General features: G+C 57.9%; 68 protein-coding genes and 2 pseudogenes (2 of these 70 only partly in view). 21 read left to right on the forward strand and 49 right to left on the reverse strand.

Translation table 11 applies throughout. The annotated features are described in order from the left end of the window. The 3 genes and pseudogenes from DQ397_RS24960 to DQ397_RS05520 all read right to left on the reverse strand — a co-directional run. Window positions 1-107 carry the 5' end (the start) of a methyl-accepting chemotaxis protein gene (locus tag DQ397_RS24960; protein ID WP_372240735.1) on the reverse strand. It extends 766 nt beyond the left edge of the window, so 107 of the gene's 873 nt are visible here — the first part of the coding sequence; the start codon lies at window positions 105-107; its stop codon lies beyond the left edge, outside the window. Window positions 108-143: 36 nt separating this feature from the next. After that, window positions 144-1199 (reverse strand): annotated as a pseudogene (locus DQ397_RS24965) (methyl-accepting chemotaxis protein); the annotation flags it as partial. A 114-nt stretch (window positions 1200-1313) separates the two neighbouring features. Continuing rightward, window positions 1314-2711, reverse strand: coding sequence for a PLP-dependent aminotransferase family protein (locus DQ397_RS05520; RefSeq protein ID WP_043209749.1), 1398 nt, complete (start codon window positions 2709-2711; stop codon window positions 1314-1316). 153 nt (window positions 2712-2864) lie between these two features. Here DQ397_RS05520 and DQ397_RS05525 point away from each other — a divergent pair, with 153 nt between their 5' ends. Then, window positions 2865-4043 (forward strand): MFS transporter, encoded by a 1179-nt coding sequence (locus tag DQ397_RS05525; protein WP_043209748.1) that lies wholly within the window; start codon window positions 2865-2867, stop codon window positions 4041-4043. 127 nt (window positions 4044-4170) lie between these two features. Here the strand turns inward: DQ397_RS05525 and DQ397_RS05530 are convergent, their stop codons facing one another. Continuing rightward, entirely contained in the window at window positions 4171-4932 is a 762-nt protein-coding gene (locus DQ397_RS05530) for an SDR family oxidoreductase (RefSeq protein WP_043209747.1), read from the reverse strand. A gap of 197 nt (window positions 4933-5129) precedes the next feature. Between DQ397_RS05530 and DQ397_RS05535 the strand changes: the two genes are divergently transcribed. Further along, the gene (locus DQ397_RS05535) at window positions 5130-6131 is read left to right on the forward strand and encodes an NADP-dependent oxidoreductase (protein WP_043209745.1); all 1002 of its coding nucleotides are present in this window, start codon (window positions 5130-5132) and stop codon (window positions 6129-6131) included. 128 nt (window positions 6132-6259) lie between these two features. Here DQ397_RS05535 and pyrF read toward each other — a convergent pair whose 3' ends face one another. Further along, window positions 6260-6961, reverse strand: coding sequence for an orotidine-5'-phosphate decarboxylase (gene pyrF / locus DQ397_RS05540; RefSeq protein WP_043209742.1), 702 nt, complete (start codon window positions 6959-6961; stop codon window positions 6260-6262). A gap of 182 nt (window positions 6962-7143) precedes the next feature. On the opposite strand from pyrF, the gene DQ397_RS05545 reads away from it, so the two are divergent. After that, on the forward strand, window positions 7144-7311 hold the full coding sequence (locus tag DQ397_RS05545) for a DUF2897 family protein (RefSeq protein ID WP_070573170.1): 168 nt from the start codon (window positions 7144-7146) through the stop codon (window positions 7309-7311). Between the two features lie 43 nt (window positions 7312-7354). Here the strand turns inward: DQ397_RS05545 and DQ397_RS05550 are convergent, their stop codons facing one another. After that, window positions 7355-7702 (reverse strand): ComEA family DNA-binding protein, encoded by a 348-nt coding sequence (locus DQ397_RS05550; protein WP_043209739.1) that lies wholly within the window; start codon window positions 7700-7702, stop codon window positions 7355-7357. Window positions 7703-8015: 313 nt separating this feature from the next. Here DQ397_RS05550 and DQ397_RS05555 point away from each other — a divergent pair, with 313 nt between their 5' ends. The 5 genes from DQ397_RS05555 to DQ397_RS05575 all read left to right on the forward strand — a co-directional run bounded on the left by DQ397_RS05555 (window position 8016) and on the right by DQ397_RS05575 (window position 11412). Continuing rightward, entirely contained in the window at window positions 8016-8861 is an 846-nt protein-coding gene (locus DQ397_RS05555) for a D-glucuronyl C5-epimerase family protein (protein ID WP_148921499.1), read from the forward strand. Between the two features lie 230 nt (window positions 8862-9091). Further along, entirely contained in the window at window positions 9092-9268 is a 177-nt protein-coding gene (locus DQ397_RS05560) for a DUF3606 domain-containing protein (RefSeq protein WP_080642087.1), read from the forward strand. Window positions 9269-9362: 94 nt separating this feature from the next. Further along, a complete protein-coding gene (locus tag DQ397_RS05565) occupies window positions 9363-10142 on the forward strand; it encodes a hypothetical protein (RefSeq protein WP_148921500.1) in 780 nt (259 codons plus the stop codon). Further along, window positions 10088-10756, forward strand: coding sequence for an SOS response-associated peptidase (locus tag DQ397_RS05570; RefSeq protein WP_043209731.1), 669 nt, complete (start codon window positions 10088-10090; stop codon window positions 10754-10756). The genes DQ397_RS05565 and DQ397_RS05570 overlap by 55 nt, the downstream gene beginning before the upstream one ends. Continuing rightward, window positions 10681-11412 carry a hypothetical protein gene (locus tag DQ397_RS05575; RefSeq protein WP_148921501.1) on the forward strand — a complete coding sequence of 244 codons (732 nt, stop codon included), beginning with the start codon at window positions 10681-10683 and terminating at the stop codon, window positions 11410-11412. The genes DQ397_RS05570 and DQ397_RS05575 overlap by 76 nt, the downstream gene beginning before the upstream one ends. 51 nt (window positions 11413-11463) lie before the next feature. Here the strand turns inward: DQ397_RS05575 and DQ397_RS05580 are convergent, their stop codons facing one another. Then, the gene (locus tag DQ397_RS05580) at window positions 11464-11961 is read right to left on the reverse strand and encodes a DUF2514 domain-containing protein (RefSeq protein ID WP_043209728.1); all 498 of its coding nucleotides are present in this window, start codon (window positions 11959-11961) and stop codon (window positions 11464-11466) included. After that, the gene (locus DQ397_RS05585) at window positions 11958-12446 is read right to left on the reverse strand and encodes a glycoside hydrolase family protein (RefSeq protein WP_043209726.1); all 489 of its coding nucleotides are present in this window, start codon (window positions 12444-12446) and stop codon (window positions 11958-11960) included. Before DQ397_RS05585 ends, DQ397_RS05580 begins: the two co-directional genes overlap by 4 nt. Before the next feature lie 442 nt (window positions 12447-12888). Between DQ397_RS05585 and DQ397_RS05590 the strand changes: the two genes are divergently transcribed. Beyond that, on the forward strand, window positions 12889-14043 hold the full coding sequence (locus tag DQ397_RS05590) for an O-antigen ligase (RefSeq protein WP_080642086.1): 1155 nt from the start codon (window positions 12889-12891) through the stop codon (window positions 14041-14043). A gap of 95 nt (window positions 14044-14138) precedes the next feature. Here the strand turns inward: DQ397_RS05590 and DQ397_RS05595 are convergent, their stop codons facing one another. The 36 genes and pseudogenes from DQ397_RS05595 to DQ397_RS05765 all read right to left on the reverse strand — a co-directional run bounded on the left by DQ397_RS05595 (window position 14139) and on the right by DQ397_RS05765 (window position 42356). Further along, on the reverse strand, window positions 14139-16184 hold the full coding sequence (locus tag DQ397_RS05595; RefSeq protein ID WP_202959337.1) for an acyltransferase family protein: 2046 nt from the start codon (window positions 16182-16184) through the stop codon (window positions 14139-14141). Window positions 16185-16516: 332 nt separating this feature from the next. Continuing rightward, window positions 16517-18763: a hypothetical protein gene (locus tag DQ397_RS05600; protein ID WP_043209722.1), complete on the reverse strand. Its 2247-nt coding sequence runs from the start codon at window positions 18761-18763 to the stop codon at window positions 16517-16519. Between the two features lie 59 nt (window positions 18764-18822). Next, on the reverse strand, window positions 18823-21534 hold the full coding sequence (locus tag DQ397_RS05605; protein WP_043209720.1) for a host specificity factor TipJ family phage tail protein: 2712 nt from the start codon (window positions 21532-21534) through the stop codon (window positions 18823-18825). Beyond that, on the reverse strand, window positions 21531-21926 hold the full coding sequence (locus tag DQ397_RS05610) for a hypothetical protein (protein ID WP_043209715.1): 396 nt from the start codon (window positions 21924-21926) through the stop codon (window positions 21531-21533). The genes DQ397_RS05605 and DQ397_RS05610 overlap by 4 nt, the downstream gene beginning before the upstream one ends. Window positions 21927-21937: 11 nt before the next feature. Then, window positions 21938-22435 carry a DUF1833 family protein gene (locus DQ397_RS05615; protein WP_043209714.1) on the reverse strand — a complete coding sequence of 166 codons (498 nt, stop codon included), beginning with the start codon at window positions 22433-22435 and terminating at the stop codon, window positions 21938-21940. Beyond that, complete coding sequence (locus DQ397_RS05620) at window positions 22432-22881, reverse strand: hypothetical protein (RefSeq protein WP_043209713.1); 450 nt, start codon at window positions 22879-22881, stop codon at window positions 22432-22434. Before DQ397_RS05620 ends, DQ397_RS05615 begins: the two co-directional genes overlap by 4 nt. Then, window positions 22878-25430, reverse strand: coding sequence for a phage tail tape measure protein (locus DQ397_RS05625; RefSeq protein ID WP_043209711.1), 2553 nt, complete (start codon window positions 25428-25430; stop codon window positions 22878-22880). Before DQ397_RS05625 ends, DQ397_RS05620 begins: the two co-directional genes overlap by 4 nt. A 283-nt stretch (window positions 25431-25713) precedes the next feature. Then, the gene (locus tag DQ397_RS05635; RefSeq protein WP_043209875.1) at window positions 25714-26133 is read right to left on the reverse strand and encodes a phage tail assembly chaperone family protein, TAC; all 420 of its coding nucleotides are present in this window, start codon (window positions 26131-26133) and stop codon (window positions 25714-25716) included. Between the two features lie 8 nt (window positions 26134-26141). After that, on the reverse strand, window positions 26142-26477 hold the full coding sequence (locus tag DQ397_RS24970) for a phage tail tube protein (protein WP_372240736.1): 336 nt from the start codon (window positions 26475-26477) through the stop codon (window positions 26142-26144). Then, a pseudogene (locus DQ397_RS24820) lies at window positions 26463-26873 on the reverse strand (phage tail tube protein); the annotation flags it as partial. The pseudogene DQ397_RS24820 and the gene DQ397_RS24970, both read right to left, overlap by 15 nt. Window positions 26874-26936: 63 nt before the next feature. Further along, the gene (locus DQ397_RS05645) at window positions 26937-27305 is read right to left on the reverse strand and encodes a DUF3168 domain-containing protein (RefSeq protein WP_043206533.1); all 369 of its coding nucleotides are present in this window, start codon (window positions 27303-27305) and stop codon (window positions 26937-26939) included. Beyond that, window positions 27302-27787: an HK97-gp10 family putative phage morphogenesis protein gene (locus DQ397_RS05650; protein ID WP_043206535.1), complete on the reverse strand. Its 486-nt coding sequence runs from the start codon at window positions 27785-27787 to the stop codon at window positions 27302-27304. Before DQ397_RS05650 ends, DQ397_RS05645 begins: the two co-directional genes overlap by 4 nt. Then, window positions 27780-28121 carry a phage head closure protein gene (locus DQ397_RS05655; RefSeq protein ID WP_043206536.1) on the reverse strand — a complete coding sequence of 114 codons (342 nt, stop codon included), beginning with the start codon at window positions 28119-28121 and terminating at the stop codon, window positions 27780-27782. The genes DQ397_RS05650 and DQ397_RS05655 overlap by 8 nt, the downstream gene beginning before the upstream one ends. Continuing rightward, the gene (locus DQ397_RS05660; protein WP_043206537.1) at window positions 28121-28597 is read right to left on the reverse strand and encodes a head-tail connector protein; all 477 of its coding nucleotides are present in this window, start codon (window positions 28595-28597) and stop codon (window positions 28121-28123) included. The genes DQ397_RS05655 and DQ397_RS05660 overlap by 1 nt, the downstream gene beginning before the upstream one ends. 3 nt (window positions 28598-28600) lie before the next feature. Beyond that, window positions 28601-28825 (reverse strand): hypothetical protein, encoded by a 225-nt coding sequence (locus tag DQ397_RS05665; RefSeq protein ID WP_043206538.1) that lies wholly within the window; start codon window positions 28823-28825, stop codon window positions 28601-28603. Window positions 28826-28866: 41 nt separating this feature from the next. Continuing rightward, complete coding sequence (locus tag DQ397_RS05670) at window positions 28867-30123, reverse strand: phage major capsid protein (protein ID WP_052352320.1); 1257 nt, start codon at window positions 30121-30123, stop codon at window positions 28867-28869. 9 nt (window positions 30124-30132) lie between these two features. After that, a complete protein-coding gene (locus tag DQ397_RS05675) occupies window positions 30133-30834 on the reverse strand; it encodes an HK97 family phage prohead protease (RefSeq protein WP_043206539.1) in 702 nt (233 codons plus the stop codon). Continuing rightward, complete coding sequence (locus DQ397_RS05680; RefSeq protein WP_080642036.1) at window positions 30831-32165, reverse strand: phage portal protein; 1335 nt, start codon at window positions 32163-32165, stop codon at window positions 30831-30833. Before DQ397_RS05680 ends, DQ397_RS05675 begins: the two co-directional genes overlap by 4 nt. Next, window positions 32158-32322, reverse strand: a complete 165-nt coding sequence (locus tag DQ397_RS24480) for a hypothetical protein (protein ID WP_178113773.1) — start codon at window positions 32320-32322, stop codon at window positions 32158-32160. Before DQ397_RS24480 ends, DQ397_RS05680 begins: the two co-directional genes overlap by 8 nt. Before the next feature lie 11 nt (window positions 32323-32333). Then, window positions 32334-34061 carry a terminase large subunit gene (locus DQ397_RS05685; protein ID WP_043206540.1) on the reverse strand — a complete coding sequence of 576 codons (1728 nt, stop codon included), beginning with the start codon at window positions 34059-34061 and terminating at the stop codon, window positions 32334-32336. A 3-nt stretch (window positions 34062-34064) separates the two neighbouring features. Continuing rightward, the gene (locus DQ397_RS05690) at window positions 34065-34541 is read right to left on the reverse strand and encodes a phage terminase small subunit P27 family (RefSeq protein ID WP_043206542.1); all 477 of its coding nucleotides are present in this window, start codon (window positions 34539-34541) and stop codon (window positions 34065-34067) included. A gap of 85 nt (window positions 34542-34626) precedes the next feature. Further along, window positions 34627-34998 carry an HNH endonuclease gene (locus tag DQ397_RS05695; protein WP_043206543.1) on the reverse strand — a complete coding sequence of 124 codons (372 nt, stop codon included), beginning with the start codon at window positions 34996-34998 and terminating at the stop codon, window positions 34627-34629. Then, window positions 34989-35168, reverse strand: a complete 180-nt coding sequence (locus DQ397_RS05700) for a hypothetical protein (RefSeq protein ID WP_043206545.1) — start codon at window positions 35166-35168, stop codon at window positions 34989-34991. The genes DQ397_RS05695 and DQ397_RS05700 overlap by 10 nt, the downstream gene beginning before the upstream one ends. Before the next feature lie 60 nt (window positions 35169-35228). Next, window positions 35229-35447 carry a hypothetical protein gene (locus DQ397_RS05705; protein WP_043206546.1) on the reverse strand — a complete coding sequence of 73 codons (219 nt, stop codon included), beginning with the start codon at window positions 35445-35447 and terminating at the stop codon, window positions 35229-35231. Window positions 35448-35450: 3 nt separating this feature from the next. Next, a complete protein-coding gene (locus DQ397_RS05710) occupies window positions 35451-35774 on the reverse strand; it encodes a phage holin, lambda family (protein WP_023379832.1) in 324 nt (107 codons plus the stop codon). Between the two features lie 67 nt (window positions 35775-35841). Further along, a complete protein-coding gene (locus DQ397_RS05715; protein WP_043206547.1) occupies window positions 35842-36573 on the reverse strand; it encodes a hypothetical protein in 732 nt (243 codons plus the stop codon). Window positions 36574-36696: 123 nt separating this feature from the next. After that, window positions 36697-37383: a hypothetical protein gene (locus DQ397_RS05720; RefSeq protein WP_043206548.1), complete on the reverse strand. Its 687-nt coding sequence runs from the start codon at window positions 37381-37383 to the stop codon at window positions 36697-36699. 11 nt (window positions 37384-37394) lie between these two features. After that, complete coding sequence (locus DQ397_RS05725) at window positions 37395-37712, reverse strand: hypothetical protein (RefSeq protein ID WP_043206549.1); 318 nt, start codon at window positions 37710-37712, stop codon at window positions 37395-37397. Further along, on the reverse strand, window positions 37709-37957 hold the full coding sequence (locus DQ397_RS05730; protein WP_043206550.1) for a hypothetical protein: 249 nt from the start codon (window positions 37955-37957) through the stop codon (window positions 37709-37711). Before DQ397_RS05730 ends, DQ397_RS05725 begins: the two co-directional genes overlap by 4 nt. Beyond that, window positions 37954-39243 carry a site-specific integrase gene (locus DQ397_RS05735; RefSeq protein ID WP_043206551.1) on the reverse strand — a complete coding sequence of 430 codons (1290 nt, stop codon included), beginning with the start codon at window positions 39241-39243 and terminating at the stop codon, window positions 37954-37956. Before DQ397_RS05735 ends, DQ397_RS05730 begins: the two co-directional genes overlap by 4 nt. Then, window positions 39240-39656: a VRR-NUC domain-containing protein gene (locus tag DQ397_RS05740; RefSeq protein WP_043206552.1), complete on the reverse strand. Its 417-nt coding sequence runs from the start codon at window positions 39654-39656 to the stop codon at window positions 39240-39242. Before DQ397_RS05740 ends, DQ397_RS05735 begins: the two co-directional genes overlap by 4 nt. Then, window positions 39638-39847: a hypothetical protein gene (locus DQ397_RS05745; protein WP_238556589.1), complete on the reverse strand. Its 210-nt coding sequence runs from the start codon at window positions 39845-39847 to the stop codon at window positions 39638-39640. Before DQ397_RS05745 ends, DQ397_RS05740 begins: the two co-directional genes overlap by 19 nt. Further along, complete coding sequence (locus DQ397_RS05750) at window positions 39844-40527, reverse strand: replication protein P (protein ID WP_043206554.1); 684 nt, start codon at window positions 40525-40527, stop codon at window positions 39844-39846. Before DQ397_RS05750 ends, DQ397_RS05745 begins: the two co-directional genes overlap by 4 nt. Beyond that, window positions 40524-41252, reverse strand: coding sequence for a helix-turn-helix domain-containing protein (locus DQ397_RS05755; RefSeq protein WP_043206555.1), 729 nt, complete (start codon window positions 41250-41252; stop codon window positions 40524-40526). Before DQ397_RS05755 ends, DQ397_RS05750 begins: the two co-directional genes overlap by 4 nt. A gap of 11 nt (window positions 41253-41263) precedes the next feature. Next, window positions 41264-41929: a Rha family transcriptional regulator gene (locus DQ397_RS05760; protein WP_043206673.1), complete on the reverse strand. Its 666-nt coding sequence runs from the start codon at window positions 41927-41929 to the stop codon at window positions 41264-41266. Between the two features lie 217 nt (window positions 41930-42146). Then, window positions 42147-42356 (reverse strand): Cro/CI family transcriptional regulator, encoded by a 210-nt coding sequence (locus DQ397_RS05765; RefSeq protein WP_080642037.1) that lies wholly within the window; start codon window positions 42354-42356, stop codon window positions 42147-42149. Window positions 42357-42472: 116 nt separating this feature from the next. Here DQ397_RS05765 and DQ397_RS05770 point away from each other — a divergent pair, with 116 nt between their 5' ends. Then, window positions 42473-43255, forward strand: coding sequence for a helix-turn-helix transcriptional regulator (locus DQ397_RS05770; RefSeq protein ID WP_043206556.1), 783 nt, complete (start codon window positions 42473-42475; stop codon window positions 43253-43255). Between the two features lie 531 nt (window positions 43256-43786). Here the strand turns inward: DQ397_RS05770 and DQ397_RS05775 are convergent. Then, window positions 43787-44017, reverse strand: coding sequence for a hypothetical protein (locus tag DQ397_RS05775; protein WP_043206557.1), 231 nt, complete (start codon window positions 44015-44017; stop codon window positions 43787-43789). Between the two features lie 239 nt (window positions 44018-44256). Between DQ397_RS05775 and DQ397_RS05780 the strand changes: the two genes are divergently transcribed. The 5 genes from DQ397_RS05780 to DQ397_RS05795 all read left to right on the forward strand — a co-directional run bounded on the left by DQ397_RS05780 (window position 44257) and on the right by DQ397_RS05795 (window position 45968). Then, window positions 44257-44640, forward strand: coding sequence for a helix-turn-helix transcriptional regulator (locus DQ397_RS05780; protein WP_043206558.1), 384 nt, complete (start codon window positions 44257-44259; stop codon window positions 44638-44640). Between the two features lie 19 nt (window positions 44641-44659). After that, entirely contained in the window at window positions 44660-44998 is a 339-nt protein-coding gene (locus tag DQ397_RS05785; RefSeq protein ID WP_043206559.1) for a hypothetical protein, read from the forward strand. After that, window positions 44995-45474 carry a single-stranded DNA-binding protein gene (ssb, locus tag DQ397_RS05790; protein WP_043206560.1) on the forward strand — a complete coding sequence of 160 codons (480 nt, stop codon included), beginning with the start codon at window positions 44995-44997 and terminating at the stop codon, window positions 45472-45474. The genes DQ397_RS05785 and ssb overlap by 4 nt, the downstream gene beginning before the upstream one ends. 2 nt (window positions 45475-45476) lie before the next feature. Then, window positions 45477-45638, forward strand: coding sequence for a hypothetical protein (locus DQ397_RS24485; protein ID WP_168166373.1), 162 nt, complete (start codon window positions 45477-45479; stop codon window positions 45636-45638). Between the two features lie 81 nt (window positions 45639-45719). Next, a complete protein-coding gene (locus tag DQ397_RS05795) occupies window positions 45720-45968 on the forward strand; it encodes a hypothetical protein (protein WP_043206561.1) in 249 nt (82 codons plus the stop codon). Window positions 45969-46012: 44 nt separating this feature from the next. Here the strand turns inward: DQ397_RS05795 and DQ397_RS05800 are convergent, their stop codons facing one another. Beyond that, window positions 46013-46594, reverse strand: a complete 582-nt coding sequence (locus tag DQ397_RS05800; RefSeq protein ID WP_148921504.1) for a hypothetical protein — start codon at window positions 46592-46594, stop codon at window positions 46013-46015. On the opposite strand from DQ397_RS05800, the gene DQ397_RS05805 reads away from it, so the two are divergent. Beyond that, window positions 46593-47216: a hypothetical protein gene (locus DQ397_RS05805; RefSeq protein WP_043206563.1), complete on the forward strand. Its 624-nt coding sequence runs from the start codon at window positions 46593-46595 to the stop codon at window positions 47214-47216. The genes DQ397_RS05800 and DQ397_RS05805 overlap by 2 nt on opposite strands. 44 nt (window positions 47217-47260) lie before the next feature. On the opposite strand, the gene DQ397_RS05810 is transcribed toward DQ397_RS05805, so the two are convergent. Continuing rightward, window positions 47261-48334, reverse strand: a complete 1074-nt coding sequence (locus DQ397_RS05810; protein ID WP_148921505.1) for a hypothetical protein — start codon at window positions 48332-48334, stop codon at window positions 47261-47263. 48 nt (window positions 48335-48382) lie between these two features. On the opposite strand from DQ397_RS05810, the gene DQ397_RS05815 reads away from it, so the two are divergent. Together DQ397_RS05815 and DQ397_RS05820 are read left to right on the forward strand one after the other, a co-directional pair. Further along, the gene (locus DQ397_RS05815; RefSeq protein WP_148921506.1) at window positions 48383-49084 is read left to right on the forward strand and encodes a hypothetical protein; all 702 of its coding nucleotides are present in this window, start codon (window positions 48383-48385) and stop codon (window positions 49082-49084) included. Beyond that, window positions 49081-49269, forward strand: coding sequence for a hypothetical protein (locus tag DQ397_RS05820; RefSeq protein ID WP_043206566.1), 189 nt, complete (start codon window positions 49081-49083; stop codon window positions 49267-49269). Before DQ397_RS05815 ends, DQ397_RS05820 begins: the two co-directional genes overlap by 4 nt. Window positions 49270-49307: 38 nt before the next feature. Here the strand turns inward: DQ397_RS05820 and DQ397_RS24685 are convergent, their stop codons facing one another. Further along, the gene (locus tag DQ397_RS24685; RefSeq protein WP_043206567.1) at window positions 49308-49607 is read right to left on the reverse strand and encodes a hypothetical protein; all 300 of its coding nucleotides are present in this window, start codon (window positions 49605-49607) and stop codon (window positions 49308-49310) included. A gap of 272 nt (window positions 49608-49879) precedes the next feature. Here DQ397_RS24685 and DQ397_RS05830 point away from each other — a divergent pair, with 272 nt between their 5' ends. From DQ397_RS05830 to DQ397_RS05845, 3 genes are all read left to right on the forward strand, one after another. Further along, window positions 49880-50431, forward strand: coding sequence for a hypothetical protein (locus DQ397_RS05830; RefSeq protein WP_043206568.1), 552 nt, complete (start codon window positions 49880-49882; stop codon window positions 50429-50431). Window positions 50432-50851: 420 nt separating this feature from the next. Then, complete coding sequence (locus DQ397_RS05840; protein WP_043206569.1) at window positions 50852-52033, forward strand: site-specific integrase; 1182 nt, start codon at window positions 50852-50854, stop codon at window positions 52031-52033. 58 nt (window positions 52034-52091) lie between these two features. After that, complete coding sequence (locus tag DQ397_RS05845; protein ID WP_148921507.1) at window positions 52092-52964, forward strand: hypothetical protein; 873 nt, start codon at window positions 52092-52094, stop codon at window positions 52962-52964. A 38-nt stretch (window positions 52965-53002) separates the two neighbouring features. On the opposite strand, the gene DQ397_RS05850 is transcribed toward DQ397_RS05845, so the two are convergent. Next, window positions 53003-53847 carry the 3' end of a nucleoside-diphosphate sugar epimerase/dehydratase gene (locus tag DQ397_RS05850; protein WP_043206570.1) on the reverse strand. The gene runs 1144 nt beyond the window's last position, so the window shows 845 of its 1989 coding nt (coding positions 1145-1989); its start codon lies beyond the right edge, outside the window; its stop codon occupies window positions 53003-53005.

Raw genomic sequence — 53847 nt, forward strand, 5'->3', positions numbered from 1 at the left:
GTCTGCTCGGTGACGGCCGACAGCGCCTGAGCGTTGCCGGCCAGTTGCTCGATGCCCTGTTGCAAGCCGCTGACAATGCCGGCAAGCCCGGCGGCCATCTGCTGCATGGCCAAGGTAAGCTGGCCGACCTCATCGCGCCGCGTGGTTTCGGCCTCGACAACCAGATCGCCCGCAGCGATGCGCTGGGCCCGGGCGATCACACGCTTGAGCGGCCCGACCACGGCGCGGGTGATCAACCAGGCGGCGAGCACACCAACCAGCAAGGCCAGCGCGGTGGCCAGGGCGATGGCGACCGTGCTGCGGGCAAGTTCGCCCTGCATGACCTGCTCCTGGTTCGCATAGGCCTGGTTGACCCGCTGGGTGACCCGCTCGGCCTGGGCCTGCAACTGAGCCTTGATGCCCTGCTCCTTGGCGAGCAGATCGGTGTATTCGTTGAGCTTGTCGGAGAAACTGGCGATGTGCCCTGCCACCTCGCCCAACACACTCTGATAACCGGTGTCGCTCACCGACGCCTTGAGCTGATCGACCAGGCTCGCCGCTTCCACGGTCTGGGCGATGCGCCCTTCGTTGACCGCCTCCTCCCCCTTGCGCCCCTGCTCCAGGCGCACCCGCGCCTCGTCCATGGCCTGCAGCATCAGACGCGAGACCTGCGCCACCTGGCCGGCCTGCTCGAGGAACTCGCTGCCCTGCTGGCCTTGGGACTGTTTGAGGGTGTAGGTGCCATCGTCGGTAAGACCTGACTGCAGCACATCGAGGTTATTGGAGACACTGGAGACCGACCAGCTGGCCATGTCCAAGGCCAGTTCTTTGGCCTGCACCGCTTCGACGAAGACATCGAAGGCCTGGCCATAGGCGGTCAGGTCGCCTTCGGTGGCAGCCAAGGCCGGGAGCGTGCGGGCACGCTCGATCAGGCTTTGCAGGTCCTTGCGCAAGGTTTCGGCTTCCTTGATGTCCGAGCGCAAAGCAAAACCCTGTTCGTGCTGACGCAACGTGAGCAGGTCGGTGTTGAACTGGCTCATTTGGCGCAGGCCATCGAAGCGCTGGCCCAGGCCCTGCAAGGCGAAGACGCCGATGGCGGCCACCGCCAGGGTCAGCAACAGCACCAGGGCAAAGCCCAGCCCCAGCTTGCGGGCCATGCCCAGGTTGGCCAGAACACCGTGCTTGGTTGCCCGCATCGCCCATTCCCCCTGCCAGTCCATCGCTGTTTTCAGGCTGCACGACAGCCCTTTTTCAGCCAAGAGTGGCAACTGCGCAACCCCACCCACAAGCCCCACCCGTCACAATGGTGTCAAATAGCTATGAGCGTGTCGCTTTCAGCGTGCTGAAGGTCGCCCTGCGTACCGAAAGAACGCCTGAGCCCGTTGGTCCTGCCCATACGCGACATTGATCCGCAGCCAGTCACTCGGCGCGCCCTGATGATCGAACGCACTGCCCGGCGTCAGCAGCACCGCGTTATCCAGGGCTACGCGCTCCAGGGCAGCAAAGTCGCGCCCGGGCGAGCGTACCCAGACGAACATCCCGCCATAGGGCTCGCAGAACACCTCCCAGCCGAACGCCTCCAGTTGCCCCAGCAGCTTGGCCATGTGCTGCCCCAATCGCACCCGCAGACGCTGCACGCTCTTGCGGTAACTGCCATTGGCAAGCATCTGCCCCACTACCTGTTCGGCAAAGCGCGACGTACCGATGCCAGTGACCATCTTCAGTTCCGCCAAGCGGCCGATCAGCGCCGCATCGGCCACCAGGTAGCCCACCCGCAGCGAACTGCTCAGGGTCTTGGAGAAACTGGCCATGTAGATTACCCGCTGCTCGCTGTCGAGCGTGGCCAGGCGCGTGGCCGGGCCGTCCTGAAAATCTGCGTAGATATCGTCCTCGACGATGCGCAAGTCGTGCTCGCGGGCCAGCTCCAGCAGGCGATAGGCGACCTTCGGCGTCAGGCTGGTGCCGGTGGGATTGTGATAGAGGCTGTTGGTGAACAGCACGCGCGGGCTGTGTTCGACGAGCAAGCGTTGGAGCTCGTCCAGGTCCGGCCCACTGGCCGTACGCGGCACCGGCAGCATGCGCACTTGGTGCTGGCGTAGCAGGTTGAACAGGTTGTAGTACCCCGGGCTTTCCACCAATACCACGTCGCCTGGGCGCAAGAGGGTGCGCACCAGCAGATCGAGGGCATGGCTGGCACCTTGCGTGGTGAGGATGCGTTCGGGGCCAGCGGCGATATCGATGCGCGCCAGGCGCTTGTGCAGTTGCTGGCGCAGGCTGGCCAGGCCCAGGGGCGGGCAATAATCGAACAGATCCTCCACTTTGCCACGGCTGACCAGGCGCACGGCCTGGGCCACCTCGGTGTTGGCCCGCCATGCGCTGGGCAGCCAGCCGCAGCCGAGCTTGAGCAGTTCGTCATGGCCTTCACGAAACTGTCGCCAACTGCCATCCACCGCTTCGCCCCAGGCTTGCTCCTCTTCCAGCGGCAGGCCTGGCTTGCGTTCGGCGACGAAAAAGCCCGTACCGTGGCGCGCCTGAAGCCAGCCGCTGGCCACCAGGCGGTCATAGGCTTCGATCACACAGGCCGGGCTGACAGCCAGGTTGCTCGCCTGAGTGCGGATCGACGGCAGCCGCGCGCCAGGGCGCAGGCGTTGCTGTTCGATCCAGGCTTGCAACTGCTCGGTCAGTTGCTGGACCAGCGGCGTGGCGGAGTCACGATCCAAAAGGATAGGCATGGGAAGTGTTCGCTGATTTTTGCCGAACAGTTAATCACAAATGCGCCGGGAGTGTGCCTTGTTGATGCAAGGGGAGCAGACCACTGTTGGTCGTACTGGCTCATTCGCGGGCAACCCGCGAGCAGCCGCTACGAATGACCCAAGGATGCCCAGATGCCCACCCGCTCAGCCCCGGCCCGCCTGGCCTTCGCCCTGTGCCTGATCACCCTCGCCGTAAACCTGCAGGCGCCCCTGTACATCGCTTACGCCGACCTCTCCGGTCAAGGCGCGGCCGCCACAGCGGTGGCCTTCTCCGGTTATGTGCTGGGCGTGTTGCCCGTGCTGCTGGCGTTGGGCGGCCTGGCGGACCGAGTCGGCCGACGGCCGCTGATTCTTACGGCCCTCGCCTTGTCCATGATCACCACGGGACTGATGCTGCTCGCCCCGGGCCTGCAGACGCTGGGCCTGGCGCGGCTATTCCTTGGACTTGGCACGGGCCTGGCCTCAGCGACCGCTACCGCCTACATGAGTGAGCTGATGCCTGGCCACGACAGCGGGCGCGCTGCCACCTGGGTGACCGCCAGCACATCCCTGGGCTTTGGCCTGGGCGCTGCACTGACAAGCCTCTTCCTGCTGCGCGGCCCCACCCTGACGCCGGGCAGCTTCCACCTACAACTGCTGCTCGCCGCCGTCGCGCTGGTGTTGGTCTGGCGCCTGCCCGATCCGCGTCCTGCGCAGCGCGGCGCCATGCTGCGCCTGCCCTTCTACCCCAGGGGCAGCCTGGCCTATGGCTTGGCCATCCTGCTCGCCTGGGCCTGCGTAGGCCTGGTGATAGCCCTGTTGCCGGGGGTCTTGCGTCAACACGGGCTGAGCGCCTGGTCCGGTTTTTCGACCTTCTGCGTGATCAGCTGCGGCCTGTTGTTCCAGCCCATGGCACGTCGCATGTCCAGCGTACGTGCAACCTTGCTCGGATTGGCGATTCTTCCGTGTAGCTACGCCCTGCTCGCCTGGGGCGCCGACAGTGGGCGGCTGGCTGCCGTGCTGCTGGGCGCGGTCGCTGCCAGCAGCGCGTGCTACGGGTTCATTTACTTGGGTGGACTGGCGGCAGTGAACCAGTTGGCAGGGCCTGAGAAGACCCGGGCCAGCGCGGGTTTCTTCCTGCTGGCGTACCTGGGGTTCAGCCTGCCGGTGATCTTCACGGGGCTGCTCAGTGACCGTCTTGGCTCACGAACAGCGTTGGTTGTGTTTGGCGCCGTGTTACTCGCGGGGTGTGGAGTGGTTGCCTTGACCCTATGGTTGTCAGCACGGGCCCATTCGCGGGTAAACCCGCTCCCACAGGGCTCGCGGTGGTGAGTGGACTGCCTGCACTTTTCAGCCGTGCAAATACCAGCCCCACAGGCACAGCGATGTTGATGAGAACACCGGAGAACCTGAGGGAGTGGGTTAACCCGCGAAAAGGCCGACGCAGCTTCAATTGGCCTCAAATAGCCGTGGCCCCACCATCGACAGCCAGACTATGACCGGTGGTGAAGGCCGCGCCATCGCTGCACAGATAAAGCACCGCACTGGCGATCTCCTCGACCTTGCCGATGCGTCCCACCGGGTGCATCGCGGCAGCGAACTCCGCTTTGCGCGGGTCGGACTCATAGGCCCGGCGGAACATGTCGGTATCGATTACCGCCGGGCATACCGCATTCACCCGAATGCCCTTCTTGGCGTACTCGATCGCCGCCGACTTGGTCAGGCCGATCACCGCGTGCTTGGAGGCGCTGTAGATACTCATCTTCGGCGCCGCCCCCAACCCCGCGACCGACGCAGTGTTGACGATCGCCCCGCCGCCTGCGGCAAGCATCAGCGGTAGTTGGTACTTCATGCATAGCCACACGCCTTTGACGTTCACGCCCATGATCGCGTCGAACTGCGCCTCGCTGCCCTCTGCAAGACGGCCCTGCTCGATCTCGATGCCCGCATTGTTGAAGGCGTAGTCCAGGCGACCGTAGGCTTCGATGATGCACTCGTGCAAATGGCGCACCTCGGCGTCCTTGGTCACATCACAGGCCACGAACAGCCCCTCACCACCGGCCTGGCGAATCAGCGCCACCGTCGCCTCGCCGCCCTCCACATCCCGGTCGGCCACCACCACCTTCAAACCCTCGACAGCGAACGCCTGTGCCGTCGACCGGCCAATCCCCGCCCCACCACCGGTGACCAGGGCTACCTGGCCGGAAAACGTCATGCTCATTACGGGCTCCTGAACGCTGATTCGTTATGAAGGCTGAGTCTAGTCATGACAGCCGCGCGCTGGGCAGCACGATCATCCAGGTGTATCGAGGTGTATTTGCGCAAGCAGTGAAACTTGATCGCCACCGGCCCTCGGGCTATCAAAGGGGTCTATCTTGAACGTTCAAGCTGCCTACCCCATTCCCAAAGGGAACCGCCATGCCCCAGACCAACCGCCGCTTCCTGCTCAGCAAACGCCCCGTCGGCGCCGTGCGCCGCGACGACTTCACCTACGAGCAGGTCCCCGTCACCGAGCCCGCCGAAGGCCAGGTGCTGGTGAAAAACCTCTACCTCTCCCTGGACCCCGCCATGCGCGGCTGGATGAACGAAGGCAAGTCCTACATCGCCCCCGTTGCCCTCGGCCAGGTGATGCGCGCCCTGGGCGTCGGCGAAGTGATCGCCTCCCAGCACCCTGACTTCAAGCCCGGCGATCACGTCAACGGCCCGCTCGGTGTGCAGGACTACTTCGTTGGCGAGCCCCAAGGCCTGTACAAGATCGACCCACGCCTGGCCCCCCTGCCCCGCTACCTCTCAGCCCTGGGCATGACCGGCATGACCGCCTACTTCGCCCTGCTCGACGTCGGCCAACCCAAGGCCGGTGAAACCGTTGTCCTCTCCGGCGCTGCCGGTGCCGTGGGCAGCATCGCCGGGCAAATCGCCAAACTCAAAGGCTGCCGCGTCGTCGGCATCGCCGGTGGCAAGGAGAAATGCCAGTACCTCAAGGACGAGCTCGGCTTTGACGGCGTCATCGACTACAAAGCCGAAGACGTCCTGGCCGGCCTCAAACGCGAATGCCCCAAAGGTGTGGACGTGTACTTCGACAACGTCGGCGGCGACATCCTCGACGCCGTGCTCAGCCGCCTGAACTTCAAGGCCCGCGTAGTCATCTGCGGCGCCATCAGCCAGTACAACAACAAGGAAGCCGTCAAAGGGCCGGCCAACTACCTGTCGCTGCTGGTCAACCGCGCGCGGATGGAAGGGTTCGTGGTGATGGATTACGCCAAGGAGTACGGCAAAGCCGCACAGGAGATCGCCGGGTGGCTGGCAAGTGGCGAGGTGAAGAGCAAGGAGGATGTGGTGGAGGGGTTGGAGACGTTTCCGGAGGCGCTGCTCAAGCTGTTCAGCGGAGAAAACTTCGGGAAATTGGTGTTGAAGATTTGAATCCAGCCTAAAAGCTGCGGCCCTGAGCCCGCTCCAACAGGTACGGCGGTGCTATTGAGCACCCCGAAAACCCTGTGGGAGCGGGTTCACCCGCGCAGGGCCGCACAGCAGCCCCAGACGAGCGACTATCAGCCGCGAATCTCGGCCACAACGGCCGCCAACGCCTGCGCCGGGTCCGCCGCCTGGCTGATCGGACGCCCGATCACCAGGTAATCCGAACCCGCGTCCAGTGCCTGGCGTGGAGTAAGGATCCGGCGTTGGTCATCCTGGGCACTGCCAGCAGGACGAATCCCCGGCGTCACCAGTTGCAGCGACGGATGCGCCGCCTTCAGTGCAGGCGCCTCGAGCGCCGAGCACACCAGCCCGTCCATCCCCGCCTTCTCCGCCAACGCCGCCAGACGCAGCACCTGCTCCTGCGGATCCACATCCAGGCCGATCCCTGCCAAGTCCTCACGCTCCATGCTGGTCAGCACCGTCACACCGATCAGCAACGGCTGCGGCCCGCTACGCTTGGCCAGCTCCTCACGGCACGCCGACATCATGCGCAGGCCACCGGAGCAATGCACGTTGACCATCCACACCCCCATCTCGGCTGCGGCCTTCACTGCCATCGCCGTGGTGTTGGGGATATCGTGGAACTTGAGGTCGAGAAACACTTCGAAACCCTTCTCGCACAAGGTCTCGACAATCCCCGAAGCGCTGCTGGTGAACAGCTCCTTGCCGACCTTCACCCGGCACAGCGCCGGATCGAGCTGGTCAGCCAGCTTCAGAGCGGCCTCACGGGTAGGGAAATCCAGGGCGACAATCAGGGGCGTCTGGCAGGCGGACATGGGCAGAGTCTCTTGGCAAGTCGAAATCGGCGCGCATTGTAAACGATGTGGCCCAGGCTTTGGGGCCGCGGATCACGAGAATTGGCCCAGCACCCGGTCACTCCTATAATTGAACCAACGGAGACGGTAACGGCTCGAAACTAAGCGAGCGTTTGCCATCCATGGTCTACAAGGAGAACGTCATGCCCTGGTACGCCTGGTTGATACTGATCATAGCCCTTGGCTCGATCGTCGGCGGGTTGCTGCTGTTGCGCGACACGGCAAAGAAACTGCCATTGACCGAAGAGCAACTGAAGAAGATCCATGAGCGAAATGCCGAGGCCGATGCCAAGGATGCGCAGGACCGTTGATGCCTGATGGCCGACCCTGGCGGATCGGCCACTCCCCTACTGGTTACTCTGTCACGACCAGCTTGTCCCGGTTTCGCTCCAGAAGCGCGTTGCCGATGCCCTTGATTTCCAACAGTTCATCCACCGACGCGAACGGCCCGTTGGCCTCGCGATAGGCCACGATCGCCTCGGCCTTGGCCCGGCCGATGCCGTTGAGTTCCTTTTGCAGGGTTAGGGCGTCGGCGGTGTTGAGGTCGAGCTTGGCGGGTTGGGTAGCGGTGGCGCTGGTGGTCACCTTGGTTGCGGCCAGCTCGGTGGCTGGGGGAGTGGTTGGGTTGGGGGCGGCGCTGAGCGAGAAGGACAGGCCGGTGAACAGGGGGAGGAGGAGGTAGGAAAGGATGGTATTGCGCATATAAAGACACTCCTTAAGAATTTATTACGTCGGCAGCAAATCCTTGGCTGCACTTTCAAAACTAGCGGAGCGGAAAAAAAACAAAAAGAGAATAAGTGAATCTAAAAATTTCAAGAAGATCAAACTCCATAAACAACATAAGCCCCAGCCACATCGCGCATCCAACACCTTTTCCGTCCAGACCATACCCTTACAAAAACATAAACTACAATCATCTAATCAAAACCTAGCCACCGATAAAAAATCAATTAAAATCAGAAAGCACGAGCTTTACATCTCATTTGCATTGCACGTCCGGTCATCTTGAACTAACATGCGTGCAGCCACGCCTATGGATGGAATACTTCAAATGAGATTTTCTGCTTTACTGATTGCCCTTTTTGCAGTTTCAACCCAGTCGCACGCTACTGATAGCCCCCCCAAAATGCTAGCAGCTGGAACGGATGTTGAGTTGGCTCCGTTTCTCTGGTCTTGGATGGACCCTGTTACATTTAACGAGGAGGGCCTCCAGAAGACAGCAGCAAAGAAAGACCCATTACGTCCATTCTTCTTGGCATTCAGGCTCCTCACGATTTACGAGAAGACTAAAGACCCAGCAGCTCTGGAAAGCGCAAAACGAGCCTTAGACTTCATGCTAGACGAGTACCAACCAGCGACCCGAGAGGCTGAGGGTACTCGTTGGTTCTACGGCTTTGACTATGACAGAGGAATCAAAGCTCCGTGGTGGTCAGGTATGGACGGCTTCTTCGGCCCAATGACCCTTTATGCTGGCTGGCAAGTAACCGGTAACGAGCGTTACCGCGAAGCTGCAATTAAGAGTGCTAAACTGATGCTCCGCCAGCCTAGTGATGGCGGTGCGCTATGGCGCGATGGAGAGGACTGTTGGATTTCGGAATATTCTTGGAAAGGAATTACACGAGATAAGGAATACCATGTTCTTAACGGCCACCTCTGGGGGCTTCAGGCTCTGTATATGCTAGCAGAGGCCTCTGGCGACAAAGAACTTAAGGACGCGTATCAGTGCGCTAGACATGGCACCATCAGCCGACTACCACAATTTTACAATAAAACCGATACTTGGACTTGGTATCAATTGGTGCCGCGGGTCATTAATCCAACGCACTACAATATCATTGAGATTAATTTAGCGTTCTCCTAAGTGATCCGACGTTGTTCTAGCGCCGGATCCATTGGGTTTTACCCCTTCAGAAAAATACTCATCCCACCTGATCACGCATTAGCTGGTACAAAAACTGGTACAAGCGTGGCTATCCATCTCCGGCGCTCTGCCGACCTAGTTCCCATTAAAATATCAAACTCGCCCCGCCCCGACCGGTCCAAATGCTCAGCAGCCTGGATTGGCCAGGCCGTTCACCTGAGGTTTTGAAAATGGCTGATGATCTGTCGAACCGAGGCCCGCAAGATCGCTCCAGAATCAACATCGAGGAAAGTTGGGAGGTCAGATACTGGTCTCAGAAATTTGGCGTCACCGAGCAACAGCTGAAGGATGCAGTCAGGGCTGTTGGTCAAAGCGCTGAGGCGGTACAAAAGCAGCTTGGAAAATGATGGGGCGGGCGCAACAGCGCCCCTTCGTCGCACGGATTGGACCACACCTGCCACATGAAATACTGTATATCCAAACAGTATTCGCTGGCCGATCATGAAAACCCTGCCCATCACTAAATCTCAAGCTCTAGAGAAATGGACCAAAGAGCTGCAGAACGAGCACCTACGCCTGAGCGATCCAGAAGCCTTTCTCTCCATCGCTGACTGGCACCTGAGCGAAATGGAAAAGCTCAACCTCTTCGATCCGCTGGAGCTCTATGAGATGCGGGAGCAGGCGCACGCGGCTTACTCCGCCGGCCTTGAGGAGCAGTTTGCCTATGAGCAGTACTGCCAGGCCTCCGTCTACAACGTGGTCCCGGATGGGGAGAACACGCGGATTGCAACCATCAGCCATGGTGTTTTTTCGTTCACGGATGCAGACGGAGAGCGAAGCATGCTCCCCGCTTATCACGGTCGAGTGATGGTCACCGAGGGGCGCGTGCATCTCGTGATGAGCCAGCCGAATTACTGCATTCCGATATCCGGCCTACGCTTTGTGACGGGAGACGGCATTCCGTGCCACCTGGTCGAAACGGAGCGAATGTCCAATGGTAAATGGCTGACCGGGGTGCAAGATCCAGATGCCTATCGGACCTTGGTTGACCTGGCACAGGAAGCGTTCGAGCAAAAAGACTGGATGCGGTATCGGATGCTGCGAGATCGGGCTCGCTACTCACCCTTCACCTGCTGCCCGACATGCCATGATTCGTTCGCTCAACGTGAGGATTGCGATGGGTGCGGCGGACTTGGATTCATCCCCGATAACTTGGCAGAGCCGGTATGTGCGGGAGACTGTCGCAATATCGAGGACTGCACGACTTTGCCGACGCCTTGAACATGGATGGGGTGTGGCGCAACAACATCGGTGATCAGGCCGTTGAGCGCTACAACGTGGCGCCCAGCACGCAGGTGGCCGTGTTACGAATGGATGACGCAGGCCCGCGGGCGGACCTGGTGAGGTGGGGATGGCGGCCGCACTGGGCGACTGATCGAGCGCCGCCGATCAATGCCAGGGTCGAGAAGGTAGCGCACGGGCCGTTCTTCCGAGCGATCTGGCCGCATCGCGCGATCACGCCGGTGGACGGCTGGTATGAGTGGGTCGATGAAGGCGGTCCGAAGAAGCAGCCCTACTACATCCGGCGGCGGGACGGGCAACCGACCCTGTGCGCGTCGATCGGCCAGTTCACTGGGAGCGAGCATGACGGTTTCGTCATCATCACCGCCGACGCCCAGGGCGGCATGGTCGATGTGCACGACCGCCGACCAGTGGTCCTCTCGCCTGATTTGGCCCGGGAATGGATTTGCCTTAATACGCCAATCGAGCATGCCGAACAGATGGCGCTAAACCTGGGCGAGCCCGCTGAGGAATTCGAGTGGTTCCTGGTGAGCACAGCCGTTGGCAACGTCAGGAACCAAGGACCGGACCTAGTCAAGCCGATCCTCAAGTAGGGAAACCTGACCAATCCGTCGAAATTGTTGCCTTTCTCTGGGAAATTCTTCAAAATTCAGCTTTTGATGTTAAAACAGTGGCATTCACAATGGATCGTGTACACAAATCTTTCGCTATTATCGGACTAATTTCGGCAGCCATAGGCATAACCGCTTTTCTAAGCAACGATTCGCAGCCGGAAAAATCATCTGACTTTCTAGGAATTTCTTTTGACAAGGATTTTTTGAAAGAAATTCCTGTCTGCAATGACGATAACAATCCGCCAGAGCTTTGCCGAGTTTCAACTTCTGACCCGAAAAAGTTTGAAATTCGTGGGCTGCCGTACCTTCCTGTCTCGCCTGGTTATAAAGCAACTGTCACAACTGACAACAACAACAAACCAATCAACTTGATTCTTAGTGGGAAAACACAGAATTTCAAAAATGTCCGATTGATGGCGGACATATATTTTGGGGACCCAACAGAAGTTATTGAGAACTGGTCATGGAAAAGCGAGAGCGGATCTTTTAACAATGAAGCATATCGCTGGAAAACTGCATCGACAGTGATTGATCTTCATCGAAGCGAAGAAGATCTTAGTACTTACCTAATAAACATATCAAAGCCTGTAAATTCAAAGCCTTCTGAGGAAGCAGTTTCGTCAACAGATATCTGATGATCTATAACATTCGGTTCCTAGGCTATCATTTTTACCGCTCTGCTCCGGTTATCTGACCAGGGCATCATACTCCGCCTCGCACTGCTGGCCAGCTATTCGGGCTCGGTCATACGCTTTCGCCAGCTCTCCCGCTCGAGCATCAGCCCGTGTGAGCAAGTCGGAGAGCACCATGGCGGAGCGGGTGGCTGCCTGGCCTCGGGCGATAGCGGCGGTATCCGTGGCGGGGCAACGGACGGTGGCGGCGAAATTGGCTGCGTCGTGCTGCAACCGCTGGCCAGCAGTATCGGCGCCAGCATCACCAGCATCAGCCACCTGGTGTTCTTCTCTTGCATGGGCTCTCGCCTCCTCCTGCGCCTTGGCGCGTCGTTGTTCTTCCTCTCGGGCGCTGCGCTCGCCCAATACCTCGACCAGGCGGTCACCGCTGTCCCGCTGAGCCGACGCAGCGGCAGCCTCAGCGCGTTCGACAGATCGGCCGTGCTGATAGGCGCCCCAGTAGGACGCCACCACGAGCAAGAGCGCTAGCGCGCGCACGCCCCAGCCGCTCACACCAGCACCCCGCCGAGCTTCGCCCACTGCGCCAGAAGCTTGTCCAAGCGGTGCGGGTTCTGCCCATAGGTATTGCCCGGGAAGCTGGCCCATATGTTCGCGCACTTGGCGATCGCATCGGCGATGCGGCCGGCCTTGATGTCCTCAAGCGCCCGACACTCGCTGATCTGCTGCAGCGCAACACGGTCCTGGTTCTCCGGAGTGAAGCCGCTCTGCAAGCGCAGGCTCACCCGGTAGGCGTCCCAATAGCGCGCCAGCAGCTGGTACCGGCCTGCTGCCGTGCTGGTCACCGGTTTCCCGTTGATGGGGAAAGTCAGCTTATGACGGGGATGATCCTCATAGCCTGTGAACAGCCCCCCGCCGTACAAGACGTTGTAACCGTCATCGCTGCCCCTCACAGGCGAAGTACCTTCCGAGAAGGCGATCAGGTCTAGAAACCGGAGCACATTTGCGCCGCCGGCTTGGGCCTCTGTCAGTCGAGCCATGGCTTTCTCCAGGCAAAAAAATACCGCCAGGTGGCGGTGTTGGGTTTTTGGAATCAGATCGATTAAATGTCGGATAGCCGTGGCGTGCTCTTGGAATGGACCTGCTAACAAGTACAGACCTCCACCAGACTGTGTGCTTGGAGATTTATGAGCCAGGCTATCATCAAAAATTGAAGGAAGAGCATGCGGCTAGCGGTTTTACGGCGTATCATCTCGATGCTTTGCGAAGCCAACTATCTCTGAAACCGGACCACCATCGGAAATGACTTAAGAGTCGGCGGCGTATAGATCAGCATAGTGGCCGAAAGCTCTAAACTAAATATATGAATGCGTCACAGAAACACAGTTTGAAGGTTTTAATTGAACTAATAATATGAATCCAAGACCATTCGGATCACTATTATAATATTTTATTCTTTTGATGAACAAAGGCCGCAGGCTAATGACAAGAGACAATCAATCAACTTTAAATGCTCAATATTTACTTTTCCTTTTACTTTTCCCTGGAACCATTTTATATTATGTAGCGATCACAAGCGGAGTCTTTCCGCCGCTGCCTGCTGGGTACTTTGGAATAGTCTCAGCTGGAGCGCTTGCGATGCTATTTCCGATGTACGCATGGGCACACATTAAAACGCTAAGAATAAACGCAACAGACTTGTCTTACATGCTGTTCTTGCTATATTTTTTACTTATAGCAACAATAAACAGATCATCATCAGATGATTACATGTTTGCATGGCATCTAACAGCAATTGCCCAAAGTATTAGTGTGTTTCTTATTTGCAAGGGCGTAGCCGGCACATATAGCAGACCTAGAATACTACTGCTATTTTCATGGATTATAGTTTCGGCATGCATGATGTATTACACTGTGGGCGGACGATTTTCCTTGCGAGAAATGAGTGATTTAAATCACATCCCAAGCTACCAGACGTTTGCATTATGTTATTTCCTTCTGTCTTTCCTCATAGTCTATCAAACAAGTAAAAGGTGGGTTCGCCTACCAATAATCTTAGTATCATTTGCATGCCTATATATAAACGGGGCTCGTAGCGAATTTCTTGGATTCGTACTATTTGCGGCAATTTTTGAACTGTTACTCTCAAAGAACAAAGCTATACCTTTTATTGCTGCGATCAGCATCGCAATGCTGTCCATACTTGTGGCAAGCTCTGGGATAGTAGAGCTACCGGAAAGCCGAATAACTAATCTTATAGATCTGCAGAATGACAATTCAAGCAGAGAACGAGAGAGGATCGCCTCGGAAGGCGTCGAAAGAATTATGGAAAATCCAATTTTCGGGGATTACGGAAACTACGAAAAAGGAGAATATATTCATAATATACTCTCAGCCTGGCACGACTTGGGACTAGCAGGTTTCCTATTCGTGATTGCTATAGTTGGCGCTCCCACACTCAAGCTTCTTATAATGATCTCATCAGGACAGAGATTATCTAAACAATCATTGGCCATTTTCGCACTATTAGTCTGCTCAGCTCTTCTGCTATTTGCTGGAAAATATTTTACTTACTTGATGATCCCAGCAGCACTCGGCTTCTACTCATCGTCACAACGAATCCATACAACACTGTGATCCGACAAACAAATATAACAATTGCCTGCATAACCCCGAAGAAAAGCCCGCTAAGAAGCGGGCTTAACGTATTACACTAAATACAAATCAACCATCTACTTCGAAGCATGAGAGTTAGTTCGCCCAAGCAGCCAATCAAACTCTGTAAGCCCTCCTTGATAGATCCTTTCTAGCCCAGCATCACTGACATGATTGGTGTCTGTATAAAGAACCCCTTCGTTCCCATAGCTTCGACAGACATCTGCATCGCAGAAATAATCTATTGGATCTATAAACTTAACTTCATGCCTATCAGCTGAAGCCTCTTTCAGCCAAGATACCACATCTGCTCTAGATCTTTCGACTTCACTGCGCAAGACCGAACAATGCTTATCAGGATTTATCCCATAATGTAACGATCGCAAAACGCAATTAGGCGCTGATGCTTTGAAGATAGGAACCGGGCCAACAATCAGCACCCTTTCGACGCCTAGCCGATGGAGATAATCGATTGTTTCGTCTAGCTTAGATACAAACCCAAGCTTTGTATCAGAGAAACTTACGCTGCTTCCGACCTCGCCAAGCGAATAGTATCCTTTACCACTATATATAGACCAACTTGAAAACAAAACAGCATACTTGGGGTTCAGCTGCCCAACAAATTCCAACGCATTTTGTCGGCCCTTTTCGCACCTTTCTCTCATGGCGTTGTCGGGGTTATTTATGCGCACATTAAAGATCGCTGCACAACCACCAGAACTTAAAGTAGCCAGCATAGATTGGCTATCCGCTGCATGATGTGAAATACCGCGGTAAGCAGCATCAGCATGCGAATCACCGATTAGCAATCCAATTTCCTTTTCACCTGCAGCCGCCAGACATTTAGATGGCCCTTTTGCTGTATGGAGGTTACAGTCCCCTGCATTGGACGCTGTTTTTGGAACCTGAGCTTCTGTGAAGTTCCTTGCAACGGATGGGGCCATATACTGGGAAATGTATATGCCAACTATACAGACAGGCATGCAAACCGCTAATACACCAGCAGCATGCCTCCAGCTAGCGCCGCTTTTGAGAGACTTTCTCCAAGCTAATACTTTCTTGTCCACATAAATATATGTTGCGCAGGCCATAACAAATGAAATGGCAACCATACTTAGATCAAATGTAATATCTCTCTCGCCGAAGTTATATATCCTACCAAATGTCAACAATGGCCAATGCCACAGATACCAAGCGTATGAAACAAGACCGATCAAAACAAACGGACGCAATGATAAAATTTTCGCGATTGTGATTTTAGGATTTGCCACACCACAAAGTATTACAATCGCAGCCCCAATAGCTGGAACCAATGCTTTATCTGCTGGATATGGGCTCTTGCCATTAAATGTTAGAATTGCATACGAAATAGCTACAATACCTGCCAGAGCAGCGGAATCTAGAGCAAACCGATTAAATCGCTGCGCGTAAGGAACAGCAAATGCGATTGCGCCGCCAGCAATAAACTCCCAAGCTCTCAGGGGCATCAAGAAGAACGAGTAGTTCTTACCAGCTCCTGACCCGCTAAGTAAAATGCAGCCATACAAGGAAAGAGCAAATGCTAATGCAACCACTACGAATGATGTTAGTACTGCTCGCTCATCTTTCATTCGCCTGGTAACCAAATACAACCCAAAGATTGCCATTGGCGCGAACAGATAGAACTGCTCTTCTACAGCGAGCGACCACAGATGAAGTAGAGGCTTTGTATCAGATAGGCCGTCGAAATAGCCCTGCTGCCCGAGGAAATAGTGGTTAGCCAGCATCCCGGCAGAATAAGAAACCTGATTGCCAAACTCAGTTAGCTCTTTGGGAAGAACTAGAATGAAAGGAGCGACAGCAGAGCAGACAACAATCACTAAAAGATATGGAGGAAGAATTCTGAGAGCCCGCCTAGCCCAAAACTCTCCGAACGAAAAACTTCCCGACTGAATTGATCCTATAATATGAGTGACGATCAGGAAGCCCGATATCACAAAAAATATGTCTACACCGACAAAGCCGCCAGGCACCTGAGCAATCCCTGCGTGGTATAGCACAACAGCCAAAATCGACAGGGCTCTCAGTCCGTCGATGAAAGGCTTGTATCCAGAAGAGGCCTCTATAGCCGCCTTGACATTCATTCCCATTCCACATCCAGTCGAGAAAAATGCTGTGGAGTATACGACCAGTGAGCCTTTTTCAGAACAGGCTGGGACATCCAATCAGCCCATTTGCTCTGGCGGCCTACACTGCTTGCGTCTATGAAAATCATAGAAGTCATGCAATATTGATACCCTTGAAGCATGTTTATCGTGAAAAACCCACCCAAAGGAATGACTGATGCTTGAAAAATCGGCGATAGCGGCCCTCAAAATGGCTGCAATGATTGTGTTCATGGCCATCTGTTTGGTAGCAGCTTACTACCCAGACCTTTGATGGCTGTTAAGCGCCATAACAGCCATCAAAGGCCAGATCACACATCGTCGAGGCTGCTAATCCAGTGCAGTCGCGCAGATCCACCGGCCGCAAATGACCCGCTAGGCGCCATGATGGCTGGCCTTAAGCTTCCGGGCTGCACGTTATACGCAATCGGTACGGGTGTGATTGACCCGATAGCACTCTGGTCGCCGCCGGACTGGCTGGACACCTGAACACTTACGTTTGGCATTTTAGAGTACGGGTAGCGGATGGTCTGTGCCGGAGCTGCTACGGTTGCTGCGGCCGTGGTGGTTACGTTGACAGCGCCGGACTGCTTCATTTGCCGGGTTGCGATGCTGGCGTTCTTCGCTGTTGGGTACAAGAGATACGTGCCGAGAGGGCCGTACACGTTATCCACAATCAGGTAGTTACTGTTCAGCGTCGCAGCGATTTGATCGTCAGCGAACAAGAAGCACTGCAGCGCCACAGAGGCCATGTGAACATGCATGCCATTGATATTGACGCTGCACGGGAACGGTGCATTGCGTCCGCGCAGGAACAGCACCTTGGTCGAGCCAGTGGCGTTCGGCAGCTCAAAGGTGTTGTCACGCGCAATGATCAGCAGCGCTTCGCGCTGGCTAGTGCCTGGCGACAGATGGATGATGCCAAACGCGGCGCCATCACCGTAGCTGATGAACCGATTGTTCTCGATGGTGAACGTGCCGCCATAGATTTCTGTGCCATAGATAGCCTCGCCCGAAGCGCTGGACACACCATATATGGTGCTGTTACGCACCGTTGCGTCCCTGCCCTGCATGATTAAACCGTTACGGAACACGCAGTTGTCATACGTGATCTTATCGGCGTTGCCGTGCATGTCCCCTGCGCCGATGTCCGAAGCAAGGTCGACGTTGTCTACCAACATGCCGTAGATCAAGCCGCCTCGGTTAGGAACGCAGCACACGTCATCCATGCCCCCAAGCGCTACAGCATGACGCGTTGCCGCAGCGCTACCGCCATAAACGGTGAAGTTCGCGCAGTTGGAGAGAGTGACCCCGTACTCGTCGTTGACTGCAGGGGAGCGGTTGGGGGACGAAGTGACATTGACGCTCACGTCAAAGCTACGCTCTATCTCCAAGCCGGTATACAGCGTGACATCGCTCGCCCAGTAGTTCGAAACCCTCACACCGTCGCCGAACAAAACTTTGAACGGAGCGATAGAGTATGTATCAGAGGGAGAGAAATGCATGTTGTCTACGGATGCGCGCACTCCGCGCAAACGGTATACCTGTACCTCGCTGAACAGATATACCGAGGAGCTGTTGCCGTAGATCGTGACAACATTCCCGCTAACGGAGTGCACCTTCCACATCTCGCCAGCCCGGTATGGGTCGCGATCAGCAAGCCAAGAACCGTTCGTGGGGTTGTACACGATCACTACGTCACCCGGCACAAGGTCAGGCGCAGCAGCAAATGTAAGCGTACGTGCGCCCTTCACCACGCTCACGGATAGGTTACCGATCTGCGTCAGGCTACCTTGGGTCAGAAAGCAGCTTCCAGGGCCTGAGGAAAGGCTCATGTCTACGTGCGAGGCATAACCGTCGCCGCTGTAGGCTACGTCCCGGGTGCACAGAGTGCCCTTGTTGAGAACATAATGCCCGCCAGGTGTGTGAACACGCGGCGCTCCGCTATTGATCGCCGCCTGGAATGCCGCCCAGTCAATGGAATCAGTCAGCGCCGTGGCGTGTGGGTATACGGCCTGAGCAGCGGAAAGAGTGGCGAATCGCTCGGATAGCGGATGATAGGTACCGTCAGCGATCGCACCATAGTCTTTGACATTAGCGGTGTCGTTCAGGCGATCAGCAACGGTGCGCTGGCGGTAACCGATCATGCTCGCACCGGAAGCACTTGCCAGTGCATCACGCAGTGATCGATCAACCTGTGCCACTAGGAGGTTTTGATCATCAACCCAGGTTCCGCTGAGCTCCACTGGGAAGGTGGCTGGCAGCTTTACGCTATAGAGATTGTCGTTTCGCTGGATCAACTGTGTTGGTCGATCAACGGTAAGCTGCGTGCCATCCACATAGATTAACGGAACTGGCTCAAAGCCTTGTGCGGCCAACCATTCGGACACCTGTAGTTCCATTCCGTACAGGGTCCGGCGTTCGACACCAAGCCGGTCAGGCGCGGTGACTCTCGTGCGATCAGTTGCCCAAACGTCGATCACACCAGAGTTATCGTAGAGGTCGCGCGGATCGTTCGAGCCATCGGTTCCAACCGGGTTGCCAGTGTTGTAGCGCATATTTTCTCCGGGCATAAAAAAGCCCGCTCAGTGGCGGGCATGCTCGTTTCAGGATCCGGTCAGGCCGGAGGGAAATTGTTGTCGTCGAGGTAGATGCGTTCGTCGTAATTCACTGCGGTGACGTTGCAGCTGACCGTGCCACTCGGGTTGACCTCTTTGATGAGCGCCGGGTAGCAGAACTTGGTCTTGGGGCCGAACTGCAGCACAGGCGCGTCCATAGCGCTGTCCAGAACCGGCACGAAGTCCAGAGACGGAATGGTCAGCCGGTAGTCATCAATGCGCGTTGCAACGTATGGCCCAGAGGCGCTGCCGTCTCGGCGGCGAAGCGCAATCCAATGCTCGCCTCCAGCAGACCAGTCCAGCCGCTCCGAGGAGACCAGCATGTGCTGGCCGCCCAGCTGCGCATAACCCTTGAGCATTGCGCTCTGACCATACCCAGGGGTGGTATCGCCCAGCAGGGCATAGTCCAGATAGCCGCTGTTCAGCGCATCAAGTTCCGTGGAGAAGCTGTAACGCTTGCGCTGGTAGACCTGCTGACGGCGGCGCCGCATCCCAATGCGCCATGCACGGGTTCGGTCGGTCACTCCTTCGATCTTGATCTTTTCTGTTCGTGTTCCGGCATCTCCTGCGAGTCGGCATTCCACGGTCTCGATCTGCCAGGTTCCACCGTCGAGGTATTCGACATCGACCCCGTCGAAGTCGTCTTCAGTGACATGCTCGGCTTCGCGCTTGAGAGGCTTGGTCATGACCTCCGGGTTGTACATGTGATCAAAGTCTGGTCCGCGGGGCTCATCACGAACCGGCCGGATAAGACCACGATCAATGGTCAGCTCTGCGAAGCCAGCCTGCAGGCACTCGATCATGCAGGCCTTCACCGTGCTTGCGTCCTCGATCGTTCTGTCGAAGTAGTCGCCGCGGGCCGTCCAGATCTCCTGCAAACGATCCAGCTCCTCTAGATCAAGATCGGAATTCCCGTCCGCAATCGAATAGCCGACGCTTTGAGCGATGTAGCCGATCCAGGCAGAGATATCTCGCGTAGGTTCCTCGGCAGTCCACGCACCGTTTCTGCGCGTAGGCAAAATACGGGTGGCAACCACCGATACCTGGCTTTCAGACTGGGAAGCAATGCGGTTCCCTCCTTTTACCCGAACGGCCATGGTTGTTACGCCGTCATACCGCGTCGGAGCAGGGAGATTGGATCTCAAGCCGTACCATTGGACGGTGTTTGCGTCCGACGTGCTTGTGGACTTCGCCCCGATTCGACGCAGGCGAACCTCGGGGCGCATGAGAGGAATGTTCAAAAACTCAGTGAACCCCAGCTGATCGAGCGTGGCCTGGGTGTAGGTTTTCTTGAAGGAAGTCCAAGCGCCGGCAGTTGCAATGTCGCGGTATTGAAGCTCAACCGTCACGGAGAAATCCCGAGTTTTACCGGTATTTTCTCCTACATGAGTCAACCCCTGAGGGAAGAAAATGTCCCAGGCAATACGGCTCGTCGTCGTTCCTGCAGGGCAGGCCGCATAAGGGCCGGACCAGTCACCCTCCTGTGTGGATCCATCCAATTGCAACAGCGCGGTCGATGTCGTGAGAGCGTCGAACCCTGGCCAGGTTGGGTCATTATCTCCTACCGCATTTATCCGCTCCACGGAGATCGAAGAGGTGCTTGCTGCCGTTATACGGTACCGCAGCCCACGGAATCCGATGCTCATACGCAAGCCGGTTCCTATCGTCAGTCCGGTTGCAGCACCTCCGGAGGCCCAGTTCAGCGTCATCTCATCTGGGGCAGTGCCCACGCCAGGCGTGTATGTGGCTACCGTGTAGCTGCCTTCGTTCGCACCAACGATCTCAATCGGCATGCCGACATATGGCGCAACCTGATCAAGGTTTCCGCGGATGATATCGCGCCCTGCCCCGCCATCTATCACGTCGTAGGTGTAACCGACGACGATACGCACGATCATGCCGGCAGCCCAACCAGAGGGAAACGCGCCAGCACCGCTCGGGATGGTGACCGTCTTGCCAGCGAACTGGAACGACTGAGCGTCAGGAACAGGTTCGACAGCGTATGTGGCCTTGAGCTCGATACCCGCCGTACCGGTTGATGTCGCGCCCACCTCAGGAGCGGAGTGCCACCACTTCGCAGCAGGCTCAGCACTGAGATTGGCTCCAGGTCCGTAAATCTGGTACTGCGCATCGGCGCCCAACGAGATCAGGGGCGTATCACCTATAAGGATGCTGCCTGCAGGTATGTCGTACTTACCGCGACCTACCACAAGCAGCATCTCGATCCACTGCGAACGCGGGTCATCAAAGTATCGATTTGGCGGCAGCGCATAGTCAGGGTATGGCCGCTGCCGGCCCGCGATTTCTCGGATCACCGAGTTCAGTTTGACTTGGTTACCTTTCACCGTGGCCAGCCCAAGATCATTCCCGCGCTTGGTGTTGCTCCTGCTATTCAGCGAAGGCATTTTTGGCATCAAGGCGCCAAGTACAGCTTTGGCGCCGAATACCAGCGCCAAGGTGATGGAGAAAGGGTCTGTGCCCTTTGGCTCTCGGTAGATCTCGACGCTGTCCTCTGGTCCGAACTCGATAGTCGCCCACTGGGTTGGCAGCGCCCGCTCGCCATTGACGAATACGCTCAACGGCAACGCAGCAGGCTCCACCTCTGCCGGCAGACCGTCAGCCTGGAACCAGGCCAACACGCTTTGACGGCTTTCGACCGCGCGCACCTCGGCAGGCCCGGTTGCGAGCTTATTTGGGTAGATTTCGATCATTCCCGGTCTCGGTAGTAGATGACGGTATTGTGGTCGCGCTTCCACTGGGAGAGCGGAAGGCATCGGGCGCCGCGCGCCGGGTTGATTTCGATGATCTTGAGCCGCCCACCAGCCTCTAAGACCAGGGCGACGTGCACACAGATATGACCGCGCATTACCGCAGCTATGGCGCCATGTTCTGGCTGGCACACTTCCATGTGCACAGACTCGGCCCTATACGCCCTGGTGAACTCTCGCGGGTCGGTATTGCGCACATGCCCCCAGCTCGGCAGAAGACGCTTACATAGGTGCAGGTGGCGCGCCTCCCTGACCAGGCCCCAGCAGTCGTACCTTTCTGGACCGCGCGCGCCATCCTCATACCTGCAAGACAGGTATTTGTTGATCCATTCCATAGGGGAATCCCTTAGAGGTATTTGAGGCCTGGCACGAAATTCGTCGTGTAAAGCGCACGCGGCCAAGCGGTGCCGATCAGATCGAAGAATCCGCACTGCAAGGTGGCTTGGTTCTGCTCGAATGAGTCGCTATCCACCGACATGCGATAGGGCCTCTCGCATGGTGCGGATAGGTCGCTTGCCAGATACACACGGTAAACGGCTGTCACCCTAGCGTTTGCGTCGAGGGCTTCATCAGCTAGATGGCGCACTAGGCCGGTGGTGTTGTCTATCCCAAACGCCAGTGCCTGGTTGCCCTTGTTGTTTTTGGCAGCCAGCGCGATACCGATGTTGGCTGCCAGGAAGTTAAGCACCCTTCCATCCTCGGTGCCGCAGATCCGGTCGGTGAAGCCATTGCAGACCAGTACCGGAGCATCCCAGGCCGCACATGTAATCTCCAATGTCCGGACGAAGACATCATTGCCGCCAGATGCCACCGCCTCGCGGTAGGCTTGCTCGAGAATGGTCATGCCTTGGTCCACTTCCGGTTAACCGCCAAGTCGACGATGTTCATCATCAGTACCCACTCCGGCATCAGCTCAGCCCATCCCGGCTCAAGCAGTGGTCGCTCTCGGAGCTCACAGGTCGCCGTATAGCGCCAACTGCTCACGCCGACCAGCTCAGGTCCGGACGGTGTCTTCGTGAATCGCACCTCTATGTCCTTCATTCCGCCTGGGATCTTGAGCGGGATCAGAAACCACCCCGCCCTGGCAACCTGAGCGGCCCAGGCCTCGAACAGCAAGGCCTGCCTCTCCGAGCAGATCCAGGCCAGCGGAACCATCGTCGGTACAGAGTCGAAGATGATGCGCTGCCTAGCCCGACCGCTCTCCATCTCTGTGCGCGAGATGTTGTCCACCGGCTCGAACCCGTATCCATCCCGCAGCGCGCACGGCAAGCCCTTTGGATATTTGTTCATCGTCCAACCGCCTGTAGTCCATATTTCGCCTCGATCGCCTGTGCCGGAGCGCCGTCACTCAGGAGCTGGGAAACCCACACGTCGATACTCCCGTCTTGGTTTCGGCGCGACTGGCCGGCGCGCGAAGCATCCTCGTAGAGGTTCACAACCGGCTGGCTTTGGCCTTGCTGTCCTTGGTTCGCCTGAATTTTGCTCAGCGTACTGTCAAGCTTGGCACTGGTCTCGGCGGTGGTAACCCGCTCGCCTTTTTGGAGGAACCAGGTGCCATCCTCAGGAATGGAGTCGATACCGTCGTGAGCCATGCCTGCCAAGGCCGACGCCGCCACACCGGCAACCATTGGAGCTGTGATCCCTGCCGCAGTTGCTGCCGCCGCCGGCGCCAAGATCGGGCCTACGATCGGAATGGCTGCGGTACTCGCGAACGCCGCGAGTTGCGCCTGGAACGACGTTGCCTGCGCATTCGCGATCAGGGTCGTTGCCGCGCTGGCCTGAGTAGTCTTGCCCGCAATCAGCTGGATGCCCTGGTAAACCAGCCATTGAGCGGCCATCTGCGCCAGGGCGTTGATGATGCTCTTCGCCATCGTCGCCGCAACGTTCACGAAAGCGTCGCCCAGGCTCTCCGACTCGAGGATCATCGAGGCGATGCCATCGCCTACCGAACTGGTAAGCGTGTCCAGCGTGCTGGTGGTGAAGTCCGCGGCCTGCTGCTGATAATCCATGGCAGTGTCGCGGTAGTTTTCCCAGGCGGAGGAAACGCCGTCCAACCAGTTCTTCTGGGCCTCATCCTGCTGCGCATAGTAGTCCTGCTGGATTTCCATTCGCTGGGCTAGAGCCTCGCGCAGAAGCTCGGTTTCCAGGTTGTACAGTTCCTTGCTGATGTCGCCGCCGTTGTACTGTTTCTGCAGGTCGGCCAGCTGGCTCTGGTAATCCTGTTGGATAGCCAGGTCGGCCTTCAGGCGCTCCTTCAGCTTGTCACCGCTACCAGCGCCGGCAAATTCCAGATCGAACCCTTCCCGGGCAGTTCTGTTGGCCTGAGACAGGGTATCCCCAAAGGCACGGGCCTTGGCCGCATCCTCGTTGGCCTTCTTCAGTTGCTGAAGCCGGTCAAGCTCAGTGGCCAGGCCGGTCAGGCGCTCCTGCTGCTTGGCATTGATGCCGACCAACTTGCCCGACTCGATCTCGAACTGGAGCTTCGCCACTTCCGTGGCGTTCTTTCTGGCATCCGTGCTGGTGTTGATCAGAGTGATCTGTCGCTGCAGGTTCTCCTCGGTGGTTTCAAACGCCTGGTTCAACCTCTTCGCAGCGGCTTCGGCCTCCTTAGCTGCAGCCTTCTGCGCATCGGTCTGGCCGACAAACCCCGCATTGCCTTTGCCTGGTGGCGAGATTTTGGGCAACTCCGCAGCCGCCTTCCTTGCCTCCTTGACATACTCGCGGATTCGGTCGCCCGACCATGGCCTCTCGAAGGCTTCGGCAACTTCCGACATAACGCTGCTAGCCGTTCGGGAGTTATCGATCGCGTCCGTTGTCAGCTGTGCGGCATTCTCTTTGAACTCCTTCGAAACATCCCCAAAGGTGAGCGCTCCGAGCAAGCTATTGGCAGTTGCACCGAGGCTCTGCAGATACGCCATGGTAGTAGCGAACCCACTTACCAGGCCCGCCGCAGTAATCTTGAATGCCCGACCAATGCCATCAGCCACGCTCGCCGTCACCGCCGTGACCTCGATGAAGTCGTCGGCAAACTCATGTACAACATTGCGCAAGCCGCCGGCCTCTTTGGTGGTGTCCGAGAGATCTTTCGCCAGCTGCGCAAGGACCGGCATGAATTCGGCCGCCAGAGCGGTCTTCGCCGAGGAAGCGTATTGGCCGATCACGGTAAGTTCAGTGTTGAACTGCCGCGCCGCGCCAATGGTCTCCTCGTCCATGACCATGCCAGCGGACTGAGCGGCATCGCCCAACTCTTTGAACTTCTTTCCCCCATCGGCAAGCAGGGGAACCAAGGCCGTGGCCTCGTCGGCGATCGCCTCCATGAAGAAAGTCATCTGCGCTTGGCTGACGTTGGCTTTCTGCAGGCTGCTTACGTATAGCTGCAGTGCGTCGGCGCTGTTCAGATTGCGGAACTGCTCAGCGGTGACGCCAACCTTCGGCGCAATGGTGTCGAAGAAGTTCTTCAACTCCCCACCGCCTGTAGCCAGGAAGTCACCGACCTTGTCGTTGGTGTCCTTGAAGATGTCAGAGAGCTTTTCCTGCTCGACCCCAACGGAAGCAGCGCCTGCAGCGTAGCGCTGAAATTCCGTGGTGCTGAGGCCGGCCAGACTGGAAAGGTTGCTGATTTCCTTGGCGGCCATAGCCGAGCTGGTTACCAAGCCTCCGACGATAGCTGGGACCGCCGCAAAAGCGGTACCTATCCCCTTGCCAAGGTTCTCGGCTGACTTCTTGATTTCGGCCATGCGTTTCTGCGACTCACGACTGGCCTGATCAAGTGGGCCCGTAAAGCCACCAATTTTTGCGATCAGGTCAAGCGTGAGTGTGCCCAGCGATTTGCTCGCCATGCATTACCTCCTGCGGTGACTGGCTATGCCCAAGTCCTCATGGCTTCCTCAAGCGTCATCGCAGGCTCTGATTCATGAGGCATGAAGTCGTAAACTTTGTACCCGCCATCCTTGGTGTGGGTGTTGGCATACAGCGTGGCCAGCAGCGCCGTGCCACGCTCAATACGCATGCCCAGGTGAAGCGACCCTCGACGGTTTCGAAACTTCACCCAGGACCTGAACTCCTGAAGGCTGAGGCGCTCCTTCGCCTCAGCAATCGTTCTCCCGCCAATGCCGCACAGGACTAGCTCGTGCCAGAGCTCGTCGAGGTCGCTGAGGTCTGCGTCTTTCCCATGTTGGTGACCTCATTAATGGCCACCATCAGGGCCACAGTAAGGTTTCCGTCCAGGGCTCCGAGGCGCTTGGTGCTGGCCGGATCCTTTTCCAGCTCTGCGGGATCGAGCGGGCCATGGGTGATGTCGATTGGGGAGAACACGGTGTTGCCTTCTTCATCACAGATCGCAGCCGCGATGCGCCCTGCGATGTTGTCCTTCTGCTTGCCCCCAGCGGACAGCACGTCGCTGACCGCCGACTGGTAGCCAAGCGGCCGCACGAACACTGTTGCGGTAAACGCCTTGTCGCCCTGCTTCCAGTTGATTTCTTTCTCAACCGGGCGGCCAGTGAAAGATCCGCTGCTTCTCAGCGTTTCGATGCTCAGTTTCATGAACTACCTCAGGCGTTGGTGGTTTTGCGGATCCAGGCCGAGCCACCCGAGCGCTGGATGGATGCAGCGGTGGTGACCACTGCGTTGGCGGCGAAGTCGAACGGGAAGTCGGCGACATAGCCGTCGAACAGGAACCAGGTACGCGAATTCGGCAAGGTGAAATCTGGCTCGGTATTGAGCGATGCGGAGGCCGCCGCCCCGCTTCCGTCGCCACCGCTGAACGATACGGACGGCACGCTGCTGTAGCCGCTGCCGGGATTGGTAATGGTGACCGAAGCCACCTCATCACCGTCGAGCACGGCTACGGCTGTCGCACCGGTTCCACCGCCGCCGGTGATGGTCACAGTCGGCGCGGTGGTGTAGCCGCTGCCGCCGCTAGTGATCTGGATTTCATCAACGCTACCGGCCACCGCAACGCCTGGCAGCGCTTTGCCATCCGACCAGCCGACTACCCAGTGAATCGTCTCGATATCGTCGTCTTCGGAGAGTTCATGCAGGCGAATGTGCGAGGCATTGCGCGGATCGGCGTTGAGGGTCATCGAAGCCTGGCCAGGGGTGCGCAGGCCACGGAGGTAAGTCCGAACCCGCTGGCTGAGGCAGGTGGTTTCAATCTGGTCGGCCGGGTTGCCGCCAGGGTTGAACGCAGTGGCACATTCGACCTCCATCACCGAGAACTGCGAGGGGTTATCGGCGGTTGGTACCAGCGCAAAGATCTGGGTGCCTTGGGTAAGGATTGCCATGGGGTTCTCCATGTATTGGGCAAAAGAAAGCCCGCACGCGGCGGGCCTGGAACTGCAGAAACCTCAGCGCTGGACTATCCAGTCCACGTCGAAGCTGGTTCGGTAGTTCTTGGTGGTTGGGTCACGGCCTTCGCCGCCCCAGCGGGTGACATTGGCGCGCAGCTCGATGACATCACGGATGGCATCGCGCACCTGGCGCACAGCGGTGCCGGTGGTGCCGTACACGTCGACTTGCAGCGTGAAGCCGTCGGCGTCCGGGCGTCCGGCGAGGTAGTTCTCCGGCGATCCGTTGACGAGTTGCCACACGGCATAGGGCTTGGCCACTGCGTCCGGCGCCTCGCCAAAGGAATAGAGCCGCATATCCGCGCCAGCCCCCAGCAAAGCGGTAACCGCTGGAGAAGCCAAACAGGCCTGAACAATCGGTGGTGTCATGAGGATGCAGCCTTCTTCGCAGCGCGCCGGATGGCGCGATCGATCGACTTTTCATATTCGGAGACGAAGGTGTTGGTCACCTCCGCGATGCTGTTGGCCAGGGCCGGCCGCATGAACGGGGCGGCAGCCATCTTCTCGGTACCGAACTCGATCAGGCGCCAGTGTGGCGTGGGCGAATTCGGACTAAGGTCGCCGCCGTTTTTGAGCACGGCGCCGTGCAGCACGCCGATGCGGAAACCCAGGTCACCGGTCTGCTTGAACAGGCGGCCATTCCAGCGCAGGGCGATGTTGTCGGCGATCGAGCGACCGGTTTCCTTGTCGTCGATCCGCTCGGCGCCTTCCTTGGCCTTCTGTACAACCACCTGGGCAGCTTTGCGCAGTGCGGCCCGGCCACCCTTGCGGCGAACGTCGTAGCTGACGGCGTCTAACTTCCCCAGCAGGCTTTCCAGGCCGGTGATGCTGAACTCCACGCCATCAGCCATCCTTCACCCCCTTCGACACCAGAAGCGTCAGGTACTCCAGGCCGGACTTGTCGTCCTCCAGGGGTGGGCCTTCAATGCTGTACACCTCGCCGCGGTAGATGATGCGCATGGTGGGCAGCACGCCTGGTCGGTAGCGGATCACCATACGGGCGGTCGCCTCGGACTGAGCTGCCTGAGCCGCGACGAGATCCCGCGCTGACAACGGCTCAACACGTGCCGGACATTTCTCCCAGCGGGTCACCCATTCCGGTTCGCCGAACTCCAGGGTTGCCGGGTCACGCACCTGTACCAGCTCCTGAAGGTCGATGCGGTGCCGGAGCTTGCCGGCCTGCATCACACACCCATCCGGATGCGATAGGGCATCAGCAGGTGCTGGGAGGCCAGCGGCAGCTCAGTGGCGATGGTACCGGTGACCACCTCCTCGCGGTTGGCGAACAGGTGCCCAAGCTTCAACAGGCAAGCCGCTTGTATGGAGGGGTTGAGCACCATGCCGTAGGCGATGGCGTCGGCCTGGTCATACGCATCGGCCAGAGCCTGGCGGGCATGGTCGAGCAGTCGGCAGCGCAGCGTGTAGTCCTGCTCTGCCTCAGCGGCAGCGACCGCCGCAGAGTTCGCCTCCTTGGCTTGCTGCAGGGAGGCCGACACACCGGCGCGGGCGCCGTCGAGCGTCACCTGGTCTAGGTAGAAGCGGCGGTTGAGGAACTGCATCGCCGCCTCTTCCGCCGCGTCCAGCTGAGCCTGGACCAGTACCTGATCTTCAGGTTCGGCCAGCAGATGATGCATGGCAAGGTCGATGGCGATCACGGACATGGATCACTCCTTGGGCTTGGTGGCCGCTCCCTTGCCGCCTTTGTTGGCCGGCTCCGGCGCCTTCTTGTTCTCGGGTTCCTGGGCTTTCTTCACGTCGTAATCCTCGATCAGGCCATTACGCAGCAAATCGCGGGCGCGCAACTCCTCAACAGTGATTTCCGTACCGCGCTTGGCATAGACACCGCCGTTGATAAACCCCTTGATAGTTTTGACTTTCACTTCCGACATATGCAGTCACGCCCGGTTTCCCGGGCGCGCTCCTGGGCAGGTTACGGGGTGGCTTCGAACTCGCCATGAACGAACGACTCTGGGCGGTAGACCGCCAGTGCCAGGCGCTCCTCGGCGCGGATGGTGACCATGTTGGTGCGGAAGTTGTCGCCGTCTTCGGTGGAAACCTCGACGGCCGCTTCCTCACGGTCGAACACCTGGGCGGCGATGTTCATCGCGCCTACCAGGAACTCACCTTCCGGCACAGCGTTGCTGTCCACCACAGGCAGCTTCCACAGGCGCTGTACGCCGCCTTCCTGGACGTTCACCCAGATGTAGGAGCCGTTGGCGTCTTTGGTCAGCTCGATGTCTGCCCAGTCAACCGGGTTCAGGGCGATAGCCGAAGCACGGTACTCGGCAATGCGAACCTGCAGAATGGCGCGGCGCAGGGTGTCGATCTTGGTGTCGCCCGCCTTGCGCAGAGCGTTGTTGAAGGCGGTAGCCTGAGGAATCAAGCCCAGCAGGTTCTGGCCGGTACCGTCGCCAGCGAGCAGTTGCTCTTCTTCCTTGTACTTCAGGCCGTAGATCGCGCGGCCGTTGATGTAGCTCTGAAGGAGCGGAATGTCCGACAGCACCTGCTTGGAAGCGCGGAACCAGTGGGCAATGGTGATGACGTTGGTGGTCTTCAGGCCGAAGGACAGATCAGACTGGGCTTTCGCGGCACCCTCACCCGCCTGGGGCGCGGCCATGTTCTGGAAGCCGGTTTCCTGCACGAACTCGACCGCGTTCGAGCCGGTGCGGCCTGGCATGATCAGGTCGCGAATGGTGAACTCACGTTCCGGCCCAACCACAATGCCGGGCACACGGGTCGGCTGGATAGCGGCGCCGACGCCTCCGGTGCCGGTGGTAGCGCTGGTGATGTTGGTGACGGCCTTCCGGCCCACTCGAACGATGCCGCGACCGCGAGTCTGCAGCGACTTGAAATCGTCACATTCGGTCAGCTCCTCGCCAGCCGACTTGAAGTCGACAGGGTCGTTGGCGGAGAAACGGCGGGCCATCTTCTGCTCGATTTCCTGCAGGCGATCCTGCAGGCCCAAGCCGTCCTTCACCAGGCCATCGAGGATGGTCTTGGTTTCGGACAGGATGGTGCCGTGCGACTTGATCTCTTCAGCGGCCTTGGCGGCGAACGCCTTGATCTCTTTGTCGCGCTCATCGAGCAGGTCGTTGACCGCTTTCAGCTGCAGCTTGTCTTCGGCGTGCTCCTTGCGCTGGAACTGGCGGTGTTCGGAGCGAGCCTGGTTGCTCATGGCGTTATGCATGATGAATCCTCAAAACGATGGGAGAGAAAGTGTCGGGCGCGACTTCAACGCCTCGACGATTTCGATTGCTGCCAGGTCGCCCTCGGACTCGCTCCGGAGCAGGTGCTGCAGCCCACGATTGGCAATCACCGTGGACTGAGATTTCGAGAAGCCTGCCTCGCGCAGGAGCAACTCAAATTCGGACATCGAAGGCAGGCCGCCATGGGCCAACTTCGACTTGATAATGTCGGTGCGCGCCTCGTCATTGGCGGGCACTGTGACGATCGATATCTCGATCAGGTCGAGTTTCGTCAGGGTCCGAATACCGGTCTTCTGGTCGAAGCTCGACTCTCGAATGTAGTAGCCGATAGACAGACCAGTGATCGATCTCGTCTGCATGCCTCGGAAGGCGATACGGGCGTACGGCGCGTCTGGAAGCCACAGCTCACCATCGCCAAACAAGCCGTGATCGTCTTCCTTCAGGCTTTCGATGTCCCAACTGCCAATTGGCTCTCGGGTCATGTGCTGCCACAGCACAGGGAAGGTGCGGCCCTTGGCCTTGGTATCCTCGATCGATTCGAGAAAGGCACCCGGCGCAACGACCTCCTTGTAGCTGTCGACCACTCCGAACACTGAGCCGTAGCCAGAAAAAAGGCCGTCGTCGCCGACAGCCTTCACGTCATAGTCGAAAGAGCGGTACTTGACCGCCGCCAGTCGATCCTTGTGTCTCATAGGGTGTTACCTCTTGGCTGGTCGTTGAGCCAGTCGAGCAGCGCCGCCTTGGCCTGATTGGCGCCGCCGGGGTCTTCACCCAGTTTGTCGATCGGCAGCATGTTGGATTGCACAGTGAGCTTCGCGGCGTTCCCGCCCTGCGGAGGCAGGTTTTCTTTGCGGCGGCAGTCGTCCCGCGTGTAGATCCCGTTCTGCGTCATCGAGCTGTAGAAGGCCGCCCGCGCCGCGCTATCCATGCGCAGCAGCCCTTCCGGATTGAACTTCACGTAGAAGCGGCGGCGCTCATCAGGACGCAACAGGCGTCGGTTGGCGCACATCTCGATGCGCTTGATCCAGGGAAGCAGGGTGAACGACAGGAAGCCGATCATCTGCTGCTCCATGCCTGTGCCCCAGCTGGTGGAGTTCTGCGTGTGCCCGACCATCCACGGCGGCACCCGGAACCAGCGGCAAATCTCCTCGACGTTGAACGCCCTGGTCTGCAGCATTTGGGCGTCTTCTGGGGTCATGGAGACCTGCTGGTACTTCATGCCCGCTTCCAGAACCATCGTCTTGCCGTGATTCGTCGCTCCGGAGAACTGCTTGATCATGTCCTCGCGGATGTCCTTGCGCTGTTCCGGCTTGAGGATTTGGTCGGTGGATAGCACGCCGCCCAGCTTCATGCCGTTGGCGAACATCTTGGCCGCCGACTCATCAGCCGCCATGGCCGAGCCCAGCACCTGCCGCCCATAGGCCAGCGGCGACAGGCCGCAAAGCGGGTCAACGCCGAAGGCTCGCACGTGCACCATCTGATCCTCGGTCAGCGTGTGAGGCTTGCCGAAGTTGTCCGTGTAGCGGTACTCGATGGAGCCGTCCGCCAGGCGCCGCGGTGGCGACATGTTCTGTGGTAGTAGAAACTCCAGACTCGTCAGCGTCCGACCGCTCATGTGCGGCTCGCAGAATGAGTTCCCCTGGAGCAACAGGCTCGCCATAACGTTCTCCCAGAACTCGACCGGGGTCTGGTCGGCGTTGGGCTGCTGGCTGATCACGAAGTTGACCGGGTGAGAGGCTGCCACCACCGGAGCGCCGTTCTGGTTCTCGTACAAGGCGATCGGCAGCGTGGCAATGGTCTCGGCGATCAACCTCACGCATGCCCAGACCGTGGAAAGCTGGAGGGCCGTTTGCTGGCTGACCACCTTGCCAGAGGCCGAATCGGTACCGTAGTAGGTGTTCCAGAACGCCGCGTCGCCGAGGCCAATCTTGCGCCCTGCCCATCCCGCCAAACTGGAGGCAATCCCGGGTTCGGCGGACTTGACCAGCGCCTGGCCAAGAACCTGAGAGAGAGATTTAGCCACCGATCAGCCCCTTGCGAATGAAGCCTGCGGAAGCCAGAAGCGCACCAGCAGCGGCCAACAGCGCGTAACCCAGGCCGGCAAGTACATATACGCCAGCAACGCCCAGCAGCAAGCCGCCGGCGGCAAGCACCAGAAAGATGATCAGGCCAGTTTTCATAGGTTGTCCCGTTAGCCAACCACGATAGGGTTGGCGAAGAAGTTGTCGAAGCCGCCAGAGCCTTCAGCAGCCAGGCGCAGAACCGATCCAACAGCCATGATCAGTGCCACGGCGCCGTCGATCTTGTTGTCCTCGCCCTGCTTGATTGGTCGCACCACGTCGTCGTTACCCGGCAGGTGCTTTCCGATCACGCTTCCGATACACCAGGTCATGATCGGATTGCCGTCGTGGTGGAAGCGTCCCGCCTCGATGGCCGCCTCCAGCTCCTTCATGCCGTCGGACATGTTGGTGTAGTTCTGGGTAATGGTGATCGGGTTGAAGCCCTCGTCGTCCAGGTCATGGCTCAGACCAGTGGCCCCGTGCGGGTCGATCGGGCTCTCCCTGATCGGTGCCAGCTTATTGGCTTCCTTGGTGTCCTCGAGGATCTCGCGGTAATCGACCTCGGCACCGGGCGTTGCGACCAGGTGGCCTGTATTGATCCAGGCCTGGAAGCGCTCGGACATACGCTTGTTGTCTACGTCGTTGGCCGTGTCCTCCGGCACCCAGAACGCAGGTCCGACGCTGTAGTAGTGGATTTTCCCATCGACTTCACGCCAGAACAGCCTGGCCCTTGAGTTCATGTCCAGCTTGCGCGCCAGGTCGAAGCCGGCAACCCATTCTTGGCCCTCGAACTGTTCAAGGGTGAGCGTCTTGTCCTCGCAGGCCTTCCAGCTCTCCATATTGAAGAAGCCGGATTTGGCACTCACCCACAGGTTCAGATGCTTGGTCTTGAACGTGTTGGTAAAACGCGCCGAGCGGATCGCCCTCGCCAGCTGGCTCTCCAGGTACTCCTGAAACACGGACACGCCCATGCAGGGGTTCGCCTTGGCCAAGTTCTTCGGATCAGTCCAGTCATCACCCTCGTCAAGGGTCCAGATGTAGCCGAACAGTTCGTCGTCTGGGACGGTGCCATTGAGCATCTCGACGACTTGGCGCCTCTTGTCGTAACAAGGCCCCTCGATGTTCGCCCCGGCGGTGGTAATGATGAACATCAGCGGCTGGCGGCGTGCGCCCATGCCGGTAAGCATCGTGTCGTACTGCGCCGCGCTGTCGTGCTCATGGTATTCGTCGATGATCGCGCACGACGGCGAAGCACCATCACCCGGGTTACCAATCAGCGGCTCGAAGCGGCTGCCGTTGGACGGGATGTTCAAGTTCGAGGCGTTGACCTCGATGCCCGCCGCCTCGATCAACATGGGCGACCGGCTGACCATCAGCCTTGCAGGCCGGAATACCTCCCACGCCTGCTTCTCGGTGGTCGCACCGGAGTAGACCTCGGCGCCGAACTCGTTGTCGGCGGTGAACATGCTGATGCCGACGCCGGCGGCAATCACCGATTTGCCGTTCTTGCGCGGCACTTCCCAGTAGCTTTCGCGGAAACGCCGGTACCCGCCCTTCTTCCGGATCCAGCCGAAAGTGCAGGCCAGGCCGAAGAGCTGCCATGGCTCAAGCGTGATCAACTGCCGCTTGAACGCCCATTCGCCCTTAGTGTGGGGCAGCAGCTGCATCAGGCGCAGCTTCTTTTCGGCCTTGGCCGGGTCGAACTTGTATGGGTAGCTCTTGGAGCGGCTGGCCGCTACGTCGTCAAAGTGCCGCTCGATCGCCTGGTGTATATAGCGGCAGGCCGGGAACTTGCCTTTCAGGACGGACCTTGCCCACGCCATCGCCTTGTCGACGTTGGTGTACTTGGTCCTGGCCATTGGTCACTCGAGCAAGCCTGCGAATGGGTTCGTTGTCTTCTGCTTGTTGCCGCCGATGATGCGCGTGCGGCTCGCGGGATCGAGCCCAAGCATCGAGCCGAAAGTGACCATCTGGCGCATGGCCTCGTTGGCGGCGGTGAGCGCCGGATTTTTCACCGGCCCGCCTGTGGCTCCCGCGACTACGACGCCATGTTCCCGGACAGAGTCTTGAGCAAGCCGCCAGTTACCGTACGCAGTGCAGAACGCCTCGACATTGTGCATATCGGTCAGAGCCAGAACCTTGGCTCGCAGCAATTCCGGCACCAGCATTTCCCAGACCCTAGTGGCGTGTTCGCACAGCCACTCGGGCGGGTCGACATTGGTCACCAGAGCAAAGTCAGGCTCGTCCATGTTGAGCTTGCGCTTGCCGGGATTACCGGCCAGCGCCTTCTGGGCCGTGGGTTTTGGGCGACGGCCGGAGCGCCCGGCAACCCCTGGCATCGGCGCCTCCACTAAACTTTATATTTCGCGGGTGTAAAAAAACGACTGAGGGCGCGGTGTCCGAGCGAAAAGGCCTGAACTTTTGCTATACCCCTCCCCCTCGTCGCGACTCCCGCTGCGTCTTCTCCTTGTGGCAGTCGCGGTTGATCGCCCGAAGGTTATCGTCATCGTCCGTGCCGCCATGGGCCAGGGCCACGATGTGGTCAACCTCATGCGCTTCTCGGATGCGGCCAAGTCTGGCGCAGTCGTCGCACCGGCAAAGGTACTGGTCTCGCTTTAGGATTCGCTCACGCTTGCGGCGCCATGGTCGACCACCACGGCCTGATCCCTTGCGAGTCGCCCAGGCCTTGGCCTGCTCTGCAGCCAGGTCGGCATGGCCATCGCAGTAGCCATTGGCGTTGCGATGCAGTGATCGACATCCCTGTGCCCGGCATGGTCGTTGCGGTCTCAGCGGCATGGCGCACCACTCAGGTAAGTCAGTGGCAGTTCATCAGGCTCGGGGCCAACGTCATCCGCGAGGGCTTCGATCAACGCCAGGTTCTGGGTCGCGATCTGTTCGAGCAGGCTGGTCTGCTTCTGCTGCTGTTCCAGAATCTGCTGGAGCAAAGAGATTGCTTGCTCGCTCACGGGCCACCTTCATCCACTTGTTGATCCATTCACGCCGGGCGGCGCAACCGCTGCAGGCCATCACTCGCCATCCAGTCGGACGTGAGTGCCATCACAGTTGAACTCGACGATCAGCCGCGCGACCTCATTGGGGTTTTGCACCAAACGGACCTGGGCTTGACCTGCCAGCACTTCGCCGCTGAAGGCATCGTGAAGGCAGTAGTGCAATCCGTTACGTTTGACGATGAGAGGACGCGAAGTTAACAGGTAGTTGAGACGGGATTGCTCGGCGCTCTTCATTAATCAGCCCTCCACCTTCTTGCTCATGAACCGGTCGGAGTAGTCGCGAAGTTTCTCCACGCCCATGAAGCCGACCATGCAGCCGGCAAATACTGAAAGGTTGGGCGGCAAAGCGAAGTACTCCAGCACCGGCAACAGGCTGATCGCGATCAAGCCGCAGATCGCGCCTTCCAAGAAGATCTTGCGACCTCGGCCTCCGCCGTAAATGACGCGACACATCGCCACCGCAGCAGCAATGCCGCCGGTATAGAGCTGTGGCTGATGCGCGATCAACCATGCGAGCACAGCGGCCCACAGGCCAGGATCCTTCTCAGGCATGTTCGGCATCTCGGTTCCTCCCGTAAGGGAGCGGAAATAAAAAAGCCTCCATAAGGAGGCTTAGTTAACTTTGGTACTACTTCGCTATTTCTTCCCATCGCGGTGCTGGTCGAAGTGGTCCGATACTTCGGTACGCAATTCCTTGGTCTAGATTTTTGATTTCTTTGATGAAGAAATCCGGACCAATGCTGCCTTCGATTACGTTGGAAGTGAGGACCTTGTCTCCGTAAAAGCCTAATACTACTTCATTACCAATAGACCAATAATACTTATCAAACGCCGCATCCCTAGCGCCTGCCGCCGTGAAGACAAAGCACAGCAACGATATCAACCCTAACAATACTAAGGACTGGGAGCCGATGCCATCAAACGACTGAGCCTTTGTCTTTTTGACCCCTTCAGACTCTTCGGCTTCGTTCCCGTATTCCGGGAAATTGGTACCCCGAATTCCGGGAAGTACGCATAATACGGCCGCCACAAGGAAAAAAAGCTGCTTCTCAGGTGACGTTGATAGTCTATAGAGGATGAAAAACACCCCCCCAACAGCGACAATCAGACCATATAATTTCTCTCTTCCGCGCAGCAGTTTGACCCTCCAACACAAGCCGATTATTACAAGGATCGGTATAAGGGTTATATAAACTTTCTCCAGCACATCATGGACCCCAAAGGAACCGATCTGGAGAAATTTCACTGGCGCATGAAAGTAGCCAAGTCTTCCAATTTCATACATAGCGAGAAGGCAGTACGAGATCGGACCGAGGATAGTGAATAAAGACAATAAAGGAGTGAAAAACTTATCGAACACGGATCAGGCCCACAAAAAAGCCCAACATATTGACGCTGGGCTCTTAGGGTCACTCCTCAACACGCGCAGGAATGACAGGATGGCGATAATTTCTCTCACTCTCTCACCGATGTCAACAGGCAATTACGCTGCTTCTTTGATGAGCAATCCCTCGGCCTCCAGAATCGCCCGCACTTCGATCAGCGCGTCATCAACCATCCCGTCCAGCTTCTCCTTTATCCCGGATCGCCAGCGATAGCGGGTTGGCTCCGGCGTGCCGTCCAGATCCCAGGTGTTCATGTCGTAGAAGCTGTCGGGCAGGACGATCAGGTCTTCGGCAAGCGCCTCCGCTTTCTTCCGCTCTGCCTGACCAGCTGCCAGTGCAGCATCGACCAGGCTGTTACGACGCCAGTCCGGCGCATCCAACGGAATGTCCACCGACACGGAGCGCGGGCCTTTCCGGCGAGCTCCTTTCAACTTCGGCACAGCCCAAGCGGTGACCGCCTTGTAGATGAACAGCTGCGGTGCTGGGCTGGCGATCAGTGGCGCGATGGCCGAGATGCCCTGCAGCTTCTTGCCCTTGTTGGTGGCGTACTTCGCATTCAACGCCTGCCAGTGCCGAGGGATCAACAAATGGTGCAGCCGAGCGGATAGCCAGTAGTCCACCTGGGCCCGATCAAAACCACCCGACTGCCCGCCGAGCGAAGCCAGGCAACCACCCTCCTCCTCTGCCGCCTTGTAAAGTTTCTGCCAGGCCTGCCCTTTCGCGGCGCCCTTCTCCCCAGCCGCCAGAGCGGCCACTACTGCTCCCGATACGCTGTTGTAAATCATGTCCTTCCCCCTCAATCGCCCGTGTAGTTGCTGCCACCGGCGCCCAGCCGGTTGCCTTCCTGATACAGCGCCTCTGGGCCAGTCGCCCGAGGCTTCTTCAACTGCTCGATCTGCCGTGTCGCGGCCTGCAGCCTCATGCTGAGCTGGGTCACCAGTTCATCCACAGGCAAGGCCTCGCCAGTTGCAGCCACCACCCAGCCCGAGGCGTTGCAGTGGTCGCATGGCAGTTCGTGAAACACACCCTTGGTGACCGCTCTCCCACGGCACAAAGGGCATACATCCAAATCTATTACGGCCTTCTTGAAAGCCGGCCCGTGGCTTCTTCTCATTGGCGGGCACGCCCCTTTTTGGCTCGAAGCCATGGCTTGGACGCGCGGCTGCGCGGTACGACCGCACTGCCAGCCACAACCGGCTTGTCGAACTGCTGCAGGCCAAACAAGCCTCCTTCCCGCGGCGACACGGTCACTTCCTCGCCGAGGTCCACGCCGAACCACTCATCAATGATCACCTGCCCAATGGCTCGACCTTCCAGGCTGTAGAGGAAGGCGACGGCCCCGTGCTCGGAATTTCTCATTTCGAATCCTCGCCTATTACTAATTCGTTAAGGTCGCCCGAGGCCTCGTCACCATTGGCTTGTGGCGATTTCTGCGGGATTTCAAATAAGGCCTCTTTAAGGCCGTGGATGGCCACGAAACCGATCCGATCAAGCCACGCATGCCACTTCTCCAGCGCCAACTTGCGTTGCTCCATGGCCTGCGTGTGGATGTAGGTGCTGGCGATCTTGCCCAGCGTGTGATTCAGCAGCATCTCGCCGATGTGGCCATCGATCCCGAGGTCGGTCCAGGTGGTGCGGGAGACCTTGCGCAGGTCGTGGCTGGTCCACTCGCCCTGCCCCAGGCGCGTGAACACTTGACTGGCCTGGGCCTCGCTCAGGCAGTGGCCACGGCGGTTCGGGAACAGGTAAACGCCCTCGTACCCTTGCGCCTGCTGAATCGCCCGATACCGAGTCAGCAGAGCCTTGAGCTGGGCGGTCAGTGGCAGGCGGTGCTCGGTGCGGGTCTTGGTGTGGGCCGCTGGAATAAACCATTCGGCAGCGGCCAGGCTGATGTCACTCCAGCGGGCCATGCGGGTTTCCCCGATCCGGGTACCGTGAGCCAGCATCATCAGGGCCAGCATGGCGTTAGAGTCGAAGGCCTTGGCCAGCTGCTGCATCAGCGCGGGCAATTGCACATCGCGCAGACGGGCGGCCTTGGGCACGATCTTGGCCTTGGTGAAGTCGCTGAAGCGCATCCCAGCCATGGGGTTGTGGTCGATCAGGCCCAGCTTCAGGGCCTGGCGGAACGCGGTCAGCAGCAGCGTGAACATCTGCCGCAGGTAGGACAGCGACACCTCGGCCTGGCAGGGCCACATCAAGTACTTGTCCAGCGATTCGGCATTCACGTCGGCAAGGGCCAGGCTGCCCAGGCGCGGCTTCAGGTGCTGGGCAATGGAGGAGCGCGCCCCGGCCTTGCGTTTCATCGACAGCGAGCGATCACGGGCCAGACGGTCACCGTACCAGTCCAACAACTGACCGACGGTGAGCATGCCCGAGGCCACCGGCGCCGTGCCGGGGTCACGCAGCAGGCGTTGCCGCAGCACGGGCAACTCGGCGATCACCGCCGACGCACTGAGGTCGGGCCAGCGGGCGATCGGCACCCAGCGCTTGCCGCGCACCAGATGCCAGGTGCCACGGTCGCGAGTGCTCCAGAAGCGCAGGTACAGGCCGGGGTGACGCGGATCGCGCAGGTCGCGCACCGACTTGTCACCGGCTTGCCGGCGGACCTCGGCCTCGCTGAACTTCACTTCCCGGGTCGCGCTCATGCGGCCACCGTGGCGGGCTGCAGCAGGTAGGCGCGGATGGCCTCCACCGCGTCAATGCTGCCCCGGCACACGATGGCCAGGTAGCCTTGCCGGTGCAGGGCTTGCAGGTAGGCATCCTGGCTCGGCGAGACCGGTGCGTCGAACGGGGGCTGGGCCTTGAACTCGATGTACAGGCCGAACCAGCCACCGCGCGCCATCGGCAGTACCAGGTCAGGCACGCCGGCCTTGACGCCCTGCCCCTTCAACTTGGCAGCCACGGCCTTGACCCGGTGCCCGCCGTTCGGGACGTGATAGATCAGCGCGTAGGCCTCCGGGTAACGCAGTTGCAGCTCCTGCATCAGCGCTGCTTGCTCCTGCCCCTCGCGGTCGACGGGCTTGGCGCGGACAGCCTTAGTCAGTTTGAATTGGCGCATGGGTCGCTTCCTTGAAGGTCGATGACGGTGAAGGCGCCGGGCCACATCCGGGCGCCGTGCGCCTGAGCCAACGCCTCTTCGCGATACAGCGCCACGGGCTGCCGGGCACCATAGGAAATGTCGAGCTTGTCGCTGCGGCAGTAGAGCGCGTAGCGGTACTCGGCGGGATTCGGGTTGAGCAGCATGTTCATGCTTGTCTCCTTGCCGCGCGGATTGCAGCCAGCGCATCGTTGCCAATCTGCGGCGTTCGCCGGGCGGCGACTTTGGCCGGTAGTGCCAGCGGCATTTTCTGCAGGGGCTCACCAGCCATCAGCCGGCGAACAGCGATGGTGTAATTGCGCTCGAACAGCTTCGAACTGGCGTCCTCAGGAAGCTTGTTCAGGTTCTCGAAGCCGCTCTCCTTGGCGGCGTGCCACACCGCGTCGTGGCTCCACTTGCCCTGCCCAGCCATGGCCGGATGAGCATTGCGGCAGGCTTCGCGGAACGCAGCGCCAAGCGTTGGAAGGCCGAGCATTTCGGGGGATGGCTGGCACCACTGGATGAACTCACCCGGTGAAGGAATGAATGGCATAACCGACTGGCGACAATGCATCAGGCCGAACTGCAGTTGGTCAGCGCTGTTGATTCCGGCCTCTAGGAACGCGGTGAGCCATTGCTTCTTTGAGGCGTTGTAAGTCTCCCGGTCTGGCCAGGCTTGCTTCCAGCCAGTACAGATCGAACGCAAGTCGCGGAACAGGTCGTTAATCACCGCGGCGGTCTTGCGGTTGAGTTCATCCTTCACGTCGGCGGGCAGCTCATAACCCGCTGGAATGTGCTGGCCAGACTGGATCTTGGCCCACAGGCCGTGCGTTACTACGGATACCTGGTTCATTGCCTTCCCCCGTTATCAAGCCAGGACGTGTCTTCGTCATCGAACGCTGCGGACTGACGACCACTGGGTCGAGAAGACGGTGATCCGGCGGCGTTAGCCATATCGCGCCGAACCCACCCCACCAGCGCTGCGAGCCACTGCTTCTCGGTTTGTGCGACCCCCTTGGCTTCGTGGTGGATCACAAACCCGGAGATGGCCTTCTTGCCAAAGTGCTCCAGGGTTAACCCTGCCGTCACCGCATAGGCCTGGAGCTTTTCCTGGTCGGGCACCCATTCGAGGAACATTTCGAACGGCTCGCGCAGAGAGTGAGTAGATTGGTTAATTGACGTATTGGGTGCAGCTGCTGCACCCCGTTCTGCGTTTTCCTGCACCCCGTTCTGCCGTGAGCTGCACCCCGTGCGGTTTCCTGCACCCCGTTCTGCTCGGGGTGCAGCAGATGCACCCCGCTTCATCTGCAGGTCATAAACCACCGGGCGGCGGTCACGGCGATCAATGTACGCAGCGGCGATCGCCTGGTTGCCTTCGGTGATCCATCCAGCAGCGGCCAATTCGTCCAGCTTGAGGCGCACGGTACGCTCGGACAGACCGGTGTCTTCGGACAGTGTTGCGGCAGAAGGAAACGCCCCTCGGCCATCGCTGCCGGCGTAGTTGGCCAGGCACAGCAGGACGTGGCGCGCTGCAGGGTTCTCCAGGGAGGACTTCGGAATAGCCAGGGCCCAGGTCATGGCTTGTACACTCACAGCGAACCCCCTGCCTTCAACTCAGCGAGACGCGCAAGCCCTTTTGGGGTGACCAGGGGATCAAACGCGGCTCGCTCGATACCGGTTTCGGGATCGGGCTTCAGGGCTGTCACCTTGTGCTTCATCAGCCCGGAGGTGATGCGCGGCTGATAAGCGATCCAGCGCTTGGAGCCCTTGCGGCGGAATATCCAGCGGTTCTGCTCCAGCCAGTCGAACAACTTCGACGGGGCAACTTGCAGCTGCTTTGCCGCATCGGTAATGCAGATAGCCCCACAAGCGGCAGCCAAACGCTGGATGGCGGCAACCTTCGGGGCTTGCTTCTCGATGACCTGTTGGAGCTGAAGATTCTGCTCTGCTTGATCTGCAGCCAGGCGCAGCGCCTCGGCGAAGGTCTGGGGAATCTGCACCTGGGCCACTACCCGCCCCTCCAGCTCCTGCCAGCGGTCGATAATCTTGGCGCGTAGTTGGGCGCTGTAGCCGGATACCAGAACCAGGGTGTCGCGCTGGCTCAGCAGGAATTCTGGGTAGGATTGGCCGTTTTGCGGGTGGGTGTATGGGGTCTCCTCAGATTTGAGGACACCCTCTGCGACCAAGCGGCGCGCATCCCGCAGCACGTTGTCATGGCTCTTGCCAGTGAGCTGGGCGATCTCGCGGGAGGACATGACCTGACGCGCTAGTTTTGGCGAATCACCAACGACTGACGCGACAGGCTTGGTATTGCTCGCATCGATTGCGGAGTGCATAATCGACCTCGATGTGTTGTTGAAGAAGCCGGGCTGCCACCCGGTTTTTTTATGCCTGCGATTCAGGTACTGGACGGATGAACAGCAGGACGGTCTCACTACTGGCGCAAGGCCAGGTCACGCATAATTCATCTCGTCATGCCGCCGGGCGATTGGTCCTGGGCCGAGCCGGAACAGGGCGCTGCTCGTAGGCCTCGATACGTCCGTCGTCGCAAATGGTTACGTGCACACAACGTCCAGCCCGCACCATTTGCGATACAGCGCTCTGGTTAATTCCGAGAGCGGCTGCCAGTTCGGCCTGCGTCCCGTGCTTTTCCAGATATTCAGATAGGGGGATTGTCTTCATGGCATTTCCAGCGTGCGTTAATGCATGTCGATAGTAGCAGCGCTACTTACTCCAAACAAGCAATTACTAGCAGCGCTGTTTGTGGTGCGATAAGCGCAGCTAATATCCTTCTTCCCATGAAGACACGACGCGCACTCACACCCGAAGAAACCTCCGAAAGCCAGCGGCTCAAGGCAATCTATGAGCAGCGAAAAGCTGCTGCGAAGGCTGCTGGCGGCTCACTCACTCAGGCGGACGTAGCAGACGCCTGCGGCTGGTCAGGGCAAAGCGCGTTCAGTCAGTACGCAACAGGCAAGGTGCCGCTTAACGTTGAAGCGCTACTGAAGCTGTCCAAGACCCTTGGATTTGATCCAAATGAGGTCAGTCCTAGGCTGATGCGCGGAATCACCAACCCGCAAAGCAGCGCAGATGCTTCCGGGCTTCAAGATATTCAGGCTTGGGATGAGAGAACCCCGCTGGACTCCTGCGAGGTTGAGGTTCCGTTCCTTCGCGAGGTGGAGCTTGCGGCAGGATCTGGCCGCTTTGGGATCGAAGTAGATGACGGTTCTCGACTTCGTTTCGACAAGAGGGACCTCCGCGCAAACGGTGTTCAGTTTGATCGAGCCAAATGCGTGACCGTTCGCGGTAACAGCATGCTGCCAGTCCTGCGAGACGGTGCCACGGTGGGCGTAAATACGGGCAGGACCTCTATCACTGAAATTACCGACGGCGACCTGTATGCGATCAACCACAATGGCCACCTGAGGGTCAAACAAGTCTTCCGACAACCTGGCGGCATCCGCCTCCGTAGCTTCAATCGGGACGAGCATCCGGATGAGGACTACAGCTTCAAGCAGATGCAGGAGGAAGGGATCGCTATTTTGGGCCATGTGTTCTGGTGGGCCATGTATTCCAGGTGATCAACCCTCTCCATTGAAGCCCGCATCGTGCGGGCTTTTTTGCGCCCGTAGATTTTTTTATTAGCACAGCTATTTACAATGCATAGCAGCGCTGCTACTTTTTGCTCATGCCGGATCGACACCGGCCAGCAGCAAGGCAGCGATGGACAGGCCTCAACGGTCCAGAGGGTTGGCAACTGACCCGGGCGTGCAGCGTAAAGCGCCAATGCAGTTATCCAGCGGGTGAGTGCCGCGGCTGGAGGAACAACTACGAATGACCCCGGCCTGTCGCCAGTAGCGAGGCCGGGGCGATTTCACCGATTGGCCTTGGCGACAGGGCCAGACGGGAAGTCAATGGGAGAAATGCAATGCAGAGTCAGCATGAAATAGCAGGTGCATCGATCAGCGCGCCGACGCTGGAGGGAAGAGTTGAGGCTGCGCTGATGACCCTAGCCTGCCAGGGTGAGCCCGGACTGAGAACGAAGCTCGCGCTCATGCATCCCAGCCGGGACATCGATAAAGACAGTTGCTTGAAGTACGCCACCGTCGTGCTCAGTCGGACGATAGCTGCTTCATTACAAGCTTTGCCTCCTCAGAAGTCAGCGAGGATTTCGACAGCGTTAGCTGAATATCTCGCTTCAGAATTCGAATGTCCGTAACCCCATACCAGAAGCCATCCGACAGCTCGACAGCATCACCGATCTTTATCGCCTGATCAGTCTCTAGATGCGTGGGGTCCATATCGTCAGCGTCGTGTAGGTATTTCAACTTGAGCTTGCGCATATGCAGCTCGCCCTCCTTTGCAGGCTGTGTTGTGTGAGAGCGCTCAGCCTAGCGCAAAGCCCGTCACCTGGGCAGTGGTGAGCTGGCCGCCGGCCACCATTCAGCTTCATCCCCAGCGCAGAGCGCCCTGCCCTATCAATCAAGGGAAACAGTTCAACAGGACGCTCTGCGGTGTTGATGCCCAGTTGTAAACCCAAAGCTTACAACTGCCTCCCGACCTCAAGACCCCGAGACAACTCATGGACACGATCACCATCGGCGCATGGATAGGCCACCTCGGCCGTGGTCTGGCGCCTCGCGAATTGCAGTGCCTGCTGGACGTTGCCCAGGGCTTCACCACCAAGGAGATCGCCAAGCATTTCGAGATCTCGCCCGGCACCGTGGAGAAGCGCCTGGCGGCGGCCATGTTCAAGTTGGACGTGCCCCGCCGCGCCGCCCTGGTCGCCGAAGCCATGCGCCGCCAGATCATCAGCCCTCTGTGCATCGCCCTCGCCGGCCTCATCGCCATGCATGCGGTCATCGATGACGCTGACCCGATGCGACGTGATCGCCGGGTGCCAGAGCGGCGTACCGCCCAAGTTCGAATCGTTCGCAAGGCCGAGGCCTTCGAGCTCTACGCCTGACCATACCGAGGATCACAACATGCAAGCAGCCATCAAAGACAGCCAGGGCCAGCTCGACGTCCTGCGCCAAGAGGTCATCACCGCAACCGAGGCCTTCCGCAGCAAGTCGCGCTTCTTCGTCACCCAAAGCGGAAACGGCTGGGCCGTGGTCTCGGCGAGCGACAACCGCGTGTACGGCCGCAACGTCAGCTACCCGCAGGCAGTGCGTTACGCGCAGAGCCTGGAGCGGGCGATCGACGCCAAGGTCATGCCTGTCGCGGCAGTCATGCAGGCCAGGCACATCGGTGAGCGCGCAACCCGTTGGGTCAGCCTGTTTGCCCTGCTGCTGGTTGTGCTGGCCGGAGCGGCGTCAGCATGAGCCGGGGTGTCAACAAGGTCATTCTGCTAGGCGCGATCGGCCAGGACCCGGAGGTGCGCTATCTGCCCAACGGCAATGCCGTGACCAACATCAGCTTGGCCACCAGCGAGCAGTGGACCGACAAGCAGTCCGGGCAGAAAGTCGAGCGCACCGAGTGGCATCGCGTCGTGCTGTTCGGCAAGGTCGCCGAGATCGCCGGGGAGTATGCCCGCAAGGGCTCGCAGATCTACATCGAGGGAAAGCTGCAGACCCGCGAGTGGGAGAAGGACGGCATCAAGCGCTACACCACGGAGGTGCACGTCGATATCCGCGGGACCTTCCAGCTGCTGGGCGGCCGGCCACAAAGCCAGGACGGCGGTCAGCAGCAACCACGGCAGCAGCGCCCTGCCCCACAGCCTAGTCAGCAAGGCGTGCCACCCGACACCTTCGACGACGACATTCCCTTCGCACCGCTACCTCACCTCGCCGGGGCGTAGCCATGAAGCACCAGCATGCCCCTCACCCTGCGGCCTACTACCTGGGCCGCGCCTGCCGCGACAACGGACAGTCGAAGCACTCACAGCCCTACGGCTGGATGACCGTCGACTGCGGCTGGTGGTTGGCAGGCTGGAACGATCGAGACATGGAGCTCATCGCTTGAAACGCATCACCACCCGCGTCCGGCACGGCCGGCGCCAGCAACACATCAATCTGCCGCCCAGCGGCTTGGGAGGTAACGGCAATGGCGAAGACGCCAGCCCAACGCAAGAAGGAACAGCGCGAGCGCGACAAGCTCTCTGCAGAGGAGCGCGAAGCCAAGCTGCTGTCACGACAGATCGTCACGAAGCTGTATCACAACACAGATAAATCGCTCAAACGCGTAATGGCCCGCGCCGAGATTGAGGAAGAACAAGACCTGATATCTCGCCTCATACACGGCGCCGACCGACTAACGGACGCTCAGCTTTTAGACTTGATAAGCTTAACGTGACATGTAGTCGTGACAGGTCACGGTCACGACCGGTACCACGCGGCCTACAAGAAATAGACATCCTCAGGATTGAACGGCCTCGTGATGCTCTTAGATTCACTCGGGCAGTTCGAATGACCAATCATTCCAGTCCAGAATGGCTCGTCAAACCAATCGAGAAGATAGAAGTATCGGCAAGCGGCGATTAGCTCGGCCCGTCCCCAGACGGGTCCAGGGCGTGAAGCGCCACTCACATCGTAATGACTTTCCAAGTCATAGAAGGAAATCTTCTTACCTTCGGTCCAAAGATTATCCAGGAACTCAGCGAGCTCCGACAGTTGCGCCTCGCCTACGCGGAACTGATCACCGTAAGGCGTATGCCACGGTGCACCATCGTCGCCAAAGGGATAAACCCCTCTGTCCCAGGCGTAGGCATAAGCAGGAGAAATGTTTCTCTCGATTTTCGGATTTGCGAACAGCGCAAGCAGTTGAAAGCGCTGCATGTTAAAAAGCATTTCGGCCGTAGCAGTCATTTCATGTCCTCTTACCGGCTCCATGCCGGTCACCCGTAATACCCCATTCCAAACCAAATTGCCACCATGCCGCATCCGGCCACGGAGGGCGGCGCCATGCATGGAGAAAGCCATGACCCAGTTCTACCTGCAGGACAGTCGCACCGATGTTGGTGATGGTCTGATGTTCTGGGCCTTGGGCGGCGGATACACCACCAGCCTCGACAAGGCCGAGCTGTTCACCCTGGAGCAGGCCTGCAGCCACCGTGATACCGACATCCCATGGCCGAAAGACTACGTTGACGCCCGTGCACATCTCGGCGTCGACCACCAGTACATCAACCTGGACGAAGCCCGCGACCAGCTCAGCCCGGGATGTACTGTTGTCCTGCAGATCCCAGGGCACTGGAACGGTAACGATATTGCCTTGGCTAGGTGGCCGATAGGCCACACGTACCGATTCGAAAAGGCCCACCACCTCACGCTTGAGGCCGCCGAGGCGATAGGCAACAGCCCAGAGGAAGCGGTGATCTGGCCCTTGTCTTATCTCGAGGCAAAAGCAAGGCGCCTAGTGCACAAGCGGGACGTGAATATCAAAGACGCCCTGCGCGGTACCGGTATCGAAATGGCGGTACCGAGGAAGCAGCGCAAGCCATGGCAGAGGCCGCTCAACTGCCACGGCTGCGGACGCTTCGTCAGCTGGGACGGCCGATTCCTCAGCGACTGCCAGAACTGCGGCGCGAACAACTGCCCCTGACCCTCCTGCGCTGCCCGCCAGCGCCTTCCCCTATTCAACGATAGCTACTTTCGAACCTTGCCAATTAACTCAGCCAGCTTGTCCAAACCATCAAAAGTGGAAGGGATAGAATTTTCATCATTAACAATCCCACTGAAGACCACTTGTTCAAACCTCTCTAGAAGCCCAGGACTTACATCCCGGGCATCCTTCGAGTACTCGGCGTAGCTTTGCACGAACTGGCACAAAGTCATTCTTAGATCTATTTGAAGCAATTGCGCTTTAATAGACCTAAAGTTCTGCAGGGCCACTCTAAAGAAATACAAAAGCAATAACTCAAGACCTGCTAATGTAGCTAGCCCTACTGCGTCAAACTTGAAGCCAACCTCCCCACGAATCATCAGGACAACCTTAACAACAAATGGTAGCAGAAGCAAAAACCCCAACATAATCAGATAACGGAAATTCCACTTCTTCTCCAAAACTTTAGCAGACTTCATGTCTTTGAAACCCGAATACAACCCTACAAAATTGAAGGCTGTCTCGTAAGTCTCCAGTTTATCTGCTAGGGCTTTTACCCTTTCTTCTCTTGCTCCTATGGCGACTTCCGACTTTTCGCGCTCTTTTTCCGAGCGTTCAATCGTGCCAGGAAGATTTTTCAGCTCAACAAGACTTGGGTGGTACAGATAATGCTGTACAACGTTGACCAGCATTTGCTGACCTGCATACCTTATCTGAGAGGCAGCGATGCCTTCGTATTCAAAATCAGAAACGCGCTCTAATGCCTGCAAGAGATCGGGCGCTATCTGATTAGGTGTACTGAGCTGATATTCCATGAGAAATCGATAACAAGATGAGAACAGAGTCTCAATCTCGCTTCTCGACAAGCTCAGATCGGAAAGTTCATCTATGAATTTTTCACCTATAACAGTGATATTCATGATACATCGTTCATCAAAGGATCTAGGATCACGCTGAAGGTGAGCGAGAGCAAGCCCGATAAAGTAAAGCATAAACTTAAATCTTTCATCATCGCTATCTCTTAGCGCATCAAGCCCGCCTCGAACTTTAGCTAAAGAATTAGTGACAATTCGCCTTCGATTATCATCAGCAAAAAAATCCTCTCTTGCACTGCTCATAACCCCTCCTCTGCGTCAAACCAGAAAATATACCTTCGAGAATCCCCCATGCCCACAGAAAACCGATCCAGCAACACAGAGATGGTCAGCGACAGCGAAATGACCGAATGCCAGTTCCACAACAACTGCGGCGGATGGTGTGAGACCCGCCGTGAGCTGGAGCACAACTTGTGCGAGCACTGCCTGGAGGCACACGACGAGGAAATGGCGTCGCCCGCACAACAGCACAAGGTCGAGCCAGTGGCGTGGATTTATTCTCGCCCGGAAGGTCAAGTAGAACCTGTCGTCCTTCTCAATCGCGCCAGCGAAGGTGATCGCGGCTCCTGGGAAGAAACGCCGCTCTACACCCACGCCGATCCTGGCGATGTTGATCAGCTTTCGCAGGTCATTCGCGATCTCAATGATGAGCGTGACGAGATAGGCGCAGAGGTTGGGAGACTGCGCGCCAAGCTGGCCGAGCGGGATGCGCTGCTTGATCGTGTCGTAGATCACACCAATTTCTGGCATGACCACCCATACGCCGAAGTCGTTGAAGCCATCGCCAAAGACTACAAAGCCCTATCCGCCAGTGCAGAGCCGAGCGCGGCGGTTGAGATCGATGAGCGGGCGACGACGAAGGCGTTCCACGACTGGGCGTTCTACAAGAAGGGCGAAGCGATAGGCCGCATGGATGGCCAGCAAGCCGCACTTGAAGGATTCATTGCCGGAGCAGACTGGCAAGCCCGCGCCGCCCTGGAGCGCAAGCCATGAAAATCCACTGGGCCGTCCACATTGACTACGACCACGACGGCAACGACGACGAGCACTTCTCAGCCTGCGGCGTAGGCCGTGGCCACCGGGACGGCGAGGAATGGGAGTCGGCCAGGTTCAAGTCCGAAGTCACCTGCAAGACCTGCCTGAAGGTCATCGCCAAGCAAGAGCGCAAGCCATCCTGAGGCAAGAGTACATCTGTACTCCAGACACTCTAACCCCTCTATTTCGAGCAGGCGACCTTATCGAATTTCGGCTGGGTATCGGTGGCGATCCGGCGAGCCCGACCCACTCCCCAGGCCAGAGCCCTGGTCATGGATTCGCCTGGACGGGAATCAAATGCTTCCTCATGAAGGGCCATGCCAGTCGAGGCATATACCCCAATGAACATCTGCGTATTACCCGTTCGCGACAGCCGCACCTGTACATCAATGTGCGTTCCATCGCTGAGGGTCTCGTCGTGAGTACGGTGGTGGAGCGTTGGATCAGCCCACTCCCAGAAAACCTCACCGCGAATCCTCATGTCGGCCTCCTACGACTTTAGTTGTATGCGAAAGGTGAAATCTCACCATAGCGAAAGCGAGGCGGCCCGCAATCTTGGAATCGCGATTTGAGGAATGAATCGGACCGCCGGCCGATTTTCTTGTACTAATATCAATCACTTGTACAACTTACTGCCGCGATATAGCGGCCAAGGCACCTTTCTCGGCGCCAACGGCTCACCGGCCGCATCAAGTAACCCCTCCCACAACTACTCAAGCCCGCCGACATGCGCGGGCATGGAGAGCTATTGCCATCATCATCGACGACGTGATGACGGACAAAATCACGCTCCACGGCCTGGGCTTCGTCCAGGTGCAGCTGCAGGGCGACCAGCGCCTACACGTGTGGCACCCAGAACTGCCCCGCCGCAGCTGCTTCGAGCACTCGGCCATCCACGACCATCGCTTCAATTTCGTTTCGCGGATCCTGGTCGGGAAACAGATCAACCACTGCTACGACATGCGCCGCCTGGATGACGGTGAATTCGTTCTCTATCTGCACGAGGGCGCGCGTCAGGCTGGCGGCGGTAGACCGTGGACCCCGGACGGCAGGGCCAACATGGTGCACCACTCGACATGCATCATTGCCGCGGGCGATGTGTACACCACCAGAGCCTACGAGTACCACCGGACCGAGCCAGGCGGTGACGGACGAGTGGCCACCATCATGCAGAAGCGCGGCGAGTACCCCGCCGGCGCCCACTCCACCTGCCGTTACGGCGTCAAGCCGGACACGGACTTCGACCGTTACCAATGGCCCGCCGCCCGACTCTGGGAAGTCGTGCGCGACGTGCTGCTGGCCTGACCACCAACCTGCCGCCACCGGCGGCGTGGAGACCATCCCATGAACAAGTCTTCCTGCCTCATCACGAAACTACTGGGCCATCCATACCGCAAGTTCGGCCACTGGTGGGTGATGTCGAATACCGGTCGTTTGGCCGGACCAACAAAACACAGCTCATGTTCAGGACCCAGGAAGGCGCTAAGGCGGCCCGGGTTGGGCAGAGCTTTGTGGCTTGAAGCTGCGCCAGGAGAACCGTATGCAAGATGAAGATAGACAGCCATTGACCTATGTATCAGACAAGGTCCCGGAGAAAAAAATGGCAGAGCTGATCGGTATTACTCAGCGGGCACTTGAGGGGAAGAGAGTCAGGGGCGTCATCCCAGAGGGTGTTTGGAAAAAAATCGACAGCAGAATTTTCTATAGCATCAGGAGATATGAAGCATGGCTGGAGGGGAACTGGGGCTACCCACTGGAGTCGAGTTCATCGGGAAGTCAATCAGGATCCGTTTTACTATCAACGGAACTCGTAGATCCGAGACCCTTGCGCTCCCGCAAACCGCCAAGGGCGTCAAAACAGCATCCGATCTACGTACTAAGGTAATTAGTCTATCGAAACTCGGGGTTTTAACGGATCAGACTTATTCTGAGCTTTTCCCAAATACGACGTATGTCACATCAAGCCATGACTTGACATTCAGCGAATTCGCTCAGTCATGGCTAGATAGACTTGAAGTAGTCAAGCCAACAAGAGAAAACTATAGAATAAAGCTGAACCTCTACTGGATGCCTCATTTCGCAACAAGACCAATAAGTTCTATTAACACCTTACTAATTCGGGAAAAAATAGCGAAAACGCGCTGGAAGAGTCAATCACTCAAAAGGATAGCCATCTCCGTCTTGAAAAGACTGTTAAAAGCAGCTGTTATTGATGGAATTCTGGAGAAGAACCCAGCAGATCCAATCCAGCTTCCAAAGAATAGCAATAAACAGGTAGAGGCATTTTCGGCCGAGGAGGCAAATAAAATAATTGCCTGGATGTATGATAACCTTCAGGATCGAGCAAAGATCTTCGGAGCCTTCTTTGAGCTAGCATTCTATACAGGAATGAGAACTGCCGAAATCATGGCTCTTAAATGGAGCGAAATTGATTTCGAAAAGAGAACCGCATACATCTGTAGGATTATCTCAGGAGGTTCAGTTGAAGAACGGACAAAAACCAAGAAATCGCGTACAATTATGCTAAACAGTAGAGCAATTGGTGCGCTTGAGTTCATTAAAAACTTCAAGCAGGAACGATCGAAAAGAAAGATAAAAATGGTGCACGATTCGCCATTTGTATTCCAGCCATCTAGCGCTGCGGAATATATAAAATGGCCTACAGTCCCGGGTCACCATTTCAAAGTCGCGCTAAAAGCTCTTGGGCTACCAGACCGCCCCCAGTACAACTGCAGGCACACCTATGCAACCATGTGCCTCATGGCCGGTATGGCGCCCGCTTTCATCGCTGGCCAGCTTGGCCACAATGTCCAGATACTTTTGTCTACCTACGCAAAATGGATTGGCTCCTCAGGGGACTGGGGAGAGCTGGACAAGCTTGAGGCTCGTATAATTGGTACAGAATAGGTACAGGCTATTTTAGGGCGTCCCGTAAGCCTCTGTGAATGGCGCCCTACGTGCCGTTTTGTACAGTCTCATTGAAACTGCTCAATTCAGAGCTATGGCTGCGCTCACAGGCGACGAAGCATATAAAGAACCCGCACAGCGACGAGCCAACGTATTCAAGAATGCCTATCCGCTCCATCTTGTAAAAACGCCGACAGGATTGCAGATCCAATTTTCGATGATAGGTGCGCCTAATGCATACTGGACAGACACTTACCCTGTCACCGTCGATTGCCAGGTTAAGGGGAAAACAGTATCAATCACAAATCGTGATGCTTATAGCAAAAAGCCACTTGCTGAGCGCATGATTCTAAGACTTCCAGTCAGTAAAACCCCCGAACGCTGCGATGTTTCAGTACATAGCAACGTACAAGTAGAGATATATTCGCAAACCGAATTCAAGACGCTCAATTCATTCAGCGAGGACATCATCACTCTGTCGCCGACTGCATCCTTACAGGGAACACTGACAGAAGAAAATATACTAAAAGTATCTCCCGCCCAAGGCGAAAATGCTCAGGCGGGTGAAGCCAGAGCCACGTTCGACATCAATCGAGACGTATCAAGTGCTGAGCAAGTTGCATTCATAATTCACACGACCAGAGACTCACAGCTTGGTATTATTCTGGAAGGAAAAAATGGAACTAGGGCTTCGAGTTACTACCCGATTCTTAAAGCAGGACGTGACAATATTGTCATATTCAATAAGCTAGGCTTCAACAATGGCGCAGAGTTAGACAAGCATATTGCGAAAATTATGTTTAGATTCTACACCAAACCTAACACCGCCGAATTCGAGGTAAAGGTAAAAGAAGCATCTGTAATACGAAACACAACCAACCTCGAAAGCTTCTTGAAGCGAAATAAAGACGCTCATTTCCCTCAGCAATAAAAAATCCGCCATCCTTGGGATGGCGGATTCCTTATCCCTTATTCGAGCCGCCGTTGTTGATAGACCCAGTCAACGATATCTCCATCCGGGTTATATCCACTCACTGTCTCACGCAAAATCTGCCTCACACGCCCAAAATCTTCATTTGACAAAGCTGTAAGCAACGAATCCAATTTACTCTTTAGCACTTCCCAGCTGATGAAATCTTCTGCAGCCCTCATGATCATTGGGTGCGGAGTGGCGGTAACATTATCGCCAATCAACAGCTCTTCATAAAGTTTTTCACCTGGACGCAAACCGGTGAACTCAATCGCGATGTCACCGTGCGGGTTCTTTTCAGACCTTACACTAAGCCCAGACAGATGAATCATTTTCTCCGCAAGCCTGGCGATCATCACTGGCTCGCCCATGTCCAGCACGAATACATCCCCCCCCTGCCCCATGGACCCAGCCTGGATGACAAGCTGAGCCGCTTCGGGAATGGTCATGAAATAACGGGTGATATTCGGGTGCGTGACGGTGAGTGGCCCACCTGCCTTAATTTGCTTGTGAAACAGCGGAATTACAGAACCAGAAGACCCTAAGACATTGCCAAAACGCACCATAGTGAAACGGGTCTTATTGACACTGGCTACATTGAGCGCATTTCCATAGAGGACCGGGGCGACTTCACGGCTCAGCGCTTGGAGGACAAGTTCCGAAAAACGTTTCGTACTCCCCATCACATTAGTGGGGCGCACAGCCTTGTCGGTAGAAATTAGCACAAAATTCTCAACATTCGCCTGCAGCGAAGCTTGGGCCGTGCATAACGTCCCCATGACATTATTGAGAATACCTTCGGCGATATTGTGCTCCACCATGGGAACATGCTTATAGGCTGCGG

This window comes from Pseudomonas sp. CK-NBRI-02, from assembly GCF_008124495.1.
In the GTDB taxonomy this organism is placed as follows: Bacteria; Pseudomonadota; Gammaproteobacteria; order Pseudomonadales; family Pseudomonadaceae; genus Aquipseudomonas; species Aquipseudomonas guariconensis.

Bases quoted from the DNA above. Each gene is read 5' to 3' on its own strand.
- DQ397_RS05520 (WP_043209749.1), bottom strand. From the start codon at position 2,711: ATGCCTATCCTTTTGGATCGTGACTCCGCCACGCCGCTGGTCCAGCAA.
- DQ397_RS05525 (WP_043209748.1), top strand. From the start codon at position 2,865: ATGCCCACCCGCTCAGCCCCGGCCCGCCTGGCCTTCGCCCTGTGCCTG.
- DQ397_RS05530 (WP_043209747.1), bottom strand. From the start codon at position 4,932: ATGAGCATGACGTTTTCCGGCCAGGTAGCCCTGGTCACCGGTGGTGGG.
- DQ397_RS05535 (WP_043209745.1), top strand. From the start codon at position 5,130: ATGCCCCAGACCAACCGCCGCTTCCTGCTCAGCAAACGCCCCGTCGGC.
- pyrF (WP_043209742.1), bottom strand. From the start codon at position 6,961: ATGTCCGCCTGCCAGACGCCCCTGATTGTCGCCCTGGATTTCCCTACC.
- DQ397_RS05545 (WP_070573170.1), top strand. From the start codon at position 7,144: ATGCCCTGGTACGCCTGGTTGATACTGATCATAGCCCTTGGCTCGATC.
- DQ397_RS05550 (WP_043209739.1), bottom strand. From the start codon at position 7,702: ATGCGCAATACCATCCTTTCCTACCTCCTCCTCCCCCTGTTCACCGGC.
- DQ397_RS05555 (WP_148921499.1), top strand. From the start codon at position 8,016: ATGCGTGCAGCCACGCCTATGGATGGAATACTTCAAATGAGATTTTCT.
- DQ397_RS05560 (WP_080642087.1), top strand. From the start codon at position 9,092: ATGGCTGATGATCTGTCGAACCGAGGCCCGCAAGATCGCTCCAGAATC.
- DQ397_RS05565 (WP_148921500.1), top strand. From the start codon at position 9,363: ATGAAAACCCTGCCCATCACTAAATCTCAAGCTCTAGAGAAATGGACC.
- DQ397_RS05570 (WP_043209731.1), top strand. From the start codon at position 10,088: ATGTGCGGGAGACTGTCGCAATATCGAGGACTGCACGACTTTGCCGAC.
- DQ397_RS05585 (WP_043209726.1), bottom strand. From the start codon at position 12,446: ATGGCTCGACTGACAGAGGCCCAAGCCGGCGGCGCAAATGTGCTCCGG.
- DQ397_RS05590 (WP_080642086.1), top strand. From the start codon at position 12,889: ATGACAAGAGACAATCAATCAACTTTAAATGCTCAATATTTACTTTTC.
- DQ397_RS05595 (WP_202959337.1), bottom strand. From the start codon at position 16,184: ATGAATGTCAAGGCGGCTATAGAGGCCTCTTCTGGATACAAGCCTTTC.
- DQ397_RS05600 (WP_043209722.1), bottom strand. From the start codon at position 18,763: ATGCGCTACAACACTGGCAACCCGGTTGGAACCGATGGCTCGAACGAT.
- DQ397_RS05605 (WP_043209720.1), bottom strand. From the start codon at position 21,534: ATGATCGAAATCTACCCAAATAAGCTCGCAACCGGGCCTGCCGAGGTG.
- DQ397_RS05610 (WP_043209715.1), bottom strand. From the start codon at position 21,926: ATGGAATGGATCAACAAATACCTGTCTTGCAGGTATGAGGATGGCGCG.
- DQ397_RS05615 (WP_043209714.1), bottom strand. From the start codon at position 22,435: ATGACCATTCTCGAGCAAGCCTACCGCGAGGCGGTGGCATCTGGCGGC.
- DQ397_RS05620 (WP_043209713.1), bottom strand. From the start codon at position 22,881: ATGAACAAATATCCAAAGGGCTTGCCGTGCGCGCTGCGGGATGGATAC.
- DQ397_RS05625 (WP_043209711.1), bottom strand. From the start codon at position 25,430: ATGGCGAGCAAATCGCTGGGCACACTCACGCTTGACCTGATCGCAAAA.
- DQ397_RS05635 (WP_043209875.1), bottom strand. From the start codon at position 26,133: ATGAAACTGAGCATCGAAACGCTGAGAAGCAGCGGATCTTTCACTGGC.
- DQ397_RS05645 (WP_043206533.1), bottom strand. From the start codon at position 27,305: ATGACACCACCGATTGTTCAGGCCTGTTTGGCTTCTCCAGCGGTTACC.
- DQ397_RS05650 (WP_043206535.1), bottom strand. From the start codon at position 27,787: ATGGCTGATGGCGTGGAGTTCAGCATCACCGGCCTGGAAAGCCTGCTG.
- DQ397_RS05655 (WP_043206536.1), bottom strand. From the start codon at position 28,121: ATGCAGGCCGGCAAGCTCCGGCACCGCATCGACCTTCAGGAGCTGGTA.
- DQ397_RS05660 (WP_043206537.1), bottom strand. From the start codon at position 28,597: ATGTCCGTGATCGCCATCGACCTTGCCATGCATCATCTGCTGGCCGAA.
- DQ397_RS05665 (WP_043206538.1), bottom strand. From the start codon at position 28,825: ATGTCGGAAGTGAAAGTCAAAACTATCAAGGGGTTTATCAACGGCGGT.
- DQ397_RS05670 (WP_052352320.1), bottom strand. From the start codon at position 30,123: ATGCATAACGCCATGAGCAACCAGGCTCGCTCCGAACACCGCCAGTTC.
- DQ397_RS05675 (WP_043206539.1), bottom strand. From the start codon at position 30,834: ATGAGACACAAGGATCGACTGGCGGCGGTCAAGTACCGCTCTTTCGAC.
- DQ397_RS24480 (WP_178113773.1), bottom strand. From the start codon at position 32,322: ATGAAAACTGGCCTGATCATCTTTCTGGTGCTTGCCGCCGGCGGCTTG.
- DQ397_RS05685 (WP_043206540.1), bottom strand. From the start codon at position 34,061: ATGGCCAGGACCAAGTACACCAACGTCGACAAGGCGATGGCGTGGGCA.
- DQ397_RS05690 (WP_043206542.1), bottom strand. From the start codon at position 34,541: ATGCCAGGGGTTGCCGGGCGCTCCGGCCGTCGCCCAAAACCCACGGCC.
- DQ397_RS05695 (WP_043206543.1), bottom strand. From the start codon at position 34,998: ATGCCGCTGAGACCGCAACGACCATGCCGGGCACAGGGATGTCGATCA.
- DQ397_RS05705 (WP_043206546.1), bottom strand. From the start codon at position 35,447: ATGAAGAGCGCCGAGCAATCCCGTCTCAACTACCTGTTAACTTCGCGT.
- DQ397_RS05710 (WP_023379832.1), bottom strand. From the start codon at position 35,774: ATGCCGAACATGCCTGAGAAGGATCCTGGCCTGTGGGCCGCTGTGCTC.
- DQ397_RS05720 (WP_043206548.1), bottom strand. From the start codon at position 37,383: ATGATTTACAACAGCGTATCGGGAGCAGTAGTGGCCGCTCTGGCGGCT.
- DQ397_RS05725 (WP_043206549.1), bottom strand. From the start codon at position 37,712: ATGAGAAGAAGCCACGGGCCGGCTTTCAAGAAGGCCGTAATAGATTTG.
- DQ397_RS05730 (WP_043206550.1), bottom strand. From the start codon at position 37,957: ATGAGAAATTCCGAGCACGGGGCCGTCGCCTTCCTCTACAGCCTGGAA.
- DQ397_RS05735 (WP_043206551.1), bottom strand. From the start codon at position 39,243: ATGAGCGCGACCCGGGAAGTGAAGTTCAGCGAGGCCGAGGTCCGCCGG.
- DQ397_RS05740 (WP_043206552.1), bottom strand. From the start codon at position 39,656: ATGCGCCAATTCAAACTGACTAAGGCTGTCCGCGCCAAGCCCGTCGAC.
- DQ397_RS05745 (WP_238556589.1), bottom strand. From the start codon at position 39,847: ATGAACATGCTGCTCAACCCGAATCCCGCCGAGTACCGCTACGCGCTC.
- DQ397_RS05750 (WP_043206554.1), bottom strand. From the start codon at position 40,527: ATGAACCAGGTATCCGTAGTAACGCACGGCCTGTGGGCCAAGATCCAG.
- DQ397_RS05755 (WP_043206555.1), bottom strand. From the start codon at position 41,252: ATGACCTGGGCCCTGGCTATTCCGAAGTCCTCCCTGGAGAACCCTGCA.
- DQ397_RS05760 (WP_043206673.1), bottom strand. From the start codon at position 41,929: ATGTCCTCCCGCGAGATCGCCCAGCTCACTGGCAAGAGCCATGACAAC.
- DQ397_RS05765 (WP_080642037.1), bottom strand. From the start codon at position 42,356: ATGAAGACAATCCCCCTATCTGAATATCTGGAAAAGCACGGGACGCAG.
- DQ397_RS05770 (WP_043206556.1), top strand. From the start codon at position 42,473: ATGAAGACACGACGCGCACTCACACCCGAAGAAACCTCCGAAAGCCAG.
- DQ397_RS05775 (WP_043206557.1), bottom strand. From the start codon at position 44,017: ATGCGCAAGCTCAAGTTGAAATACCTACACGACGCTGACGATATGGAC.
- DQ397_RS05780 (WP_043206558.1), top strand. From the start codon at position 44,257: ATGGACACGATCACCATCGGCGCATGGATAGGCCACCTCGGCCGTGGT.
- DQ397_RS05785 (WP_043206559.1), top strand. From the start codon at position 44,660: ATGCAAGCAGCCATCAAAGACAGCCAGGGCCAGCTCGACGTCCTGCGC.
- ssb (WP_043206560.1), top strand. From the start codon at position 44,995: ATGAGCCGGGGTGTCAACAAGGTCATTCTGCTAGGCGCGATCGGCCAG.
- DQ397_RS24485 (WP_168166373.1), top strand. From the start codon at position 45,477: ATGAAGCACCAGCATGCCCCTCACCCTGCGGCCTACTACCTGGGCCGC.
- DQ397_RS05795 (WP_043206561.1), top strand. From the start codon at position 45,720: ATGGCGAAGACGCCAGCCCAACGCAAGAAGGAACAGCGCGAGCGCGAC.
- DQ397_RS05805 (WP_043206563.1), top strand. From the start codon at position 46,593: ATGACCCAGTTCTACCTGCAGGACAGTCGCACCGATGTTGGTGATGGT.
- DQ397_RS05800 (WP_148921504.1), bottom strand. From the start codon at position 46,594: ATGGCTTTCTCCATGCATGGCGCCGCCCTCCGTGGCCGGATGCGGCAT.
- DQ397_RS05810 (WP_148921505.1), bottom strand. From the start codon at position 48,334: ATGAGCAGTGCAAGAGAGGATTTTTTTGCTGATGATAATCGAAGGCGA.
- DQ397_RS05815 (WP_148921506.1), top strand. From the start codon at position 48,383: ATGCCCACAGAAAACCGATCCAGCAACACAGAGATGGTCAGCGACAGC.
- DQ397_RS05820 (WP_043206566.1), top strand. From the start codon at position 49,081: ATGAAAATCCACTGGGCCGTCCACATTGACTACGACCACGACGGCAAC.
- DQ397_RS24685 (WP_043206567.1), bottom strand. From the start codon at position 49,607: ATGAGGATTCGCGGTGAGGTTTTCTGGGAGTGGGCTGATCCAACGCTC.
- DQ397_RS05840 (WP_043206569.1), top strand. From the start codon at position 50,852: ATGGCTGGAGGGGAACTGGGGCTACCCACTGGAGTCGAGTTCATCGGG.